The organism is Kribbella sp. NBC_00359 (assembly GCF_036097425.1).
Lineage (GTDB): Bacteria > Actinomycetota > Actinomycetes > Propionibacteriales > Kribbellaceae > Kribbella.
The window spans coordinates 1-57,671 of sequence record NZ_CP107975.1; the positions used below are offsets into that span (position 1 = coordinate 1).

Genomic DNA, 57,671 nt, shown 5'->3' on the forward strand with positions numbered 1-57,671 from the left:
CGATCCAGGTCACGATCGCGAGCCGGAGTTCGTCGCGGGTGGACCAGGATCCCCGGTCGAGAACGTTGTTCTGTAAGAGACCGAAGAAGCTTTCCATGGCCGCGTTGTCGCCCGCGGCGCCAACGCGGCCCATCGAACCGACGATGCCGTGGCGCCCGAGTGCTCGCACGAACTTCCTGGACCGAAACTGCGATCCGCGGTCGGTGTGCAGAACGCAGCCGGCGACCTCACCGCGGCGGGCGACGGCGTTGTTCAGCGCGGCCACAGCCAGGCGGGACTTCATCCGGGAATCGATGGAGTCGCCCACGATCCGGTTGGAATAGACGTCCTTGACCGCGCACAGATACAACTTGCCCTCCCTCGTCTTGTGTTCGGTGATGTCGGCCAGCCACAGCTGGTTCGGCACCTGCGCGGTGAAGTTGCGGCGCACGAGGTCGTCGTGGACCGGCGGACCGGACTTCTTGCCGCCCTTGCGCGTCTCTTGCCGAACGCGCTCCACCAGCCCATGGACGAACAGATCCGCCACGCGGTCCGGTCCGCCATCGGTACGCCGGCATCGCGGGCCTCGTCGGCCAGGAACCGGTACCCGAACTCCGGGTCGTCGCGGTGGGCGTCGAACAACGCATTGGCCCGGTGAGCCTGCTCGAGCTCGGCAGGAGTGACCGGCTGAGCCAGCCACCGGTAGTACGGCTGCCTGGCGAGCTTCAAAACCCGGCACGTCACCACCACGGGGATCCCGTCGGCGGCCAGCTCGCTCACGAGCGGGTAGAGCTGTAATGGGTTGCGGTTGGCCCGTGGCCGGCTGAGAGGCTGACCTCGACCAGTGCGGGTGACTCCGGGTAGATCCGACTCACCGCTGGTGGTGATGTCTTCAAAAGGACGTGTCCCCGCGCCTGGTCAAGGCTCAGCCCCTGCGCGCAGATGTCCTGATCAGAAGCCTGTCCGTTGGCCGGATCGCGGCCCGACGTGACTCATTACAGATGTGTCTCTGAGCGACCCACGGGCCGGGCAAGTTCCGATTCGTGCAGTTCGTAAGGAGAAGCATGCCCCGCGTTGCAGACCTGTTCGTCCATGTCGTCGGCGTCGACACCCACGCCAGGACCAACACCTTCGCGTTGCTAGAGACCAGATCCGGTGTGGTCCTCGCCACCGAGACCTTCCCAACTAGCGCTGCCGGCAATCGACGCGCGACCCAGTGGGTCTTGCGCAACAGCGAAGGCAGCGTACTGGCGGCCGTCGAGGGCACCTCCTCCTACGGCGCCGGCATCAGCCAGGCGCTGCAAGACGAAGGCGTCGACGTGGTCGAGGTCCGCCCGCTGGCGCATGCGAGTCGTGCTCACACAGGCAAGTCCGACCCGATTGATGCCGAAGCAGCCGCACGACACGTGCTCGGCCAGGACTTCACCAGGCTGGCCCGACCACGCGACACCGGAGCGCGTTCAGCGTTACGGATCCTGCTGTCCGCCCGGTCGATCATCGACCAGCAGCGCACCGCGAACCGCAACGCGTTGACCGCCCTTGTCCGAACCAACAACCTCGGTATCGACGCCCGCCACCCGTTGACCGACGCACAGGTCCGGACCATCGCGGCGTGGCGACTTCGGCCGAACCAGACCACCGATGCCGCCACAGTTGCACGCGCAGAAGCACGGCGTCTTGCGCAGGCGGTACTCGAGCAGACCACGCTCCTGGCTGACAACCATCGGCAGCTGCGAGAACTCACCGACAAGATCGCCCCCGGACTCCAAGACGTCCGAGGCGTCGGACCTGTCACCGCCGCCATCATTGTCTGCGCCTACTCCCACCACGGACGCGTCCGGTCCGAAGCGGCTTTCGCCGTCTTGGCCGGAGTCGCACCGTTGCCAGCCTCATCGGGCAACACCACTCGCCACCGCCTATCGCGAGCCGGCGACCGCCAACTCAACCGAGCCTTCGAGGTCATCGTCCGCACCCGAGTCACCTGCGACCCAGCCACACGCGACTACGTCGCGCGTCGCAAAACAGAGGGCATGACCACCCGTGAGATTCGCCGCTGCCTAAAACGCTACGTCTGCCGGGCGATCTATCGCGAAGTCCGCTCCTGCATGGCTTGACACGAGGGCATAGAAGCGTCCTTTTCCCGGCAGGTGTGCCTGCGACAGATACGCCGCCGCGCGGCGCAGCACCTCGTTCTCCTGCTCCAACAGCTTGATCCGCCGCCGGGCCTCGCGCAGCTCGACCGACTCACCACGAGACACACCCGGCTTCGCGTCCTCATCGACCTCGGCCTGCCGCAACCACTCGAACAGCGTCATCGGATGCACCCCGAAATCCTTGGCGACCTGCTCGACCGTCACACCAGGACCTCGGTCACGAGCAACACGCACCACGTCGTCACGGAACTCGCGAGGGTAGGGCTTGGGCACAGCAACATCCTTCCAGGCCCGCCTCACGGCAAGCCAACTCAGATGTCACCTATCCGTGCAGCAGACCCGATCCACAAGTTGAGGAGAGCAGGTGACACATGTATTGGTGACCGGAAGCTCAGGATTCATCGGAAGCTGGCGCGTTCTAGTGCCTCTCCAAGAAACGTTGGGGTTGTAACCGTGTCGGGTTGACCGGTGCGGTGGTGAGTCTGAAGGCTTGCTGGCGGAGGTGGTGATGGCTCGGCAGCCTGAGGTGTTCGTGCGCTCGCTGGAACCTGAAGAGGCGCAGCGTCTGGTGCGGATCACGCGGACCACGAGGGATCGAGTGCGGCTTCGCCGGGCGGGGATCGTGCTGGCGTCGGTTCAGGGGCGGAGTGCTGGGGAGGCGGCGGCGATGTTCGCGATGAAGCCGCAGTACGCGCGGGAGGTGATCCACGCGTTCAACGAAAGGGGTTCGCGGCGTTGGACCCAAAATGGAGCGGGGACCACTTCAAAGAGGTTCGGCCCCCCGGTTCGTGAGACGGTCTGCCGGGTCGCCAAGACCCCGCCGCAGCAACTGGGCCGTCGGTTCACCACGTGGAGCCTGTCCAAGCTGGTCGAGTACCTGGGCGAGCACAAAGCATCGCCATCAGTGTCGAGTCGGTCCGCCAGATCCTGCGGGACGCGGGGATCAGGTGGCAGGCGACCAAGACCTGGAAGGCCAGCAAGGATCCCGACTTCGCCGCGAAGATGGCCCGCGTCTTGGACCTCTACGATCATCCGCCGGGCGATGGGAGGGTGATCTGCGTCGACGAGTTCGGTCCACTGAACCTGCAGCCCCGACCCGGCCGAGGCTGGTTTCCGACCGGACGCCCGGCGCGGTTGCGGGCCACGTTCCACCGCACCGGCGGGGTGCGGCAGATGTTCGCCGCGCTGGACCTGGCCACCGGGCAGATGTTCTACCGATTCCGCGATCGCAAGCGCTGGACCGAGTTCCTCGGGTTCCTCAAGCAACTCCGGGCCAGATTCCCGGCCGGCAAGCTGTACGTCGTGTGCGACAACTTCTCGCCCCAGAAGAGGACCGAGGTCGGCACCTGGTGCCAGACCAACGGGATCGAGCTGGTGTTCACCCCGAGCAACGCGTCCTGGCTGAACTGGATCGAATCCGAGTTCACCGCCCTGCGCTACTTCACCCTCGACGGCAGCGACTACCCCAGCCACACCGCCCAGGAAACCGCGATCGCCGGCTACATCCGCTGGCGCAACAAGCACGCCCAACCCAAACGCCACTTCGCCATCGACTCCAAGATCCGCCGACCCGATTACCTACCCAACGTTGCTTGACGAGGCACTAGGAGACCGCTGAATAATCGGAGTGTCGTCCCGGCGGTTGGTGAGCTGTTCGGGAGGATTGTCTGGTGCAGGGTGTGGAGCGGTCTGATCGGGAGTTGCTGGACGCGCGGGCGCTGGTGGGTCATCTGGTTCCTGATGGCAGCATGTTCGCGTTCTTGGCCGAGCATCGGCGGGATCTGTTCGCCGACAGCGAGTTCGATGACTTGTTTCCGTCGGGCCGGGGGCGGCCCTCGATCCCGGCGTCGGTGATGGCGTCGATTCTGGTGTTGCAGACGTTGCACGATTACTCCGACCGGGAGACCGCGGAGGCTGCGCGGTGTGATCTACGGTGGAAGGTCGCGACCGGGATGGCGTTGGATCACAGGGGTTTCGATGCCTCGACGCTGGTGTATTGGCGCCGCCGGTTGGCGAGGTCGCGGCGGCCGCATCGGATCAACGACGCGGTCCGTGCGGTCGTGGAGGCGACGGGGGTGGTGCGGGGCCGGTCGAGGCGGGCGGTGGATTCCACCATCCTGGACGATGCGGTGGCCACGCAGGACACGATCACTCAGCTGGTCTCGGTGATCCGCCGGGTCGGGCGGCAGGTGCCCGGTGCGGCCGAGCTGATCGCGGCGGTGTGCACAGGCCACGACTACTCCCAGCCGGGCAAGCCGGTGATCGACTGGGACGATCCGGCCGCGCGGGATGGGCTGGTGTCGGCGCTGGTCAACGACGCGAACGCGCTGATCTCGGCCCTGTCGGGGCAGAAACTTGATGAGCGCGCCGAACAGGTGGTGGCGTTGCTGGCGTTGATCGCCGGCCAAGACGTCGAGCCGGCAGACGGCAGCGACGGCACCGACGGCAGGTGGCGGATCGCGCGGCGAGTCGCGCCGGAGCGGGTGATCTCCACGGTGGACCCCGAGGCCCGCCATACCCGCAAGTCGCCCCGCAACACCCGCGACGGGTTCCGCGCGCATGTGGCGGCCGAGCCGCAGACCGCGATCATCACCGACGAGTCGCTCACCGCGGCTGCCGGGGCCGACAACAGCGACGCCGCCGTGGCTGGCAGGTTCCTCGACGCCGAGACCGAGATCCGCGAGTGGTATGGCGATACTGCCTACGGCACCGGGGATCTGCGCGGCGCGATCGAGGACGCCGGGCATGCAGCGGTGATCAAACCCGGCCCGGTGAAAACCGCGATCGACGGCGGGTTCACCATCGACGATTTCACCGTGGACGAGGCAGCCGGGCAGGCCAGTTGCCCGGCCGGGCACACCCGGGCGATCACCAAGACACGCGCCGTGGCCTTCGGCGTGCTGTGTCGCGACTGCCCGCTACGGACCCGCTGCACCACAGCCAAGGACGGCCGCATCCTCCACCTGCACGACCGCGACGCGCTGCTGCGCCAAGCCCGCCGTGACTGGTCCGGCAGACCCGACCTGCGCCGCGACTACCGCACCTTCCGACCCAACGTGGAACGGGTCATCTCCCAGATCGCCAGCCAACGCGGGCGCCGCGTCAAACTCCGCTACCACGGCACCACCAAGAACAACGCCTGGCTCAAACACCGCACCGCCGCCCTCAACTTGCGTAACCTCATCGGCCGAGGACTGACCCGCACCGCCGGCACCTGGACCCTCACCACTGACTGACACGCCACGCAGGCCCCCCACGCCACGACCCCCAGCACTCCCGGCACACAACCCGACCAGCCGGCCACACACCCAGATCCGGGAACCGACACGCCCCGGCCCAGACCCCACCCGTCGACACCGAACCCAAAGCGCCCTAATTCAGCGGGCTCCTAGGAGACCGCTGAATAATCGGAGTGTCGTCCCGGCGGTTGGTGAGCTGTTCGGGAGGATTGTCTGGTGCAGGGTGTGGAGCGGTCTGATCGGGAGTTGCTGGACGCGCGGGCGCTGGTGGGTCATCTGGTTCCTGATGGCAGCATGTTCGCGTTCTTGGCCGAGCATCGGCGGGATCTGTTCGCCGACAGCGAGTTCGATGACTTGTTTCCGTCGGGCCGGGGGCGGCCCTCGATCCCGGCGTCGGTGATGGCGTCGATTCTGGTGTTGCAGACGTTGCACGATTACTCCGACCGGGAGACCGCGGAGGCTGCGCGGTGTGATCTACGGTGGAAGGTCGCGACCGGGATGGCGTTGGATCACAGGGGTTTCGATGCCTCGACGCTGGTGTATTGGCGCCGCCGGTTGGCGAGGTCGCGGCGGCCGCATCGGATCAACGACGCGGTCCGTGCGGTCGTGGAGGCGACGGGGGTGGTGCGGGGCCGGTCGAGGCGGGCGGTGGATTCCACCATCCTGGACGATGCGGTGGCCACGCAGGACACGATCACTCAGCTGGTCTCGGTGATCCGCCGGGTCGGGCGGCAGGTGCCCGGTGCGGCCGAGCTGATCGCGGCGGTGTGCACAGGCCACGACTACTCCCAGCCGGGCAAGCCGGTGATCGACTGGGACGATCCGGCCGCGCGGGATGGGCTGGTGTCGGCGCTGGTCAACGACGCGAACGCGCTGATCTCGGCCCTGTCGGGGCAGAAACTTGATGAGCGCGCCGAACAGGTGGTGGCGTTGCTGGCGTTGATCGCCGGCCAAGACGTCGAGCCGGCAGACGGCAGCGACGGCACCGACGGCAGGTGGCGGATCGCGCGGCGAGTCGCGCCGGAGCGGGTGATCTCCACGGTGGACCCCGAGGCCCGCCATACCCGCAAGTCGCCCCGCAACACCCGCGACGGGTTCCGCGCGCATGTGGCGGCCGAGCCGCAGACCGCGATCATCACCGACGAGTCGCTCACCGCGGCTGCCGGGGCCGACAACAGCGACGCCGCCGTGGCTGGCAGGTTCCTCGACGCCGAGACCGAGATCCGCGAGTGGTATGGCGATACTGCCTACGGCACCGGGGATCTGCGCGGCGCGATCGAGGACGCCGGGCATGCAGCGGTGATCAAACCCGGCCCGGTGAAAACCGCGATCGACGGCGGGTTCACCATCGACGATTTCACCGTGGACGAGGCAGCCGGGCAGGCCAGTTGCCCGGCCGGGCACACCCGGGCGATCACCAAGACACGCGCCGTGGCCTTCGGCGTGCTGTGTCGCGACTGCCCGCTACGGACCCGCTGCACCACAGCCAAGGACGGCCGCATCCTCCACCTGCACGACCGCGACGCGCTGCTGCGCCAAGCCCGCCGTGACTGGTCCGGCAGACCCGACCTGCGCCGCGACTACCGCACCTTCCGACCCAACGTGGAACGGGTCATCTCCCAGATCGCCAGCCAACGCGGGCGCCGCGTCAAACTCCGCTACCACGGCACCACCAAGAACAACGCCTGGCTCAAACACCGCACCGCCGCCCTCAACTTGCGTAACCTCATCGGCCGAGGACTGACCCGCACCGCCGGCACCTGGACCCTCACCACTGACTGACACGCCACGCAGGCCCCCCACGCCACGACCCCCAGCACTCCCGGCACACAACCCGACCAGCCGGCCACACACCCAGATCCGGGAACCGACACGCCCCGGCCCAGACCCCACCCGTCGACACCGAACCCAAAGCGCCCTAATTCAGCGGGCTCCTAGCACTTCTGCAAGCCGGGCACGACATACGCACCACCGTTCGTGACCTCGCACGCGAGTCCGCGCTCCGCGCATCAACGCCGTTACTGCCAGCTATGTGAAGTATTAGCCTGCGTGTTGCATCAGATGAATCAGGCGGGCGGCCACGGAACCACTCGCGCAGAGCGCCGAAGGGTGTTCTGACCTGCGCAAACGGCGGCCGCCGTTTGCCAGCTCGCGCGGCGCCGATGGGCGGCCTGCGGCAGCGAAGACGATACTCGCGACGGCGCGCGCGACACGCTGTCGACCTGCAGAAAGACCCGTAACGATTCATCCGCTGAATCGTTGATTCAGTGGATGAATCGGGATCTTCGGGAGTCTCGATGCAGCTGACGGCTCGGGCCGGATCCACCTAGTGCAGTCGTTGCCGGTGCTCCGGCCCGACGAGCAGGTACTCCATATGATGCTCGACGGCTGGCGCAACCAGCAACTGTCGCGCAACCTGCAGTTCGCCACGATCGAGCAGCGCCCCCGTCACGTGCAGCGGTTCATCGACCACGTCAACGAGGACCCGTGGAACTGGACGCCCGGGATGGTCGAGGAGTTCTCCGCCGATCTCCGGGCGGTCAGGAACGTCGCGCACTCGACGCTGCGTGCCTACCACTCCACGCTGCGGGCGTTCACCAGCTACGTCAGCAACCCGGACTACGGCTTGGACCGCGTCTGCGAGCAGTACTTCGGCACCCACCCGGCGCGGGCCTGCTTCGACTGGAACACCACTGCGCACGTCCAGGCCTACGACAGCCGGCGTTCCAAGCGCCCGTACACGCGCGACGAACTCGACGCGCTGTTCGAGCACGCCGACAAGGAGGTCGAGCGGATCGGCACGTCCGGCCGGAAAGGCTGGCAGGCCGCCTACCGCGACGCGGTCATGATTGAAGATCGCCCACGGGTACGGCCTGCGGTTCAACGAGCTACGCCACCTGGAGACCGTCGACTTCGCCTGCAACCCGCACGCCCGCGATTTCGGCGCCTTCGGCGTGTGCAAGGTCCGCTACGGCAAGTCCAGGCGCTCCTCCCCTACAAGGGCCGCAGCGTGCTCACGGTGTGGCGCTGGACGCCGGGCATCCTCAAGGACTGGCTCGCCAACGGCCGCGGCGACCGCGGTACCCTCGACCTGTTCACCAGCGAACGCGGCTGACTCATCGTCGAGTCGACGCTCCTGCGCCGGATCCGGCGCTACTGCTCCGAGCTCGGGCTCTCCGAAGGGGTCGACATCCACTCCTTGCGCCGCTCGTACGCCACCCACCTTCTCGAGGCCGGCTGGAATCCGAGGTTCGTCCAGGACCAGATGGGGCACGAGTACGCCTCGACCACCGGGATCTACCAGTTCACCTCCGACGAGTTCTGTCGCCCCATTCTTCGAGCGGCCTTGGACCGTACGGTTGGTGAAGCACTGGGACGCAGGAGTGAGGACGGTGCATCATGAGGCGCAAAGTCGACTACACCTGGCGCCTGGCCGAGCTCATGGCCGCCCGGGGCCTGCACAACACCACCGACCTCATTCCCCTGCTGGCCGAGCGAGGCAGCCACCTGTCACGCCCGCAGGTCTACCGGCTCGTCAGCCGGCGACCCGAGCGCGTCTCGCTCCAGGTCATCGCAGCGATCTGCGACATCTTCGACTGCGCCCCCGGCGACCTCCTCACCGTCACCGCCGCCAACTTCCGCGCCCGCAAGACCGGAACCGCCCCACCCAACGTCGTCGAGCTCGACCGCACCGTCCGTCCCCGCCACGCCAACATCCTCGACAAGTAAGCGAGCCTGGAGACTCCCATGGACCCCAAGCCGGTCGGCCTGTCGCCTCGCTCCACCCAGCGCGGCCCGCCGCGGCTGACGTCCGACTCTCACACGTGCGCGCGTTGCGGCAGGTACACCACACGGCTTCAGGCGACATGGCCCGAGGGGCAGATCTGCTTCACCTGCTGGTTCGACGCGATCCACACACGCGGCACCTGCCCAGGCTGCGGTCAGGAACGTCTGCTCCCGGGGCCTCCCAATGCATCCGGCTCCCTTGTGTGCGGACCCTGTGCAGGGATCCCCTACGACTTCCATTGCGGCCGGTGCGGCGACGAAGCCGGCCACCACTGCGGCAAGCTCTGCGCCAGATGCGCGCTCCGCGACGACCTGGACGACCTCGTCGGCGGTGCTCCGAGCGAGCCGGGCTCGCCGCCCTCATCGTTGCGCTCTGCGCCTCCGCTCGACCAGAGTCGATCATCGTCTGGAAGCGTTCCCCCAAAGGTCCAGGCCCTGCTGCGCGGCCTCGGTGACAGGACCATCCCGCTGACCCATGACGGCCTCGATGCCGTGCCCGGAAAGCCAACCGAACACCTTTGTGCGCTGCTGCAGCACCACGGACTCCTCGCACCGCGCGACCCATACCTAGCCCGGTTCGAGCACTGGATCACGGCGAAGCTCGACGGACTCCCGGATGAAGTGCGCCAGCCCATCCAGCACTTCGTCACCTGGCATCACCTGCGCCGCATCAGGGCCAAGGCCGCCGCCAGCACCCCGACCCATGGACCCGTGCACTCGGCCAAGCAGGAGATCACCGAGACCGTCAAGTTCCTTGTCTGGCTCCACGAGACCCACCAGCGCACGGCCGCGACCTGCACGCAGCCCGACATCGACGAGTGGCTCGCGACCGGGCCAACAACCAGGACGGCGATCCGCACCTTCTTCGTCGTCGCCCGGCGGACCCGGCTCAACACCAAGGTCGCCGTCCAACACCGCTCCGCGCGCACGAGCCCGTCGCTGACGCAGGACCAACGGCTGGCGTTGATCCACGCGCTGCTCACCGGCAGCAGCGAGTCCCTCCCCTACCAAGTAGCCGGGACGCTCCTGCTGCTCTACGCCCAGCCACTCGTTAAGGTCGTCACCCTCCAGGTCGACGTCGTCGACGACCAGCCCGGAGAGATGAGCATCCAGCTCGGCCAGCGACCGACATACCCGAACCATTCGCCCAACTCCTGCGCGACCACATCCAGCAGCGGCCCAACCTCCGCACCGCCGCAGGACCCGACAGCCCCTGGCTCTTTCCCAGCACCCTCGCCGGACGACATCTCCACCCCAACAGCGTGATGGACCGGCTCCGTGACCTCGGCGTCAACCTGCTCGGCGCACGCAACCGAGCCATCGGCGAACTCGTCCTCGAAGTCCCAGCCTCACTCGATGCCGACGCACTCGGCTACAGCGCCAAAGTCGCCTTCCTCCACGCCGACAAAGCCGCCGAACCCTGGGCACGCTACACCGGCCGGTCAGTCACGAGTACTCAACCAGCACTCTGACGGTACCGGTGCAGGCGCGGCGGAGCCGTCTCCAGTCGCCTGACCAGACCAGTAGAAGTCCGGTGCCGTTCTAGTGCCGCGCGTCGGAGGTCTTCTGACGGTTGGCTTTGTTGAGGATCTGGTCTGCGGTCTTGGTCCAGGTGAAGGGGTGTGATCGGTCGTTCCAGCCGGTGATGAAGGCCCGGATCTTGGTGTTGAGATCGTTGACGGATCGGAAGGTGCCGCGGTGGATGGCTTGGCGTTCGATGATGGAGAACCAGACCTCGACCAGGTTCATCCAGGACGCGTGGGTGGGTGTGAAGTGGACGCTGACGCGGGGGTTGTCGGCCAGCCAGGCCTTGATCTGGGGGTGTTTGTGGGCGGCGTAGTTGTCCATGACCAGGTGCAGTTCGCGGTCGGGGTGGGCGCGGGCGACCTGCTTGAGGAACGCGAGGAATTCCTGGTGCCGGTGCCTGGGTTTGCAGGCCGCGGTGACCTGGCCGGTGGCGATCTCGAGCGCGGCGAACAGGGTCGTGGTGCCGTGCCGGACGTAGTCGTGGGAGCGGCGTTCGGCCAGCCCGGGCTGCAAGGGCAGGATCGGGGCCGTGCGGTCCAGTGCCTGGATCTGCGACTTCTCGTCCACACACAACACGACCGCGTTGTCAGGCGGCGCCAAGTACAGCCCGACCACGTCGGTGACCTTGGCCACCAGTTCGGGGTCGGTGGAGAACCGGAACGACTCCGACCGCCACGGCTGCACCCCGAACTCGCGCCACGCCCGGGCCACCGTGGCGTCCCCGATGCGCAGATGCCGCCCCAGCAGCCGCGACGACCAGTGCGTGACGCCGTACTTCTTCGGCGGCGGCGTCAACGTCGCCGCGACGATGCCCCGATGATCGACCGAGCGCGGCCGGCCCGCACGCGGCTCGTCGTCCAGCCCAGCCAGCCCCCGCTCGCCATAGCGATCCCGCCAGCCGATCACCGTCGGCCGCGACACCCCGACCAGCTCCGCGATCCTGGAGTTCGACACCCCTTGCGAGGCCAGCAACACGATCCGGGCCCGCTGTGCCCGGCCGGCCCGCACACTCGACGCCCGCGTCAACGCAACCAACCCCTCCTCGTCACCCTCACGCAACACCAACGCAGCAGCAGGACGATTCGCCATGCCTCATCGTCCCAAACACCAACCGTAAATCAACTAACGACGCGCGGCACTAGCGTGTGTAGGCGTCCCAGGAGGACCATATCCGCGAGATTGTTGGGCCGGTCGCGGGAGTCCGCCGCGAGTCTCCTATGGCCGCAGCGTGAGGCCGTCGATCTTGGTCCAATCTGTGAAAGTGTTGTTCGTGCCGGAGATCTGGGTGCTCTGCCAGGTGTCTCCGTGGTCGTCGACGCCGACGACAACCATCAGGCCGTTCACGTTCAAGGCTGCGGACAGGTGGAAGAGAGCCTTGGCAGGGAGTCGGGTCCAGGCACCGAACACGCCGCCCGCACCGGGGCCGCTCTCGACCCGGACCCACGCCTCTCCGTCACCCTCTGTGCCGAACAACAGGAGCCTGCCATCGTTGGCGCGAGCGACAGTGATCTCGTTGAGCAGCTTCTGGCTCGTGTCCGCCAGCGGCGTGGGCGCCGTCCAACTGTCGAGGTCGGGTGCGGTCTGCCGGAAGTACCAGAGCACGCCATGGGTATCGGCGACAAAGACATTGATCCGCCCAAACGCATCCGGTGCCGCGGTCACGTTCTGCGCATCGCTGGGAAAACTGATGGTCTTGACTGGCTCCCAGCCGGTGTCGTTGGCAGGAAATAGCTGGCTGCTGTAGTGGAGACCGCCGTGTGTGTCGGCTCCAATCAGCATCTGCCGCCGGTCGTGGTTCGGGGCCAAGGCAACCGACACCAGCGGCGGGCCGTCCAGTTGGGTCTCCTTCAGCCATCCGGTCCCGCCCGGTTTTGTTGATTGCTGTCGGTGGAAGACGTCGTCTTGCGGGCTCACTGGAGGGACGTAGGCCATCACGCCGACCAGCTCGATCTTGCTGCTTAAGATCGCGTCAGGGTCCGTACCGACGGCGACGGACGCGTAAAATTGGCCCGCGGACTTCGTCCATTCCTGCGGCCAGGTACCGGTGTCGGCGTTCACTTGGGTGCCGGTGAACATGTGTCCACCCACGTCGGTGCTGCCGGTGGTGGAGTTGTCGGCGGTGGTCCCGAAAATCGACAATGCCCCGTTGGCGTTGCGCGTCAGCGCCACCGTGGACCCGGTCCGGGGCGAGGTGGGCCGGGCGAAGAGCAGTTTGTTCGACACCGTTGGATCGGGGAGGCCCTGGATGATGCCACGAGTCGACTGAGCATCCAGCTCGGCGGCGATCTCAGCCGGTGACGCGTTCTTGAACTTCGGCGTCCCCTGCAGCAGCGCGACCGCACCCACGACATGCGACGCAGCCATCGACGTGCCGCTGGCGGGCATGGGGTCAGGATCGATCTTGTCCGGGTCCAAGTGGTGCCCGATGCCACCGATCGAGACGACATTGGCGCCTGGGGCGAAGATGTCCACGCAGCTGCCCCAGTTGGAACCGTCGTCAGGGCTGTTGTTCCATAGCTTGTCGGCGACGTCGGTGGCGCCGACATTGATGGTGGCGGGGTAGGAGCCGACGGGGTTGAAACAGGCGTTGGCATTATGGTTTCCCGCAGCGGTCACCACGGTGATGCCACCAACGGCAATTGCGGCCCTCTCCGCATCGATGATGCCCTGCCCTTCACCATTGGAACACGGTGCCGGGATCCCGTCGGTCGTGCAGATCGACGCGAGGCTCAGGTCGATGACGGCCGGCTTGACCGCGTTCGCGATCACCCAGTTGATGCCGGCGATGATCGGGTCGTCGCTGTCTGAGGTACCTGTGCAGTCGAAGACCTTGACCGGGACGAGGGTGACCTTCTTGGCGACGCCGTACTTGGTGCCCCCGACCAGGCCGGCGTTAAAGGTGCCATGGCCATTGCAGTCGTCGGTGTTGGTGTTGTGGTCGATCGCGTTGTAGCCCAGCTCGAGCCGCCCGTCGATGTCGGCGTGGTTCCGGATGCCGGTGTCGATGATGTAGGCGTGGACCCCGGCGCCGGCTGACCCAAGGTAGTTGTAGGTGAGATTCACGCCCCTGCGCTGGTCGAGACGGTCCACACCCCACGACGGCGTGGGTAGCTGCGAACTCTGCGTCTGGTAGGTCTGTTCTTGCTGGACGTATTCCACATCGGGTTCGGTGGCGAGCTTTTGCGCCCGCTCGGGGCTCATCGTGACCGAGAAGCCTTGAACGGCGCCTTCGATGATCCGGACAAGCTTCCCGGAGTGTCCGCTGGCCAGCGACCGCGAGCGTGCGGCGACGCCGTGTTTGCGGACCGAGGAGTTGTCTTTCAGCTTGACGAAGTACTTTCCAGGGATGACCGACCCGGAATCCTTGCCAAGAACCACCGCCTGCCGGGAAGGAGCCGGCGACGCCGACGCCGGACCCAGCGACGCGAGAACCACCGCGGACACCGCCAGCCCTACGATCGCGGCAAGAGCGTAGGTTCTCGACACCAGGAAGTCAGCCACCACGGATCCCTTCGAAAAGTGAACCTCATTGCGTCCGGCGTCAGCCGAGAAGAACCCACGCGTAGCGGTCCTAGGCACACCGGCGGCCATCGTCTCGGACCGCTGAAATGCACGTCATGAGTAGCAAATGCTCATCTCAGCGCACAGGCCCGCCGTCACCCGCCGGGGCCACACTGTTCCCACGACCCTGGAAGCAGCAATACGCCCACTCTTCATACGCAGAGTCTCGGGTAATCAGAATCCTCCGTGGCGAGCTCGAGAGCTATCATCCACGACTACTCTCCACGTGGGCTTGGCGAGCTAGCCCGGCCCTAAGCGGTGGGTGGGGCTGTCGGCAGGTCTTCTGGCAGATGGCTCGGACGCAACGCAGGGAGCAGCTGTTGTGCGATGCGTGCTGGGCTTGCTTGCGACGCAGCAGCGGCGAGTCCATGGTGATCGACGACCATTCGGTCAGGCTTCGGGTCGGTGCTCTGTTCTTGAGCAGCCCATGCGGGAGGTCCATTCGCGGAGGCGGCGTTGGGCGAGGTCTAGTTCGCGGTGAAAGGCGAGTGGGCTGGACGGGGCGGCGTCTTCGAGGTAGGAGGCCTCCCAAAGGGTACGGAGGGCGGACAGTTCTTCGACGAGGGCGCCGTGGCTCGGCCAGCAGGGTGGGATGAGTTTGTGGTCGAGGTTGTAACGACCGGTCAACCAGTCGACCCACGAGGCTAGGCGGTCGAGCTCATCGGTGGCGGTCGTTGAGTCGACGTCTCGCCAGCAGATGATGAACGGATCGTCGGTGGCGAGGGCGAAGGACTTCAGGAGGTCGTCGCGCGGGCTCATTCGGTCGGCTTTCCTGATCGGGTCGCGCGGGTGATGCTGGCGCGGATATGAGGGGCGTCAGGTCGGGCCGGCCAGGGGGTCATGTTCAGGAGGATTGGGGGGGCCGTGCGTGCGAGGAGGATGCCGGTGCCGAGTGGGAGGGTCCGGATGATGTCCGGCGGAAGGATCGGGATGCGGCGCGTGCTGGTGGAGACGGTGCGTTTGCCGTCGGGGCCGCGACTCCAGTTGCGGATCTCTTCGTCGCGGTCGCCGCAGACGGCGGCCAGGTCTTGGAGGTCTCGGGGCTGCGCTGAGCCGCCAAGGATCAGGCGCAGAGTCGCGGCATCCCAGAGTGCAGCCGCGGCCTGTTCGCCCCACTTTTCTCTGGCCTGCGCGAGGGACTGGATGACGACGAGCGTGGAGATGCCTGATCCACCACCGTCGGCCATCAGCGATGGTAGCGATGGCAAGGCGCATAGGTTCGCGATCTCGTCGAGGATGAGCGCGAGCGGCGGCTCGAGGCGACCACCTGGACAGCCAGCAGCGAGGTGGCGGGCGGTCTCGGTTATGTCTTCGAGCAGGGCTGCGATGAACGCAGAGGTGGCACTCGCTCCGAGGCCCGTACCGAGGAGATAGATGGTACCGCGATCCGCGATGAAGGTCTTGGGATCGAGTCCTTCGCGTGCGGCCGGATCGAATGATCTGCGTACGGCGGGATCGGCCAGTGCCGAGAGAGCGGACCGCACACCCGCCCAGACAGCGTCTCTGGTTCGACCATCCATGCGGACGATCCCGTCGAGGGTGTCGCCCCACCCGTCGGCTGCGTCGGTGGACCGGTTCAAGATAGTGACAGCTTCGATGGCTGACGCTGGCTCGAGACTCCAGCGGTAGAGCTGCGCGACACCAGCCGCGTCGATGGCTGCGGCGTGGAGAAGGCCGCGCAGCGCCATCTCCGTCTGACCGTGCCAGAAAGCGCCATCGGAGACGCCGCCCTTCGTGAATCCTGCGCCGGCAGCCAGACCACTGGCACGGACGATGGCTGTGGTCGGGTTCTCGCAGCCACGGACGGGCGACCACCGGATGCCTTCGAGCTCGCCGAGGCCTTGCGGGTCGAAGACCGCGACTGGCCCGGTGGTTCGACGCAGCTCGACAGTGGCGACGAGGTTGTCCGGCCGGGTGGAGGTCGTGACCACAGCACCCGGCGCATCGATGATCGCACCGATGATCTGGTGGAGACCCTTACCGGAGCGGGGCGGTCCAAGCACAATCTCTGAGTCCTCGACCGAGGACCAACACTGTCGCCCGCGCGATCTTCCCAGGTACCGGCCGACATCTGACGGCTCCGCCCGGCGTACGGCGGGGCGTGCGGACTGCCCACGACGCAGGACCTGGCTCCGCCCGACGGACGTCTCGATGTCCGCAGCACTAGCAAGGCCGGGTCGCTTCGTAAGAGCTCGGGTACGGCGTGCCAAGCCGGCATCACGTCTGGTCCACAGTAAGCGGCCAACGACGACGCCAGCAACCGGGACCATCAATAGCACGGCGAGCACAGACCAGTACACGACCGGATGAAACGTGCCGGGAGCCAGGCCGAAGACGTGGGCGGGATCGCGCGGGTCGAGAACCACCTTCAGAGCGTCAGGCCAGGATGTGTGAATCCACTCATGAGTAGCCAGCAGGTTGCTCAGGCCACCGGCGAGGTACAGAATCCCCGCGCAGGCGAGCAATACTCCCCCGCCGAGCATGACCATGTCCGACAGGTCTCGAGGCGACCGACCACCGGCGTCCATGTCACATCCTTCCGTCGGTGTCGAACAGGTCTACCTCGCATGCATGGCGAACCAGCTGTACAACGAACGATCGGCTGGGCAGCCGCCACAGCGCACGGCCCTTCGGCAGTTTCGCGATGGTGGACATCTCGACGTCGGTGAGTCCGAGCAGGGTCGCTGTGCGGGCGAGCTGATCCGGTTCCTGGCGGAGCATGATTCGGGTCGAGCAATCGGCCAGCAGCCCTTCGGCGAGTGCACGGGCCTCGGAACCGAGTTCGCCTACGGCGGACAGGTCGGATAGTCGATGAACGATCAAGATATTGGACACGCCCCAGGCGCGGGAGAGTTTCCATTGTTCCTGCATACGACGCAGCAGGGCGGGATCCCGCATGACCCGCCATCCCTCGTCGTACACGATGAACCGCTTCCCGCCGGCCGGGTCGGTAACAGCAGCCTCTAGCCACGACGACGCGCAGGCCAGGGTCAGGCGCAGTGCCTGGTCGTTGCCACCAGCGCCGATCCAGGAGGAGTCGAGGGTCACCATCGGCAGCGACGGATCAAACCGTGTCGTGGAGGGTCCGTCGAACATCCCCGCGAGGTCACCATGGACAAGCCGCCTGACCGCGTGCGCCAACTCTCGGCTGTCGGCCTCCGATGTGCCCTGACCGGTCTCAGGTGAGAACAGGAATTCGACGACGTCAGGGATCGTCGGCACCGGGATCCGAGACGCTCTGTCGATGGCAAGGTCGAGAGCAGTGTGCTCGACCGCGGTCAGCGGACGGCCGAGCGTGGACTCGGCGAGGGTCCCCAGCAGAGCCCGGCGTCGCGATCTGACGATCCTGTCCCAGTCGTCGTCCAGCACGTCGCGGGGGCGGCTTCCGGCATCGAGCGGATTCAGCCTCGTAGACAGGCCGGGCCCGAGCTTGATGATCGAGCCGCCCACCGCCTCCGCGACCGGTGTCCACTCCCCTTTCGGGTCGCACGGGACGTAGGCCTTGTGGCCGAGCGCGATGGATCGAGTGATCAGAGCCTTGGCGGTGGAGGACTTCCCACTGCCGATGACTCCGGCCAGGAGCAGGTTGGGGTTGGTGATGACGCGGGATTGGTACAGCACCCAGGGGTCGTAGACGAATGATCCACCGCTGAAGACGTCGTTGCCGATGTAGGTGCCGTCGGCACCCAGTCCCCCTTCGGCCAGAAACGGGTAGGCGATCCGAAGAATTCTGGTGGTGGCGCGATGGTCGTCTACCAGGAGCGGAAGCCGCCGACGCAGGCCGATACTTTCAGCCGGTGGCTGCTCGGCCCGATCCTCAGAGGGTCTGGCGGGTGGAGTACGGCGCTGAGACGATCGGTTCGCTCGACGATTGCCGCGTCTGGTTCGACGGTCTGCGTCGCTGGGTTCGAACCACCCCGTGCTGGCCTTCATCCGAGACCAACCCCGAACGGCAGCGCCGCAGCGAGGAAGCCCTCGACCTGCTGGCCGACGAGACGCCGTACGTCGAGCAACGCCTGGGAGGCAGCGATCTCGATCTCGGTGCATGCCTCGTCGAGGCCTTCCTCTGTGTCGGCTGACACCGCGATCAGGCCGATCCATCGCACGTCGCCGTGCCCGGCGGCCAGGTCCTTCTCGCGTTGAGCGACGTCGGCGTCGAGCTGGCGGTCTTCCTCGGTCTCCAGTTGACCGACACGCTTACGAGTCGCCCGGTCAGTCACTCGCTCGACCTGGTGTCGCCGGGCGTCGCGAAGGGCCTTGCCGATAGGCACCGGCTGCAGCACGAGGGAGAACGTTCGCCGGATCCCCGGCTTCAGCAGCAGCGGACTCAAGAAGGACGGCATCGCCCGTACGCGCGGCCATTCGGTGACGACGTACACGCGATGAAACGACGAATCAGTGCGCAGGTGATCCCAGGCAGCATCCACCCCGAGCGGGGCCGCATCGACTGGCTCGATGTCGGCGGCGAGTGTCCACGTCGCCGCAGGATCGAAGGCGACCCGCAGGCTTGATGCCAGATCGGCGGCGTTGAGCCAGACTCCGGCGACACCGGCTGCAGCGAACGAGGTCTGGAAAGCGCGCGATTCGGAGTCCAGGACTGCCATAGCTCCGGCCAGTCCCCCGCCGTACTTGCGAACCTCCTTGGAAACCGCGTCGAGGTTCAATGCAAAGCTGAACAGCGTCTCGTGCCTGGCCGCCGCGGGGGCTGCATGCTGGAGCAAGTCGCCGTAGATTGCTCCAGCTGTGGTGGTGATGTCCAGACTGCGTTTGCGGGCCCAAGCGCCCAGGCCGTCGCCCGGGTCTGGGATCGTACGCTCGAGGATTTGCGCTCGTGCGATCCGTTTGCTTTGACACAGTCCGGCGACCATCCGCCCGTACGCCGCCACACGCCGATCCTGCTCGTCGGAGTTCTGGAGCAAATGCGCCGGCCCCTCGATCCTCGCGACCGCGATCAGCCGTCGGCGAAGTGGATCGTGAACCGCGCCGATGGACGATCGCGTGTCAAGGATACGCAGTGAACTCGCTTCTCCGGGCAACTGCAGGTAGCCGTGTCTGCGAGGTGTGAGCACGTTGGCTCGGTAGGACTGGTCCTTGCGCAAAGTGCGGATGACATGGGCTGCACGCAAGACAACCCGGCGGTACGTGGGCACGCCCTCCAGCCGACCGAATGCGATCACGCCACAGAGGAGCGCCGCAGCCAGGCCAGCCAGTCGCGGCGCCGCAGGCCAGCCCGCGAGCAACGACAAGGCGGACGAGATGATGCCGGCAACCACGAGCGTCACCTGGATCGGTCGCAGACCGAGCAGCAACGAGTTCCGCTGCGGACGTGGAAATCGTGCGGAGAGAGCGTTTGACATCTCAATCTCCCTGATCCGATGCTTGGCTCGGGTCATCTGCGGAGCCGCCCAACTCGCCGTCGACCGACACCTCGCTCGTGGCGACCGCGATGGCTGTCGGTCCTGAGTCGCCGCCTGTGGTCGGCGGTGCTGCTGATCCGGGTTGGGGCGCCGCATCCGAATAGGTCCGCGGATCCTCCCCGGTCGCCGGATCTGACGCGTGGTCGGACCTTTCGGTCAAGTCGTAGGCGCCGTCGCTGTTCGACTGATCATCACGGTTCTGGTCGCCGCCGACGACCGGTGATGGTTCGTCCGTGTCGGAGCCGCTGAAGTCACCCGCCGCCCACTGTTGCAGGCGATCAAGCTGGTCCTTACCAGCCTCGACTCCAGTTGCGCCCTGTTGGAGAAGATGGGTCGCGACATGGCCCTGGTCTCCGGCCCAGTGAATGAACGAGTAGGTGGCCAACGGGGCGAACGCCGCCATGGCAACCAGCAGGATCCCCGCGATGAACGTGCCGAGGTTCGATGCGTTGCCCTGTCCGGACGCTCCGAGGGCGGAGAAGCCGAGGGTGAAGATCAGTGCCATCGCGATCTTTGAGAACAGGAGGGCGCCGACGATTTCGCCCCACCGCCGAAGCCAATGCCTGGTCGCCGACCAGGTCCAGCTGGCCATCGCAATTGAGGCGAAGACGACGAACGCGACCAGAGCGACCTCGCGAACCAGCATGACGAAGTACAGCGAGAACATCGCGAGTAGGCCGAGTTGGACAGCCAGGAGCAGGATGCCGCCCAGCGTCGGCCCCGTCAGGAAGGCCGTGATGTCGGTCATCCTCCTGAGGCCATCGGCGGTGGCCCCCTTGCCGAGGATGCCTGTCGAGACCTCGTCTACCACCTGCCCGCAGGTTGCGATGACGCCGACTGCCAGTGGCACCCGCCGTTCCCAGCAAGGCGCCGACGACCGCGTGCCCGAGTCGGCCGGGTTCGCGGCGGATCACCGCTGAGATGCACTGCAGGACGAAGATCCCAACGAGGATCGGGAGCGAGAGTCCGATCATCAGGTCCAGGTTGTCCTGCCACCACTTCTCGTCGAACCTGGGCGACGTACTGGTGCTGAACGTTTGGAACACTGTCGCCGACAGGTCGGCCAGACCGTTCGCCGACCATCTGAGGAACGAGTCCCACGCTGAGTTTGCGGCTGCCTCGCCGATGTTGCCGGCGGCGCAGCTGACGGGATTGAGGAGGCAATCACTCCAGGCCATGCTGTAGGCGCTCCTAACCGATCTGGATGCCGCTGAAGAAGCGGATGATCGGGTTGGCCGAAGCGATCAGAATCGCCGCGCCTGCGGAGACGAGACAGCCAAGCTTGCCGCGGCCGGCGTAATGGGAGTTGTTGCCAAAGCTGCCCATCGCCCAGGCGGCCGCGGCGATCACGAACGCGGCCACACAGATGACGAGACCGAAGGTCTGTAGAGCCCCGACGATCTGCCGCAGCGCGGGGAGACCGGGGAGGCCGTTCGAATTCGGACTCACCCCGGGATCTTGGAGGTAGAAGAAGCTGAGCATGCGTTTGCCTCCTGGCGCTGGACGGCGCCAATGTGTTGGTTTCAGGTGGTGGGATAGATCGGTGGCGCCCAGCCGACGTAGGTGGCACCCCAGCGTTCCTCGATCGCGCCGACGTCGACGAGGTACACGCCGCCCTGACCGGGCACGCCATCGCCGATGTCGTTGGACACGATGCGTCCGCTGCCGACGTATACCGCGACGTGCCCGTAAGGCCCATCGGTCGACCAGAACAGCAGCGCACCGACCGGCAGCCGCCGGTCGTCAGGATGGGCGTTCCCTGTGTTGAGCATCTGGGTCCATTGCTCGGCCGCTGAGGAATACCCGGCGTGTGAGCGGCCCCAGACGTTCGCCGCCAGCCGGGCGCACAGTTGGTAGTAGCCGTGCCTGCCAACCAGCGCGAGTGCCCGATCGACGGCCGCCGGGGCGTCCGGAAGCTGGTTCGTGTCACCGGCCCCCCAGCTTCCGCAGGCGCCGACGACTGGCGCCGTACCCACGAGACGGACCGCTGCTTCATAGTTGCTGCGGTAGTTGTCGCCGTCCGCAAAGGCCGATCGCTGGACCGCCTGCGCGGCCTTCCAAGGCTCCATTGACGTCCAGCCAGGCACGTTGACCAGCGCGGCATAGAACAGCCCCGCCGCGCCGGCCGGATCCATGCGTACGTCGAGGGGTCCCCAGCTGTCGCGTTGCTGGAACAGACCACGCGAGTCAGGTCCGGCAGCATCACCGTGGTCGACGTTCCGCAGCGCCGACTCGGTCATGGCCGTCATGACCGCGATGACCTTGCCCGCCTCGCCAACTGCAAAGCGGTCGCCGACGCCGAGGACCACGGCCAAGTTGGACGCCTGCTCGGCAGCAAGGCTTACGTCGTTCAGAATTTGAACGGCCTTGCATGTATCGGCGCCCTTGCCAGCGATCGCTAGCGGAGGCACCAGCCAGACGGCGGTGACCAGCAGCGCGCTGGCTGCCGCGAGCTTGATGATCACTGTGGCAGTTCGTTGGTCGCCGACCAGAATGTGCACCGCGGTCGGCAGATCACCCCGACCGTCACATGCCGAGCCGTCTCGGTCTTCTCGCCGTCGGCTACGGTCTCCTGTGTGCCACGTACGACGAATCCATGCCAGCCCGCTGGAGCCCGGGGGTCGCGGCCAAGGGCCTGCAGCTCGGGTGTCGTTGCGGCTGTCACGTCTCGCGCCGTGGCACGCGCGTCGTGCACTTTCAGGTCCTCCCACTGGCTGGCGTATGGCAACATGCTGCGGGCAATCCGGCCGGCGTCAGGCGATTCCAGTGGGTTCGCAAAGGCCGTCACGGCGTCCTGCCAGTCGGCGTAGCTGTGGACCGTGGAGTCGTAGGTCCAGATCGTCGTACCGAACGCGATGGCGTACCGCGTCGGATCCGTCGTCGTGGGGCGAAGCCAGGCGGAGACTTGCAGTTGCTGTGTTGCCTCGGGCGTGCTCGTATCTGTGACCTGGCTGGTGCCAGGAGGCCTGAGTTGATTACTGGCCACGCCCGGGTTGGCGTGCCAACGGGTGACGATGGCGAGTATCAGGACGACGAGCAGTGCGAGGATGATGATTGGGGCGGCGAGCTTCGAGTTCATGACTCGACGCATGTCAAAGTTCCCTCCGTGTCTTCACCGGCTGGAGCCGGGCAGTGAGTGCGTGCGCGACGTGCGGCGGGATGATCCGGAACGCAGCCTGCAAACGCAGGTAGAACCGGAACTGGGCGAAGTAGTACCGGACCAGCCAGTTCCGACGGCGGGCGCGCATGTCGAGGTTGTTCATAAGAACTCAACGTCTGAGCCCTCGTGACCCCTGAGTAACTTCGAATCAGGCAGTTCGAGCGAGCCCCAGTCCGAGGCGGTCATGCCACGAGGCACCCGGCGGCCTGCCGAACCGCGCAGATCTGCCAGACTTCCGAGGTAACCTCCCGGCAGCCTGGTCAATCCACCGCTCGACGGCCGGATCGGCGAAGACAACTTCTGGCGGCTGCCCACCGGCAAGTCGTGAGAGTGCGGATCGCCGAATCGGTCCGCTGTGGAGAAGCCAAGCCAACCCTTCTGCTTGTTCTCTGGGTACGTCGATGGCACGGATCCGCGCGGTGATGGCGTGCTTGGAGAAGCCAGGTCCATCGGCCGCCACCACCAAGCGCCGCCGCACCTCCCCCACGGCCAGCCCGGCTCGCTCCAACCGGACACCGATGCGATCCAACAGCGGGCCTAGTTCCGCGAGCATGCTCGGCTGCTCGGCCTCGGGCACATAGTCGATCAGGGGATGCCGCTGACGCCGCCTAGCTTCCTGGCGTACGACATCAGCCAGTCGCCAACGCACCATGTTCGCCAGGTACCCCCAGGTCACCTGACCAGCCGGAGGCGTCTCGGCGAGCCGACGACAGCGTTCCCATGCCAGGACTCGCGCCATCTGCGCGGCCTCAATCGTTGCCCAGCGCGTTACGGAGCCGGCTGGGCAGCTCAGCAACGATCCGGCGCTCGATGGCCGTAGCCAGTCGCGTGGACGGCTCCTCTGCCCAGCCCGAGTCCGCAGCTTCGACTAGGAGCGCCTGAAGTTCTTCAGTCATTGGCTTACTCCGTATCCCGATGACTCGGACCATGGCCCGAGGATTGATCATTACTTGCTTGCGGCACCAACCTCGCCGTACGACGAACTGATCTGAACCCGGACCAGGAAGTCCCGGACTCCTGGACTTCCTCACAGCGACGGGCCGGATTGCGACAGACTCGGCTCGTCGAGCTCCGGCATGTGCTGGCGCCGGGGCTTGTAGTCCTCCAGCGGACGCGTCGACACCATCGCGTCGTACAGCCGCTGAGCACCGTCCTCGATCTGCAGAAGGCTCGAGGGTGTGTGCCCGTCAGGGATCTCGACGGCGCGGACTCGCTTGTAGAAATAGGACAGGTCCGGCAATGACGCAATTGCAGTCCGGCGCCACTCCGGGTCAGCGTCTAGGGCGACGACTACGGTGTCGGTGACCGTGTAGCGGTACAGGGTCTTCGCCTGCGCCGGCGACATCTGCGAACCGCACAGGGGGATGCCTGCCCACCGCTCACCGGCCTTTCGACCCAGGTTCTCGACCGCCATCGCATCCAGCGGATCGTTCACCACAACCACGAATGCTCCATCGGTGAGGATGTCCAACTGCTCCTCGATGCCGACGAGTGCATTCGACGGGCGGTGTATCAACGTCGTTGGTGATGCCGCGAAGGGCGGCTTCGCGCCCTGACCAATCGCGACGAATCCAACAGGGTCCAGCCGCTCGTCCCGAGCCAGCACCATCAGTTGATCGCGAAAGACGTCGACCGCGTGCCCCTCTTGGGACCACTCGGCCAGGCCGGCCCTGATCAGGGTGCGGAAGTCGAAGCCCTTCTCCCGCAGGTGATCGGTGAGCCGCGTGTACGAGTCAGGCGCGTAGCCGATCTTCCATGTCGACTCGGTACTCAGTACCTCACGAGCGCCGCGACCCTTTAGCTGCTCGATCGGCCACCCGACATTTGCCCTGAGCAACTCTTTCCTGAAGAACATCGTGGCCGCCAGGTGAGCGACCATCATCCGCTGACGCTCACCGCTGATCAGCACATTGTCGGAATCCGACGACACCGCATTCATCACAACCTCCGTTCAAGCCAGAAACTCAATGGCTACGACGGTCGTCTCAGCACGGCTGCCGAAGAACCCGGAATCCGACATCAAGGACCACCGGACTCGCCGATCCCGTCGTTACAACGAAGGCCCGGCATCAGGCGGATCGGCTCCAGTGAACGAGTCCAGCCGACGATGGGGCAAGGATCGACGTGCCGATCGACCAAGCGTCTCGACAACCTCGCGCGAGACGATCTCCTGATCGAGCTCCAACACCTTCGAGAGCTCCCCCAGCTGTCCGGCCACCCGGTCGTGCGGCAACCGCGCCACTAGCGGAGCGACCCGCCGCAGCGCATTCACCCGACCGCTGATGTGATCCAGAACTCGCGACCAACGAGCCAGCTCGACGCCGATCGCCAGCTCTGCAAGCGGTCTGGGACTGCTGAGAGCCTCGTACAGCCGGTCGGCACCAGAAGGTGTCTCCAGCAACGACGATGGGTCGTGCCCCGAAGGAAACTCAGCCACGAGCACCCGCTCGAAGACCGATGACAAGTCGTCCAGCCATCTCACCGCAGCAAGGCCGCCAGCGCCGTCTGCATCGACGCCCACGATTACGGTGTCGCTAGCTGAGTGCTGGCGGACCATCGACACCTGATTAAACGACAGCGCAGTTCCGCACACTCCGAGACCGGCCCAGCCGCGCGACGTGAGCCGACTCAACTCGTCCACAGCCGCCGCGTCCATCGGACCCTCAACAAATACGGGCGTCGCGCCGCTCTCGAGGAGATCGCGCTGCTCAGCGAGCCCGACAAGGGTGTGCGACTTCTGATAGATCCGCGTTGTCGGAGAGTTGAGGTACTTCGAGCGTCCGCCCCGAGATCGCCCGACGAATCCAACCAACTGCTCACCCGAATCCCAGGCGGGGAACATGATCCGATCACGGAGCCGATCGACCAAGTAGCCCCTCTTCGTTGCAGTCACCAAACCTGCGTCCAACAAAGTCTCATCTTCGAAACCGAGGCGCCGGAGGTGGTCGACCAGCCGCGCCCAGCCATCGGGGGCGTAGCCAACCTTCCAAGGCGAGCTCGACCTCAACACGTGCCCAAGCCCGCGCTGGAGCACGTGCGTAGACGCCCACCCGGCCCCGCATCGCAACAACTGCTCCCGGAAGAACTGCCCTGCCGCGACGTGAGCCTCCATCAGCCGACGATCATCATTGGTCACCGCGCCATCACCCCAGCCTCATCCGGATATCGACCTTGCTTGCAACATCGGTGGTGTTGGCCGGCAGTGGAACCCAGGTCTCCAAGTCACAGAGTCCTAGGTCAGCGATTGTCGCCGCCGGCTGGGCGTTGCTCGCGCCTCTCAAGCTCGAAGGTCGATGCTGGGACATTCAGGGCAGTTCTGGCCCGCGAAGTGACTCATGTAGTTCGTGATCGATCAGCGGATCGTGAACGTCAACAGACCCACGTCCCCGACGATTGCGTACCCCAAGCGCGTCCAGAGAACTGCTCGAACCTTTTGACGAGCCGGCATGGAGCCCAGCTGACCGGGCCACTGGTCGCCCATTCGGTCGATGGCCTCGTCCAACAGTGCAATCGCTCTCCGGATAGACCAACTCAACGGCCCCGACTCTGTCGACAGTTGGTCGTCCTCCGCCTCCAGGTTGTACGTCGGTCGCGCGGACTCTCGATGCATCGCTGGCTCACCTTCGCTGTTGCTGAGGGCAACGTCCTCGAGCCAGCGTCCTTGCGCTGGCCGCCGGAGTGAACCCGGAACTCGATATCCAGGACTCCTGGACGTCGGTGCCGCCAGATGCGGTCGGTCGACTAGCACCAGGGACGTAGTTCTGACCAATTGAGCGGGCTCGAGCCGTCAGCGCCGCATGTCCGTCCGTTATGAGGCCGGGGTCTGTCGAGAGCGCACCAGACGTGGCTCCGGTGCCATAATCGAGCTGAGGTTGCCCGGCATCGGCGAAAGACGTGCGGGAACCGAGCCGAAGGCCGCGACAACGACCTGGTGTATGACCGGGCGCCGCCGCACTCCGCAGCGGGCAGTCGAAGCGGAGTCGAACGCATCCTGCGCAAAGACGAACCGCACGCGGCGATGTGTGAGTATTCCCTACTCACGATGTGGATTCACCCCGTCGGCAACGATGCACGTCGGTGCATCTATCGCCGCCTCAAGAGGCCGGGGATCTCACCCATCGAAAGGACCCACAGTGCCTGGATTCCTGGTCTCAAGAATCTCCGCCTCTGCCGCGACCGTAGCGCTGGGAGTGACCGCGGCGGTACTCGCAACGCTGATCCCGGCCTCAGCCACACCCGCCCCGTCCCCGCATCCGGTTGTTCTCGGGAAAAACTCCGGTGCCGCCGTCCCGGGAAAGTACTTCGTCAAACTCAAAGACACCAGCTCTGTCCGCGAACAGGGAGTCGCCGCACGCTCCCGCTCTCTCGCGAGCGGACACGATGGAAAGCTCGCCCGCGTCCTCGAAGGCGCCGTCCAAGGTTTCTCGGCGAGCTGAGCCTCGAACAAGCACAGAATCTCGCTACCGAGCCCGACGTGGAATACGTACAACACCAGCAGACCTACCAGCCGCAGTCCACGCAGGTACCGACGCCGTCGTGGGGCGTCGACCGCCTCGACCAGCGCAGAGGCCTGAACACCACCTACAACTACATCGGATCAGCCGGCGCCGGCGTTCACGCCTACATCATCGACTCCGGCATCCGGAAGAACCATCCAGACATCAACGGCCGGGCCAACGAAGCCGGATTCAACGCGATCGATGGCAGCACCAATACCGATGACTGCTACGGCCACGGCACTTTCAATGCCGGCGTCCTCGGGGGCACTCAGTATGGCGTCGCGAAGAAGGTTACGCTCGTTGCGGTCAAGGTCTTCGGTTGTACAGGGACCATAACTAGTGACGACCCGATCATCGCCGGCATCAACTGGGTCATCGCGCACGCGGTCAAACCAGCCGTCATCAACCTGAGCATCGGGTCGGTATGTTTGGACATTGCCGGTTCCCCGCGCCCTGCCGCCCGGGCACTGCACAGGGCATTGTCGATGCGGAGAAGGCCGCTATCGCTGCCGGCATCCCCGTGGTGACCAGCGCGGGAGACCGCGACACCGACGCCTGTTTCAACCCCGTCGGGTCCGCCCCCGCCGCCATCACCGTCGGCGCCACCGACGTCACCGACACCCTGTGGACTGAATCTCCTGACCACGGCTCCAACTGGGGCGCCTGCGTGGACATCTTCGCCCCCGGTGCAGGCATCACCTCGATCGGCGGAATCGGACACCTCGCGCATCCGAACGACCCAAACCCGCCGATCGACCCCGACCCCCTGACCAAGAGCGGCACCTCGGCGTCTGCAGCGCACGTCTCCGGGGCGGTCGCGCTGCTGCTGGGAACGCCGAAGTTCGCGACCGCGACACCGGCCCAGATCGCCGCCGAACTCGACGCACAATCAACCCGCGGCATCATCCAGGGCCTGCCCGACGGGCTGTCGCCGAACAAGCTGTTGTTCGTCCGGCCCACCTCCCCCCGCACCGGAACCACCATCGCGCTGGCACCCAACGCCAACGGCGCACTGACGCTATTCGGGACCAACGCCGACGGCTCCACCACCGGCGGCACCGACTTGGGCGGACACATGTTCACCGGCACCCAAACCGACGCCCACAACAACACCTGGCCCACCCAGTGGGAACAATCCCGCGGCCAGCGCTACGCCTCGATGGCCGCCGGCGCCGACGGGAACGGGATCACCAGCAAAATGGTCCTGGCCGACCTGACCGCCCAAGACGAGGTCTTCCACCGCCAGCAAGCAGTCGTGAACGACCCCAGCTGGCTGGCGCAGTCACAACTCGACGGGCCACTCACCACCGCCGCCATCGCCCCGAACGCCGACCACCGGCTGACGCTCATCGGAGCCGACAAACACGGCACCATCTTCTACCGCAGCCAAAGGACCGCCGCAGACGACACCAGCTGGGACCACGAGGGAATTATCGACTTCTCCGGCGATGCCCAAAACGTCACCGCGGCACCCGACTCCCTAGGCCGGATCAACGTCTTCATCGCCGACACCCATGGCGTCCTCTGGTACACCCGGCAAACCGCCCCCCAACACCGACACCTGGACAACACCCACACCACTCGCCGACACCGACCACAAACTCCTCAACGAAATCACCGCCGCCCAAGGCGACGACGCCAAACTCATGCTCTTCGGAACCGAAGGCGACGGAGACGTGTGGGCACGAGTCGAAAACCTCCCCAGCGCCGACGGCGACTTCCGCGCCTGGACCCAACTCCCACCCAAAGCTCTCTTCCATCTGTCCGCGGCCCCCAACAAAGACAGGCTCCTGGTCGTGGCCGGCGTCGACAACCACGGAGACACCTGGCAAAGCACCCAAATCCCCGCCACCAACAACTTCACCGCATGGACCAAAATCGACGGCCTCACACTACGCCCATAAGACTTGGTCCGACGCCGGCCAGCAGCGCCACCCCGCATAGGCGAACACCACCAACTCGAACACCCGGATGGTCCGCCGCTGCCCGGGATCGGCAGGCCTTGATGCCCGCCGCTCCCGCGCCGAGGCGCTGCGCGGGAGACCTGCAGCTTGAGGACGAGCTTGCCGTCTCGTGGGTCTCGGCCTCGAAGCTGCCCTTGGCGCTGGCCATGAACCTCAGTGTGGCGGCCTTAGGTCGAGGGTCTTGTCCTAGCCTTGCGCGTGGAGCGAGTCGGCGATGTCGCTGGTGACGTTGGCGCGAGCCATCGGAGCCGCTGGTGACCGGGGCGAGCCCGTCGGCGAGCAGAGCCGCAGGGGTGTGAAGCGCGCGGTCTTCGCCGATCTCGGCGAGACTGGCAAGGATCGGTGTGTCGGGGTTCCCGGCGACCGCGGCGGCGATGGCATCGTCGTATTCGGCGAGTTGGGTGTTGAGCAACTGCAAGAGCCGGGCTAACGACTGTGCAGAGTGAGACTTGCCAGCGACGGTGCCGGGTGATGCGGTGGGCAGGTTGTCGCGCAGTCGCTCGGCCAGCACCTGACCGCGGACTCGGCCGGTGTAGTGGTGGCGGGCCGGGAACCCGTTCATGCGGGTGGTCTTGATCCGCGACGCGGCAGCCGGAGTCGGGGAGTCGAGCACGAAGTGCAGGGTGATCTGCCGGTCGACCGAGGCAAACAGCGGCGCCGGCGCGGGATGGTAGGTCTCGAGATCGCCCGCAGCCGGGAATCGGCGGCCTGCTGGGTTTGCTGGAGGCGGTCGCGGTCGCGGGTCAGCGGCTTTGATCTCGGCCAACGACGACGGCGGGGTCAGCGCCTGCCAGTGCGGATGTCCGCGGCGCAGGGTGTCGGCCACAACGAACGTATCGAACCGGTCGTCCTTGACCGCGGCAACGCGATAGCGCTCCGAGTCCGGGCAGCGATGCGCGGCGACACCGCGAACGCCATGTGACCGCGGGCCTGCAGATGCTCGACAAGGATCCCTTCGGCGCGCTCCAGCGCGATCGGTAGGGCCGCTGCGTGCTGGGCGAGTGCAGCGTCGAACTCGGCCACGAACGACCACCACGGGCAGGGACGAGTCTGCCGCTGGACCTCTTGGGTCACGCCGCGAAGGTCTTCTCGCAGTGATGGATGGATGGACCAGCGGGAACTTCCCGTATCGCCGATGTTGACGGATGATCGCTGCCAGGACCCGCCGGGGCAGGTTCGCGCCGATCGCTTCCGTGAGCTCGCTGGTGACGCGCCGATGCCCACACCGAGCAGATAGCAGGTCAACCACACCCTCGTGGTCAGATCCTGGTCCGCGCGACGGCACCGTTCTAGCAACCAGTCCGGGAAGCACGACCCGGACCGGAGCTTCGGGATCGCGACATCGATCGTGCCCGCCCGGGAATCGAGTTCGCGCTGCCGGTGCCCGTCGCGCTGATTGGTCCGCCCCAGGCTCGGCTGACCGTGAGGGGCGCCGCAGTGCGCGTCGGCCTCCGCACCCATCGATGCGGCGACGAACGCGGTGTGCATGTCGCGCAGCAAGGTCTTCGAAAGGATCACGCGATCACCGCTACCTATGCGTCTACATCACGCCCGTCATCGCCCTGCCGTCCACCACTCTGCTGGACGCCACTGCACCCACATGGAACTGATCGGTGGATCCGGGCTAAGCGGTAGACCGCCCTGTGCCCCAAGTTTCTGTCCGCCGCCATGTGGAACGAGCTGGAACGCAAACAATGCAGCTGTTCAGCAGGTGAGTCTTGACGCGTACTCAGACAGTTGTCGACGATCAGGAGGATTCTGATGTGTTTGCGTGGCAGCCCGTGATCCAGGCACACGCCGATCTGTGATCGTCGTCGTTCGTCGCCGGACTGTTCGGCGAGCACCGTCGCGGGCGCGAGGGAGGTGATGGTTCGTGTCGCGCTGCATGTAGGACTCGATCAAGTGCAGCTTAGGACCGATCAGCTCGGCGCGTTCAGTGAGTACGTCGAGCACCTAACCGAAGGAATAGTTGAGTGAGTAAGTCAGTAGTCGCGATTGCCGTGATCGAGGTCGACAACGACCCGCGTGCGACCCACCTGGACCGAGGCGGCCACAACGCGGGACTCTCAAGCCTGACCGAATCTGCCGCAGCGGACCTCGTGTGGATATGCCGAGTAGACCGGACAATCGGCCAGCACTTCGAGGTGTCGGGAGTCAGGGCATGACCATCAGCAGGGCTCATGACGTGCTGCTGCTCGGCGCGGCCGGCAGCAGTGGCCGTCTCTTGGCGCGGGAGATGGTCGGTCGCGGGTTGACGATCCAGCTCGCTGGGCGTCGATTAGAGCCCTTGACCCAGCTCACAGAGGAGCTTGCGGGTTTCGAAACTGCGGTGGACACCGTCGTGGTGGATGTCACCGACTCGGCGGAGCTGCGCGCCGCGGCAGCGGAGGCGCGCCTCGTTGTGACCGCGGTCGGCCCGTTCGTCCGCTACGGTGCGGCGGTGCTGGATGCTTGTCTGGCGGTCGGGGCCTGCTATGTGGATATCGCCAACGAGTTCACGGCGGTGCGCGATGTGCTCGGGCGGAGTGCGCAGGCGGAGGCCTGTGCAATCACGGCGGTCACGGCGGCCGGGTTCGGCTCGGGCGGCATCGAGTCGCTCGTCCTGGGTCTCGTCGAGGAGCTCAAGGAGGCGGCCGTTTCGGTGCAGGTAGCAACGGTTCCGGCTAACAGCCATGCCAGCCCCGGGGTTCGGGAGACGATTGCTGCGATGATGCCGATCGGGGCGCTGACCTACGTCGATGGCGAACTGGTGCGCGCCCCCTTCGGCACGGGTGCCACGATGCTCAGCTTCGCTGGGACGCGGCGGACGATGCTGCCAGTGCCGACCGGTGACCTGGAGGTAGCCCGATTGATCAGCGGCGCTGCCAATGTGACCGCCTACTCCGCTGATCCCACGCAGCGGGTCGATGACGATGGGTTCTCCTACGCCTACGCCGAGGTAATCACAGCCTCAGGTCGTCGGCTTGTGGCGGAGGCACGAGTGGACGACGGGGTCGGGGCGGGCGCCGCGTTTGCAGCCGAAGTCGCGCGCCGGGTGCTCGTCGGCGTGCCTGTTGGCGCCTGGACACCTGGTCAGCTGTTTGGGAAGGATCTGTTTCCGACTGTTACGGACGCCACGGTCACACCGCTGTCCGAGGAGCCGGTGTGACGTGACCGATCTCGACTCTGACCGCACGAAAGACCCGATCAAGACAGTATCGATGGTCAGCACCGGCACGGTCGACATCCGGCCGCAGCATGTGCGCTCCTCGGGTACACCAGCGATCTGGTGGCTTATGACCACGCGTCGGTGGACGAGCGCGCGCCCGATCAATGTCTACGTGGTTGAGCATCGAGACGGTCTCGTCCTGTTCGACACGGGGCAGGATCTGGCCTCGGTCATCGATCCGGAATACTTCCCTCGGTCCGGTTTCACCGGCCTGATCTACCGGCGGCTCGCCCGGTTCCACATCGATCCGGATCAGACCTTGACCGCTCGGTTGGCCGCGATCGGCTTTGACATTGCGGACGTGCACACCGTCGTGCTGTCGCACCTGCACCAGGACCACATCGGCGGCCTGGGCGAGCTCGGCCACGCCGATATCGTTCTCGATCAGCGGGAATGGCAGACCCTCAAACAGACACGCCCCGAGAGACGTGGGTTGTTGCCCAGACACATTGACCTGCCCGGTCTGCGGTGGCGGCCGATCACGCCTCAGCCAACCAGCGACCCCGAGCTTGCTCCGTTCACAGCGGCATACGATCTGTTCGGTGACGCCAGCCTGGTCCTGCTGCCCAGCCCTGGCCACACTCCCGGATCGTTGTCCATGTTGGTCCGCCAACCCGAGACGACCCCACTCCTGATGGTCGGTGACGTCACGTACGACGCGTATCTGATGCAGGACGGCCACATACCGGGCCTCGGGGAGCGGGTGCAGCTGCGCCAGACGACCCGTGCCATCAACACGCTACGGGGCCGATACCTGGATCTGGCGATATTGCCAGCGCACGACCCGGCTGCAGGGGCGCGCCTATCCGCATCGACCTGGGGCCGCCTCAAACTTCGGGAGACCGGATGATTATCGGCTCCTTCGAGGCGTTCGGGCCGACGAGATGACACAGTGGAGTCGCGACTGGTCGGGATTGGCAGGCGTGGGTCGTTGTCGGTCAGGCCCCGTCGGCGAGCAAGTTACGAAGGCAGTAGTTGTTGAAGCTGCCGAAGCCCTGGGCGAGCCGATGGTCGCCTCGATGACGCCGTTCATGGCTTCGGCGCCGTCGTTGTTGACTCCGTCGGTGGCGTGTGGCCAGGATCTGCTGGCGCCACTGGCGCAGGGGGCTCCGCCGAACCGGGCGAGTTTGGGGTTGGGGCAGGTTGGAGTCTGCAGATCAACTGCTCGGCCAACTGCGACCGGCGTTGGGTCAGCTGGCGTTGTAGATCGCTCAGAGTGGCTGGTAGACCTGACATCCACGGCATCTGTCCGGAGCGGTCACCGGCTGGGAGATGCTCGTTGTGGCGGGCATTCTGTCGGTCGGTGAGATGCTCGATGCCGGCCATCAGGGTTCCGGCGGGTCCGGTAGAGCGGGTCGTCATCACCGGCGCCGCTGGAGTTTGTTGTCCCACCCGGCGGCAGATCTCGTCGAGTGCGGTCGAGCCGACGTTGAAGATATGGAACGCATCGCCCCCCGCGACGCGACGGCCCGTTCGTCTCGGCTGGCGTTGCCGTCCCCGCAAAGTGGGTCGCGGGGGGCGTGCTCGACGCTGATGATGACCCCCGACCCTCATCGTGAGCCAGTTGGCGTGGACGGTGCCCGAGTGGCCCTCGACAGCGTCGAGCAAGCGTGGGTAAGGCGGCCGTGCTCGTCGACCCCCGAGGGTCTTCACGGCTCTGAGCCGATCGGGCCGATTAACCCAGCGCCTGGTGGCGTAACGCATCGAGTGCCCACGAGGTCGACTGCGTGGTGAGCTTGGACCGCTTGGCCGCGTAGCTGTTGGTCCTCAGTCCAGGTCGCGGCCGGCACGAGTCCTCGGCACACTTCCAGACCCTCGTGCGCCGCCGCACCACCACCGGTCCCCCGCAGCACGAAGCGTCATGCAAGCCCACGGCAGGACGACCGCGACCCGGGCACAGCCTAACCATCGCATGCCCCGGTGGCCTGATCGGGCAACGATGCGCACTGACCAACGTGGCCCCCGGTCTTACGGTCCTCCCGACGACTCGATCAATGCCGTCGCCCGGTCCGGCGCGGAATGGCTGGCACTGTACCGACTCCAAGACTGTGGGCCGGATCGACGCCGCGTCGACGCGTAGACCGCAGCCATCAAATGCGACGACTTGCGCCTCGTCGCCTTCGCTCGGAAGAACGCGACCGACCTCGCCCATCTCGAAGCCAGGAGGTGCTGCCGATCGCCGCGGCGAAGTTGTTCAAGGTGCGGCTGGCGGCCGTGCCGACGAAGGCCGCACCGGTCGCGGTCCAGCGCGCAACCGTTGCAGGGCTAGGAACGGGTCCCGAGGTGAGTAGAGCCTGCTCATGTCTCGGGAGAGCCGTTGTGGGCATTCTTTGCCTGGTCTGCGGTCTGTCAAGATTCCGTTTGTGCAGCGGCCTGTGGTCCGGGTCACTTCTGTTCGAGCGATGAGATGGGTTGAGTGGGGGTCCTTAACGTGCGACGTTCCTGCAGGTTGGGCGTGACGACGCTAGCGATGCTGACAGTGTTCGGTGCGACCGGTTCGGCTGTCAGTGCAAGTGCTCTTGCACCAACAGCGCCGGCGCCGAGGATCCTAGTGTCGCGTGTAGTTAGTTGATTTACGGTTGGTGTGCGTCAGGATGGGGTATGGCGAATCGACCTGCTGCTGCGCTGGTTCTTCGTGAGGGTGATCGGGAGCGGTTGTTGCGGATGGCTCGGTCGTCGTCGGGCCGGGCGGGTCTGGCGCAGCGGGCGCGGATCGTGCTGCTGGCGGCCGACGGTGAGGCGAATACGGCGATCGCGGAGCGGGTGGGGGTTTCGCGGCCGACGGTGATCGGCTGGCGGGAGCGGTACGCCGAGCGGGGGCTGGGCGGGTTGGATGATGCGCCGCGTTCGGGGCGGCCGCGGGTGGTCGACCATCGCAAGATCGTGGCGGAGACGCTGAAGCCGCCACCGAAGCGGCTGGGGGTGACGCACTGGTCGAGCCGGCTGATGGCCGCTCGTCTGGGAGTGAGTAATGGCACGGTGGCCAAGGCCTGGCGCGATTACGGGGTGCAGCCGTGGCGGGTGGAGACGTTCAAGTTCTCTACCGATCCCGAACTGGTCGCCAAGGTCACCGATGTGGTCGGGTTGTATCTGGCGCCGCCGGAGAACGCGATCGTTTTGTGTGTGGACGAGAAGTCGCAGGTCCAGGCGTTGGACCGGACCCAGCCGACGCTGCCGATGCAACCCGGGCTGGCCGAGCGGCGCACCCATGACTACGTCCGGCACGGCACCACCACGCTCTTTGCGGCCCTGGAGATCGCCACCGGCACGGTGACCGCAGCGGTCAAGCCCCGGCACCGCCACCAGGAGTTCCTGGCCTTCCTCAAGCAGGTCGCCAAGGCCTACCCCGACCACGGGGACGGCACCGAACTCCACCTGGTGATGGACAACTACGCCGCCCACAAGCGCCCCGAGATCCGTGCCTGGCTGGCAGCCAACCCGCGTATCCAGGCGCACTTCACCCCGACGTCCGGATCGTGGCTCAACCTGGTCGAGGTCTGGTTCGGCATCATCGAACGCCAGGCCATCCGCCGCGGCACCTTCAACTCCGTACGCGACCTCAACACCAAGATCCGGGCCTTCATCGACGGCTGGAACGACCGCTGCCACCCCTTCGTCTGGACCAAGACCGCCGACCAAATCCTCAGGAAAGCCAACCGTCAGACCACTTCAAACACGGACCACTAGGTGCGGAGACCGGTGTCGCAGTGCCCGGACAGTATGTAGTCGGCCTGAAGTCCGACGCCTGGGTAGCGTCACGGGGGGTTCCGGCAAGCGCCCAGCAATTGGCTCACCAGTATTCTGGAACCATCAAAGAAGTATGGCAGACAGGCCTGCACGGCTTCTCCATCAACCTGAGCGCAAGCCGCGCCCAGCAACTAGTTGCCGATCCACACGTTGCTTGGGTTCAACAGCAACAGCCCTATCACGCTGACAGCACTCAGCCGAAACCTCCGATGGGCTCGAACGTGTGGGGCCTCGACCGGTTGGACCAGCGGCAAAGACCGCTGAACAATCTTTATCATTACAACAACGCGGGCGCGGGTGTACACATCTACGTCATCGACTCCGGAATCAATAAAGACAACACCGACTTCGGCGGACGCGCCGAATACGGCCCGAACTACGTCACCTCCGAGATTCCGATGCACCCGAACTCGGACGATTGCTTTGGGCACGGCACTCAAGTGGCAGGCCTCGCGGCCGGCGCCAAGTACGGCGTAGCCAAAGCCGCAACGGTCGTCGCCGTCCGCATATTCGACTGCAACGGAGTCGCCAGCAATGAAGACCCAATCCTCAATGCGATCATCTGGGTCCTGGACCACGGAATCAGACCGGCCGTCATCAATCTCAGCCTCGGAGCCGCGTGCCGCGATCCAGAAACTGGACAGCAGACTGCATGTCCGGACGGCGAAGCCCAGGCCATTGTCACCGCGGAGAGAGCAGCGATAGAGGAGGGCATACCGGTCGCGACGTCGGCCGGCAATGCGTTTCCGGGACAGCAGCCGATTGATGCCTGTGGTAAGCCGGTAGGTGCCGCGGCTGGGAGCATTAATGTCGGGGCAATCAACGAGAATGCCAGCTACTCACCCAGTTCGAATTTCGGCAGGTGCGTCACCATTTGGGCGCCGGGCACCGATCTCCAAACAGACACGATCGGTTCCCCGACGGCCGTAACGACGGCCAGCGGGACGTCCTTTGCCGCACCGTATGTGACGGGCGCGGTGGCGGCGCTGCTTGGCACGAGCCGGTTCGCCGGCGTCCCGCGGAACCAGCTCACCGCCGCGGTCTCCGCCCAGATCGACGCCAACGCCACCCAAGACCTGATTACGGGTCTACCTGATGGGTCTCCTAACAAGCTGCTCTACATCCCGCCTACCACCGAAGGCTCCTCCGTGGCACTGGCCAAAACTCAACCAGACGGCGGCTTGCGCGCCGTCGGCGTGAACGCCGCCGGCAATCTGGTGACCACTACCCAAACCCAGCCGAACACGCCCGCCTGGAACATCTGGAAACCCTCATCGAACAGTGGATGGTCGACCGCCGCAGCAGACACCAACGATGACGGACGAGTACTGATGATGGCCCTGACCCCCTCAGGCTGGATCTACCAGCGCCGACAGTTGAAAGTCGGAGACCCAGGCTTCACAGGCTGGTCGCAGATCGACGGCATCTTTCAATCAATCGCCGTCACCCGTAACCAGAACGGCGTCATGGAAGCACTGGGGATCGACCTGGAGGGCGTTGTATTCATCACCTCGCAAACCAAGGCCGGAGACTTGAGCTGGAACGCGTGGACACCGCTCGTCGCGCTGCCGGCCTTCACCTCCATCGCTGCAGAAACCGATAGCAATGGCATCATCCAAGCCTTCGCCGTCGACACCCACGGGCAGGTGTGGAAGACCGCACAAACCGCCCCCAACGCCGGCTTCGGCCCATTCGCACCATTCACCGACCCGGTTAACCTGCTGGTCAGCGAGGTTGCGGTGGCCCGCGACGGCGCCGGAAATCTCAATCTGATCGCCACTGACGCCTCCAACCAGGTCTACCAGCGATCCCAGAGCGCGGCCGGAGAGTGGACCGACTGGACCGTGATCGGCACCGCGGAAATCATGCACCTGGCCGCCGAGACCAACGCAAACGGCGCCGTCGCAGTACTCACGGTTGGTGCCGGCGGAGCCATCTCCGAGATGGATCAGGAAAGTCCAGGTTCCAGCCGGTACCGTGACTTTGTACCTCTCGACGGGCTGTTACGCCCTTGAGGCAATGCGCTGAGGCCCAGTCACACTCTCGACTCTTCCTGGGGTCTGCTGCACGAGCAGGTGACAGTTTGGGTCACGCAGCCTGACTGGCTGGCGTGGTCATGATTGCTTCGTACTCGATGGGGGTCAACCGGCCGAGAGTGCGTTGTTGTCCGCGGCGGTGGTAGGTCCGTTCGATCCAGGTCACGATCGCGATCCGGAGCTCGTCGCGGGTGGGCCAGGTCCGCCGATCGAGAACGTTGTTCTGCAGCAGGGCGAAGGAGCTTTCCAGGGCGGCGTTGTCCCCGGCCGCGCCGACCCGGCCCATCGAGCCGACGAGGCCGTGGCGGGCGAGTGCACGCATGAACTTCCTGGACCGAAACTGACCGGATTCAATCGATCGACCCGACCGAGGCGATCAACGGCCGACTCGAACACCTCCGCGGCTCCGCCCTCGGGTTCCGCAACCTCACCAACTACATTGCCAGATCGCTGCTCGCGACCGGCGGATTCAGACCGCAACTACACCCTCGATCGTGAAGAGCCCTGAAAGGACTCTCACCGTGAAGTGGAACCTGCGGCTGACCGCCCGAGGCATCTGGAAGGCCAGCGAACTACAACGCATGCTTGCCGAACACGGCCTGGTGATCAGCGCCGGGAAGATGTCCGGCCTGTGGTCCGGACAGCCGGCCAGCATCAAGCTCGACGACCTCGACATCATTTGCGGCGTGCTCGGCTGCGAGATCGGCGATCTGCTCATCCCCGAACCCGGGAAGGCGAAACGCCAGCCCGGCGATGAGCAGACGCTAGCTGTCAACGCGGCCGGGGCCGGTGGCCCGGCGGCGACGGTGACACCGAAGCGCCGGGACGGACGTTCACTTCCGCGGGCCTGATGCGCCGGGCTTCAGAGGTCCGGTCAGCTGCGCAGTCGAAGTCGGACCCTCTTGAGTTCACGGCTTGACCGCAGAAACGACGACGCAGAAGGGATTGGTGGTCCAGGCCTCCCAGAACTTGGGGCCGAACTTCTCCACTGCCAGGGGAGTCGGTAGCCAGGGTTGGATCCTGACCTCGCGGAGGCCGGCCTCTTCCAAGGCTGCTTGGTAGGTCTCGAGGGTCCAGTATCTGCACTCAATCGGAATGGCTCGGCCGTTCGAGTGGAGCCGGAATGTGTAGGTTTCGCCGTCGTGCATCTGGCGCGGCCAATCGACGGTAATTCCGTAACGTGTGTCGTACGGCCGATGCCGATCGAAGTGAGAATTGGGGAGCTCCCCGACGAACCTGCCGCCTGGTCGCAGGTGGGTGGCGATGCGTTCACACATCGCCATCAGCTGATGTCTGTCTTGCGAATAGTTGAGCAGAAATGCTGCGGTTACGGTATCGAAGGTGCCTATGTTTGGCATTCTGGCAACGTCATGCATCGCATATTCGATGCCTCTGTGCGGGGGTTCCACGGCGCGCGCCTTCGCGACCATTCCCGCTGAGGCGTCGACTCCGACGATCCGTCGCGCCCCGCCATCTCGGATCATTCGGGTATAGAGCCCCGTGCCGCAGGCCAGGTCAAGGACATTGAGGCTGCGAACATCGCCTAGCACTCCGAGGAAGGTGCCGATCTCGGCATACGCGCGGATAGGCAGCTCGCCAAAGTCCTCGTAGGCGTTGGCGATTTCATCGTACTGATCAGCAGATTTCGTCATCGAAGCATGGTCCTTTCCTCATCGACTTGGTCGCGGGCGGAAGTACACCTCCAATGCGTCATCGCCGCTCTCCGCTGCGGGCCATCATTTGTAGGACTGCGTCGCGGAGTGTTGCGCGGGTATTTGCTTGCAGCATGTACCGCATTGTGTCCCAGTAGTCCACGCGGCGGCTGATGTGACTGCCAATGATGGTGAAGCGGAACATTCCCCGGATGGCGATCGGGTGGAGTCTTGAGCCTGGTTCCTTGCAGGTGGCGTGGAATTGGTAAGCGACAGCCACTCGGTTTCCGTCGGCGATGAGATCCTCGACCTTGTAGCTGGCATCGGCGAATGAGGCGAAGAAGCCGGCGAGTTTCTCTCGATAGTTTTCCTGGCCGAAAACATCCTCGCCGAGGGTGGCGGTGTGTTCGCTGACGAAGTCTTCCGTGACAAGGCTTGCCGCTGCGTCGATGTCCGCGGCGTTGAGGGCGGCGAGATAAGCGAGTACCACACGGCGTGACACCTCGGCGATCGCTGGGGCACCGGAATTGAGCACGGGCTCGTGGATCTGCGTTGCCTCACCATTGGCGAGCGTTGTTCGCAAGGCATTCAAGGGGCGCGGCAGCCGTGCCCGACCGCGCAGTGCCGCAGCGCGCCGGCGTGCAGTGGCGACCATCTCTGACTCGTCAAGGCGAGTGCACCGGCCTGCTGCCGGCGACGATGACATCCCGAACAGATCGGCCATCGGTGCCCCAGACGAGCTGGAGATACGGGTCATCGCCGGGTGGTGTCCACGTGGTGTGAGTGGTATCGAAGACGACCATATCGCCCTGCTTGCCGGGTTCGATGGAGCCCAGGTCGTCGCCGCGTCCAATGGCTTCGGCGCCGGCGCGGGTGACAACGTCGAATGCCACTTGAGCGGGCAGCTTTCCGGGTTGCATCGCGGTGTCGTCGACCACACCGTCGAATCGGTCCAGCTCCGCGAGCAGCTCGGCGACGACACAGTGGCGCTTGAGACCACGGGAGGGGATCTGCAGGTCGGGGTCGAGTTCGTGCAGATACCAGCGGATCTGCGAGGCGATCCGGGTGCGCTGGACGACCAGATCATGGCGGTGGTCCGACAACAGCTTCACCTCCCGCGCCGAGCCGTCCAGCGCAGCGACCGGAAGCCCCGGGTGGCGCAGCGCAGCCACCGCGACCGCCTCCGCGTCGATCGGGTCGGACTTGCCCGGCTGTCTGTCCGAGCGGCGGGCGCCGGCCATCAGCCTGGGGGGAACCCGCACGACCCGGCAGCCGGCGGCCAGCAGGTCTGCCTCCAGACGACGGGTCAGATGACGACAGCCCTCGAGTACGAAGGTGACGTCGTCGAACTGCGCCGACCAGCAGACCAGCTCCAGATGGCCCTCGCTGTTGGTGCGGACGGTCTTCACTCCCAGGCGCCGACCGACGTCGTCGACCGCGACGACAGTATGGGTCCGCTTATGGGAATCGGTACCGATCATGACCATGCCGAGGCAGCTCCTCACGTTGACGGGAACGACGGATCCCGGACCGCGGGGGCGGGCACGCCTCAATCGAGCACGATGGCAGGCTCCTATCAAGCCACGCTCCCCGCGCGTCCTGGGAGCCCGGCGGAGCCGCACATCGAGGACAACCCATCGACACATGAGCGAGGCAACGAAGAAAGCCGTCGCCCGGAGGCTGTCGCACGAATCTGGAGCCATTCGATCCGAGCGGTGTCCAGCTGCTGGATCGGAGCCGGGCCGGGCCGGTCAGGTGAGCCGGTAGACCTTGAGCAGGTTGTGGGTGGCGCAGATCAGCTTCCATTCGCTGTCGACGGCGGCCAGGCCACGGCGTGAGAGGTCGCGGATCTTGCGGTTGTGCTTGATCTGGGCGAAGACGGGTTCGATGATCGCGGCTCTCTTCTTGTAGGTCTTGCGGCCTCGTGGGGTGTCGAGCTTGCCGATCATCGTGGTCGTCAATGGGTCGGGGTCTCCGCCACGGCGTCGACGGAGCAGCTGGTTCACCCGCGCTCGGGTCACGCCCAGTTGTTTGGAGGCCTCGAGGGCGTCGATCTCGCCGGCTTCAGCACGTTGAAGGATGTCGGTGCGCTGTGTCTCGGTCTCGGCGATCCGCTTGAGTTCCCTGGCGCGGCCGGGAGCAATGAAGGACTCCACGCCTTTGAAGTTGACGTTGTCGGTGCTCCAGTAGCCCGCGTCCGCGACGACCCTGCGGACCCGTCGCTTCTCGCCTGCGGTGCGGAGGTTCTTCTTCGCGGCCCTGATCATGGGCGCGTAGGCCGGCGCGTCGTTGGCCTGGTTGGTGACCTCGGCTGCGATCACGAACTGCTGCTCGGTCGCGACCGCCTGGGCGTTGTAGCCCTGCAGGTAACCATCCTTGGTCTTGAGCATCCTGCTGTCCGGATCGGTCACGTTGGCCTCCCGCCGTGACCTGTGCGTCGCGGCGGTCGGCGAGGGCCGCCGTCCGCGGATCGGTTTACCGGTCGTCGCCTCGATTTCTGCGCGTCTGGCCAGATGCGCCTCGAACGACTTGTCCGCCGCATCGGCCTCAAGCTCGTCGAGCAGAGCACGTAGCCGGGCTCGGCGACCGCCACGCTCACGCAGCTCGCCGGCGGGCCCGTCCTGGTCCTGGTCAGCGCTTGCGTCCTCGGCTGCATCCGCAGCGGCCGCCTCGGCGAGGATCTCCTCAGCGATCTGCACTGCCGTGCGGTTGGCGTCGCGTGAGGCGTTCGCACACAACTTGGTGCCATCGATCGCGATCAACCCCGGACGCAGCAGCCCGGCACGAGCACACAGCGACAAGACCTGACCGAATACCCCCGCAATCGCGGTCTCATGAGTAGCGCGGAATCGGGCGATCGTCGCGTGATCGGGCTGCTGGTTCGCACCAACGACCCGGAATGCCACATCCTCGACCAGCCGCTTCTCGATCCTGCGGCTGGACCGTTCCCCCACGCAGTAGGCGTAGATGAGCACACCGAGCATCATCTCCGGGTCATAGGCAGCCCCACCCCGGCCATCGGCACGGTACCCGGCCAGGAACCCCGACAGATCAAGCTCAGCCACCACATCCAACACGAACCACGCCAAATGATCCTCAGGCAACCAGTCCGCCACCGACGGCGGCATCAACATCAACTGCTCACGATCCACCCGCGTGAAGTTGTAACCCACACAACGATTCTCCCGAGCCAGGACCCACCAACCGGCCGCGAAACGCACGCGTTGGCTCAGATTCGTGCGACAGCCTCCCCGCTTCAAGATGTCGACGTCCTCCCGCAGTCGGCGGTTCTCCCACCGCAACTGTGCGAGCTCGTCCTTCTCGCTCGTGGTCAACCCACCATCACCGGTGCCGGCGTCACGCTCGGCCTGCCTCAGCCACTCCCGCACCGCGGTCTCGGTCAGATCGAAGTCCTTCGCGACCAGACCAACCGACCGGTCACCAAGCTGACACAACTCCACGATCTCCGCCTTGAACTCACGCGTGAACGAACGACGAGACCGCGGCCTCTTCTTGCCCATGGACTCCATGATGAACATCCTTCCGGAGCACAAGCTCCTGATCTCGGATGTCCGCCAAAACGGGTCAGGCCCAGAGTGCCGTGAACGTCGATCCACCAAGGCCGGATCATGCCCTCGATTGCGCCGCGCCAGGCTCTTGCCTCGAGCGCCCCTCCACAGACTTCCACCGAGACCTGACTATCTCGCGCCGTGACGTCGTGCTTTGCGCCTGCGAGGACCGGATTCGCGAGGATCCGATCATAAATCCACTCAACGTTTGGAGCTTCGCTTGGATCGAGTGACGGCATTTGTTCACACCGTGCTCCACCTGGCCGCAGCGAGCCAGGTTCCCGAGTCGAGCAGGATTCCGGTTGACGGCCACTTGCCTCACGGCAAATGCCGGGCATGAGATGTCGCGCCAGGTGTGCCGACCGTCGTGTCGTACAGCCCACATCGACAAGGAATGTGGCGCAGGCGCTCGCGCCGGCATATATAACAGTTTCGTAGATCGGTTCAGGCGAGAGTGCGAGCACTGGTTGGAGTCGAGCGCGTCAAACAAGGGCACCGACGCGTCGCGGCTGCGCGGTGGCGGCCAGTTGCATGGGCCGGGGGCTGCTTGTGGCAGCAAGTCGGGTACGACCTACTTGCATCTGAGCTGAGCGCATGCCCGAGGATGGGGCGGTCCCACCAGATGCCGACGTCGAACCGTGCACGAAGCGCGTGCTCGCTTGCCCTGTAGGAGGCCCTTCCGTCCAGTTCCGGCAGCCGTAGCTCGCGGCGGGAACCCAGACCGTCCAGCTCGCGCGCTGCACCCAGTCAACGCCGCACACGGTTCCGATGGTGAGCAAGCCGTACTCAGATTCCGAGCGCCCTAGATCGATCTTGCAGTAGCAGCCCCTGAGCAGGAATTACTCAATCTCGGCCTGTACAGGCCGTGGTTTACTGGCCATGGAGAGCCCCCGGGCGGATGGCTCTTCAGCGGGCGGATGCTGGGACAGCCTCCACGTCACGAAGCCTCTGTGTTGTTCGTGTCGACGCCCTCGCTCTCGCCGCGGCCCGGAGAAACGCCGCGGCGAGAGCTGCCCAGTGGTCGACGTCGGCGGGAATGGCCCCGACGACAGAAAGCGTGTTAGCGTCCTGCAAATCCTGTAATGGATCACATTGCGTTCCTGGCGCGACAGCCGTCACGAGAGCAAAGTATTCAAGTTCTGAGTTGCGCGTTCCTTGATGGACCACCTTAGGACTCAGCAGTTGGACGTAGCCGGGGGCCGTGATACTCGTAGTCGTTGCCGCAGGCACCGGCTGCATGTGCACGTCCATCGCGGTCAAGCACCAGCGAACTCGCTCGCCCAGCTCGACCGTGGCGATCTCGCCGAGGACCGCCAGCAGGACCGTACGGCGAGACTTGTCCCCCTCCGCATCCGAGCCACCTCAGCCTCGCGCAAGAAGGAGCGGGCACAAGCCGAAACGGACACCGCTTCGCTGCGGCTGTCTTGTTGGCCATCCGGTGGCGGGCGCGGATCGCATCACGCGCCGACGTGGTAGCCGCCAGCTGAATGAGTGGACGTGAAAGGACACCAGTGCGCGGCCGCTGCTTTGTCGGCCGCGTTTGGCCGCGGGCGGCGGCATGAGTCACGCATGCTCTGGGTTTGGGCACACGATCCCGTGAGAGCGACTGCTCTTCCACCATCTTCGCGGCTATGCGCGGAACCGCGTCACGGGCTGGTCTAATGGGCGCCGGGCTGATTGGTGGACCGGTGCGCCGCTTCGCGGCCGGTGATCTTCGACGCGAGTTGGTGTTATGGCTTGGGCGACCGCCGGGGCGGATCTTCGTGGGCCGGGCAACTGCAAACGACACCAGCAGCTGGTCCGGGTCCTCCGCCTGCGCCGGGCCAACCCTCCGGCTGCGCGCCGCTGGACCTGGGTCAGCGCCCCGCGGATGCGGTTGCTGATCCGGGTGGCCTCGCCGGCCAGGTCGTCGTCTTACCCGACGATGACATGCAGGTCGGCCAGATGTCGTGGGGATGTCGACCGGGCGCAGGGCATGCGGTGTCGAACGCGCTGCCTCGGCGATCGTCGCGGGCGTCGGTCTTCGCCTGCCGAGGTGGAGATCGGAGATGCGGCGCGCCGCCGGTCCCGGCAGGTAGGCCACACCGATGCTCAGATCGCGTGCCACAGTGGCCGCGAGCGTGCCGATCGAGGTCGGCTGGTCGACGACCACCAAGACGGCGTACCTCGTGCGACTCAACCAAACCCCTCCCTCTCCAAGTAGACCTAGCCAGTTCGGTCGCTGAATCAGGGGAAGGACGTCGGCGCCACATTTACGGCGAGACCTACCCGGAGGCAAGGCCCTCTCGCTATCAGCAGTTCTCCCCCGGAACATCCGCACGACAGAGGCAGGAAGTCATACCGAGCCTTGCAACCCACAACCCGCATCGCCGGATCACGAAGTAGGTAAGCGGGGGTAGGCCGGCGGTGGGTGCGCGAATGGGTACGGACTACTCACGACGGCGAGGGTAGTGCCTGTCAGCATGTGATGGCGCCTGGGTGCGGCCTCGACGTCGGCGCCCTCGGTGTCGTCCCTGTTGGATTGGTGTGGGTGCCTTCATTGGCATCCTGACTTTCGGATTCTGGAGAGGATGCTCGTGAATTGCTTGAGGATGCGCGGGAGATCACCACGTGAAGGTGGCGGGCGGTCACGCCGCGGGCGGAAGAGGCTTTGGCCGCTGGACTCGGTAAAGGTGCGGGCTGCCTCGTCGGCCATGGTGCTGGTGGCCGGGGGGGTGGCGCTCGTGTCCACGGCGGGACCGGCGGCGGCGGTGGCAGCTGTGCCGGGCGGGTACATCGTGAACTTCCAATCGGATACCGGTGTCCTGTCCACAGTCGGCCTCGATGGCGTTGCCCATCCCACGACCGTACATATGGCGGCCAATACCAGCCCGGCGATCGCGTTATTGCCTAACGGCTCTACACTGCTGGCCTACCAGAGTGACACTGGATTGCTGATGACGCTCGGGGCCGATGGCACACCACATGCCACTCCGGCCTCCGCGCACATGGCGCCAGGCACCAGCCCCAGCATCACGGTGCAGCCCAACGGTACCGCGCAGGTCGCGTTCCAAACCGATCTCAACAAACTGAACATGTACTCGGTCGGTGGCAGCACCCTCAACGTCGGTGATGGAATGGCGCCGGGTACCAGTCCGGCTGTCGTCGCCACCAGTGACACGAACTTCACCTTCGCTTTCCAGCGCACAGCAGGCGCTCTGTCAACGAAGCAGTTCGTCATCCCTGCGGGTGGTGGCACCACCCAGGATCGCAACGTGCCGATGGCGCCCGGCTCCAGCCCCGTCTTGGTGTCGCCATCGGTGGTCGCCTACCAGGGCAGCGACGGCATGTTGGGTACCTTCAACTTGGTCACTTCCACCGCCACGAACTTGCATTTGGGCATGGCCGCGGGCACCAGCCCGGCCAGCACCACATTGCACGACGGCCAGCCGGAAATCGCCTACAACGACAGCAGCGGGTCTCTGGCCGTTGAGTTCGGCGGTAGCAGCCACAGCCTGAACGTCGCGATGGCCCCGCACACCAGCCCGGCCATCGCTGCGCTTCCGTACCCCTCCCCTGCCACAGCGATGGTGTTCCAGGGTAGCAACGGGGAACTCTGGCAGGCCCAGACCGACTTTAGCCACAACGCAAGTCGCTCCACTGGACTGCACATGGCAGCTGGCAGCAGCCCTATCATCCCAACTGCTGTCTCCACGGACATCGCATCGCCAACCAATACCTCCGTGCAGACCAATGGCACGAGCGCCACCGTGACCTGGACCGATCAGTCCACGAACGAAAACAGCTTCACCGTCAACCGCGGGCTGCTGAACGAATACCCGCGCACGGTGGGACATGTGACCAGCACGACCACGAGCGGGACCGGTACGTCCTATAGTTTCACTGACACCAACCCGCCCCCGGCCGGCACCCGTCGCTGCTACCAGATCACCGCGACTAACGTGGCGCGCGATACTAGCGGCGTCTCCAAGCCGGTTTGCACCGGTGCTCCGGTGCCGCTTCCGACCGGACATGGCATCACGAATTTCACCGACTCAGAGGGTGATGTGGGGCTTGATAGTTCGACTGTGACCGGTGCTGACGGTCTGCAGATTGTCAGCTATTTCAGGGCGAACAGTTCGGCGTTGATGGTGGCGCACTGCCGAGACATCGAGTGTAGTAGCGTGTCGAAGCAGGTGCTTGACCCGGAGCCGACGGGTACTGTCGGTCTTCGAACGTCGATCAAGATCGGTAGTGATGGCCTTCCGCTGATCAGCTACGTGAGTCTGGCGAGACAGGACAATATTGAGACCAGGGATCTACGGGTTGCGCATTGTGACGATGTCGCGTGTTTTTCGGCGCACCATGCGACGGTTGATACGACATCAAATGTGGACGGTGTCACGTCGTTGACTATTGGTGGGGATGGGCTGGGTCTCATCGTCTACACCGATACCGTGCCTGGCAGCCAGAACACCGGTGCGGTGAAGGTGGCGCATTGTGCGAGTTTTGACTGTTCTGGTGTGCATGTCGCGACGGTTGACGCGAATGGCAGTACGGTCGCGCCGCCGTCGATCACGACTGGCGCGGATGGTCTGGGGCTGGTCAGCTACAGCGATGCGACTGGGCATTTGAAGGTGATGGCTTGTGGTGATCCTGATTGCGGCAGCGGAACCAATAGTGTGGTCGACGCCAGCGGGGAGGGGGTGTCGATCACCACAGGCCTGGATGGTCTCGGGCTTTTGGTTTACAGTCGCCAGCCAACTGCCGGTGTTGCGTACCAATTGGTTGTCGCGCACTGCGACAACGCCTCGTGCACCAGTGTCACCCCGACCGTAGTTGATACCGGCATCCAGAACCGGGCCCAGAGCTCGATCGCCATCGGTGTCGACGGGAACGGGATCGTAGCCTACTACGACCCGTCGAGACAGAACCTGAAGGCGGCGCACTGCGCGGATGCGACCTGCAGCAGCGCGGTGGCGACGAACCTCGACGAGTTCGGCGGCGTAGGTTTCCGCCCGTCGCTCGCCACCGGCTCCGACGGACTGCCGTTCATCAGCTACCGCGACGACACCAACAAGGTCCTCAAGACCGTGCACTGTGCTGACGTCGCCTGCGTCGAACCCCTCGAGGCACCCTTCTGAGCAAAGGGACAGATCTCGATAGCATCGACCCAGCAAGCCTCTGCTCCGGCATCCGGAGCAGAGGCTTGCTGGCACCTGCGGAGACGAGCGCATCCCAAGCACCCCACTTGCCGCAGGACTGGGGCTTTGATGTTCGTCGTCTTGATGTGGTCCGGTTCGGTCGGTGCCGGTCGAGCCGCTCAATGCGGTTTGAGGAAAGGATGAGTTGGGCGTGCTCAGGTTCACATGCAGGCTCCGCGGTGTCCACGCCTGACCAGAGCATGCGTCACTCATCCCGCGCCAACGCCAGGTCGGGCGAGTCCTCTGGAGTGGTGTCCGATGTTTCGTCCTTCATCAGTTGTTGGTTGGGCGCTGAGGCGCCGGTGGTTTGGGTGATGCCGAGGTCGGTGGTGATGACGGAGAGTCGGCTTCGGTGGAGTGCGTCGAGGCCCTAGGTATCCGCGTCCGTCGGCCCATGCGTCGTGTTGTTCGGCCTGGGCTTGACCCGTCTCGACGGACAGGGTTGATGTGAGGTGGTCAGGCTATCTGCTCGGCCGTGACCATGATGGTGGATTCGTACTGTGTGGGGCTGAGGTAGCCGAGGGTGGAGTGGCGTCGGCGGGTGTTGTACCAGCCCTCGATGTAGTCGAAGATCGCGCTGCTCGCGGCCTTGCGGGTGGGCCAGGTGCGGCGGTGGATGAGTTCGGTCTTGACGGTGGCGAAGAAGGACTCGGCCACGGCGTTGTCCCAGCACTGGCCCTTGCGTCCGACCGACAGCGTCACGCCCAGATCCCTTGCCAGGTTGGCGTACTGGCTCGATGTGTATTGACAGCCCCGGTCGGAGTGAAAGACCACGCGGGCCGCGGACGGCGCCGGTTCACCGCGTCGGACAGTGCCTCGGCGACCAGATCGGTCCGCAAGTGGTCCGCGACCGCCCAGCCGACGACCCGGCGAGACGCGAGGTCGATCACGGTGGCCAGGTAGAGCCAGCCTTGCCAGGTGTGGATGTAGGTGATGTCGCCGCACCAGCGGGTGTCCAGCGCCGCGGGCCGGTCGGGGTCGATGCCGAAGTCGCGGTCGATCAGGTCCGGGCGGGTGGTGGCGTCCGGGTCGGCGATGGTGGTCTTCTTCCATCGTCGTGGGGTTAGCCCGTAGCGGTCCGCGGCCCGCGGCAGCCGGGCGACCCGTTTGCGGGAGCACCGCTCGCCCTGGGCTCGGAGTTCGTGGTGGACCCGCGGCGAGCCGTAGGTCAGGCGGGACTCGTCGTGGATCTCGACGATCTTGCCGGTCAGGACGGCGTCGCGCTGCTCGCGCACCGAGGGCCGCCGGTGCGGTCGGCGTAGTAGGCGGAACGAGAGACCTGCAGCAACTCACACGCCCGCTTCACGCTGTGGTCGCCCTGCTTCTCCGCCTCGATGAACGGGTAACAGTTCACCGGGTCTCCTTCGCGAAGAAAGCCGTGGCCCGGAGGCTGTCGCACGAATCTGGAGCCATTCGATCCGAGCGGTGTCCAGCTGCTGGATCGGAGCCGGGCCGGGCCGGTCAGGTGAGCCGGTAGACCTTGAGCAGGTTGTGGGTGGCGCAGATCAGCTTCCATTCGCTGTCGACGGCGGCCAGGCCACGGCGTGAGAGGTCGCGGATCTTGCGGTTGTGCTTGATCTGGGCGAAGACGGGTTCGATGATCGCGGCTCTCTTCTTGTAGGTCTTGCGGCCTCGTGGGGTGTCGAGCTTGCCGATCATCGTGGTCGTCAATGGGTCGGGGTCTCCGCCACGGCGTCGACGGAGCAGCTGGTTCACCCGCGCTCGGGTCACGCCCAGTTGTTTGGAGGCCTCGAGGGCGTCGATCTCGCCGGCTTCAGCACGTTGAAGGATGTCGGTGCGCTGTGTCTCGGTCTCGGCGATCCGCTTGAGTTCCCTGGCGCGGCCGGGAGCAATGAAGGACTCCACGCCTTTGAAGTTGACGTTGTCGGTGCTCCAGTAGCCCGCGTCCGCGACGACCCTGCGGACCCGTCGCTTCTCGCCTGCGGTGCGGAGGTTCTTCTTCGCGGCCCTGATCATGGGCGCGTAGGCCGGCGCGTCGTTGGCCTGGTTGGTGACCTCGGCTGCGATCACGAACTGCTGCTCGGTCGCGACCGCCTGGGCGTTGTAGCCCTGCAGGTAACCATCCTTGGTCTTGAGCATCCTGCTGTCCGGATCGGTCACGTTGGCCTCCCGCCGTGACCTGTGCGTCGCGGCGGTCGGCGAGGGCCGCCGTCCGCGGATCGGTTTACCGGTCGTCGCCTCGATTTCTGCGCGTCTGGCCAGATGCGCCTCGAACGACTTGTCCGCCGCATCGGCCTCAAGCTCGTCGAGCAGAGCACGTAGCCGGGCTCGGCGACCGCCACGCTCACGCAGCTCGCCGGCGGGCCCGTCCTGGTCCTGGTCAGCGCTTGCGTCCTCGGCTGCATCCGCAGCGGCCGCCTCGGCGAGGATCTCCTCAGCGATCTGCACTGCCGTGCGGTTGGCGTCGCGTGAGGCGTTCGCACACAACTTGGTGCCATCGATCGCGATCAACCCCGGACGCAGCAGCCCGGCACGAGCACACAGCGACAAGACCTGACCGAATACCCCCGCAATCGCGGTCTCATGAGTAGCGCGGAATCGGGCGATCGTCGCGTGATCGGGCTGCTGGTTCGCACCAACGACCCGGAATGCCACATCCTCGACCAGCCGCTTCTCGATCCTGCGGCTGGACCGTTCCCCCACGCAGTAGGCGTAGATGAGCACACCGAGCATCATCTCCGGGTCATAGGCAGCCCCACCCCGGCCATCGGCACGGTACCCGGCCAGGAACCCCGACAGATCAAGCTCAGCCACCACATCCAACACGAACCACGCCAAATGATCCTCAGGCAACCAGTCCGCCACCGACGGCGGCATCAACATCAACTGCTCACGATCCACCCGCGTGAAGTTGTAACCCACACAACGATTCTCCCGAGCCAGGACCCACCAACCGGCCGCGAAACGCACGCGTTGGCTCAGATTCGTGCGACAGCCTCCCCGCTTGAGGATCTCGACATCCTCGCGCAGCCGCCGAGCCTCCCGCCGTAACTGGTTGAGCTCTTCTCGCTCGCTCGCGGTCAACCCACCGTCGCCGGTGCCGGCGTCACGTTCGGCCTGCCTCAGCCACTCCCGCACCGCGGTCTCGGTCAGATCGAAGTCCTTCGCGACCTGCCCCACCGACCGGTCACCGCGCTGACACAACTCCACGATCTCCGCCTTGAACTCACGCGTGAACGAACGACGAGACCGCGGCCTCTTCTTGCCCATGGACTCCATGATGAACATCCTTCCGGAGCACAAGCTCCTGATCTCGGATGTCCGTCAAAACGGGTCAGGCCTAGGCCAGGACGCCGCCGACGAGGCGGATGATGACGGCGCGTCTCCGAACGCCTCTACCTTGTTGTGATTGTCCATCGAACTCCGCGCCGGGATGAGGGACGCCACTCGTTGACTCGCGCACATTGACGCCCAACACCCTTCGGCGTCCAGCCCTCCCGTCCTACTCGGGCCGGTGTCAGCTCTGCGTCTGTAAGTGAGCAGGTCTTGCTCATGTCAACGCCAGGTCGCCGTTGCCACACTTCAAAACGTCTTGAGGCCCTGATCACCGTTCGAGGGTCTGGCGTCCCCTAACGGGCCTGAATAGGTGTGAGGTGGGTTGGTTGAGAACTTCCAGGCTGCAAGGATTGTCTCGGGTCGTGGCATCGGCGGTACTCGCCCTGTCGTCCCTGGTAGTCGTGGCGGGTGCGCCGGCCGGTGCCAGCACGATGCTGGCTCCGGCGAGGTCCGCACCGAGAATTCTCGGTGCCGATTCCGGCGCCACCGCCGGGCAGTACGTCGTTGGTCTGAAAGATGACGCTTGGGTCACGGCGCGGGGTATTCCGGCGAGCGCGAGGCAACTCGCGCGTGCGTACCAGGGGCACATTAAGAACATTTGGCAAGTTGCACCGCACGGGTTCTCCGTGAGCATGAAGGCGAGCGAAGCGCTGAAACTCGCCAGCAACCCGAACGTCGCGTGGGTCCAACAAGAGCGCCAATATCACGTCAATGGTACGCAGGAAAAGCCCCCAGTAGGAAATGACGTATGGGGACTCGACCGGTTGGACGAGCGTCAAGGGACGAATGATCGCTTCCACTATGCGACCGCGGGTGCAGGCGTGCACATCTACGTCCTCGATACTGGGATTCACGCGAACAACAACCCTGATTTCACCGGGAGGGTGACGCTCGGACCGAATTATGTCACCTCGGAGACGCCGGTGCACTCTACATCGGATGACTGCGACGGGCACGGCACGGCCGTGGCGGGGCTCGCGGCCGGCACAACCTACGGTGTTGCCAAGGCAGCGCAGGTCGTGGCGGTGCGAATATTCGACTGTAAAGGCTTGGCGGCTACTGAAGATCCCATCATCAATGCCATCAACTACGTGATCACGAACGCGATCAAGCCTGCCGTCATCAACCTTAGCCTGGGCAGTTCTTGCGTGGACGACGGCGGCCAGCAGCCTGTCCCTTGTGCGCCTGGTAGCTTTCAGGCGATCGTCGCGGCAGAGCAGAGCGCGATGCAGCACGGCATCCCTATGGTGACGGCCGCCGGAGAGGCGCTTCGGCCTGGCACACACCCCATTGACGCCTGCGGCGATCCCGTGGGAGCTGCTGCCGGAACCATCAACGTTGGAGCACTCAGCAGTTTTGATAGCCGCGCCACATATTCCGACTTCGGTGATTGTGTCAATATTTGGGCTCCAGGAACCAACCTTCGATCCGACAGCTTCGCGTCCCCTACGGGTTTCTCTACGAATATCGGAACGTCGTTCGCCGCGCCTTATGTGGCGGGTGCCGCAGCGTTGTTGCTTGGCACGGGGCAGTTCGCCGGAGTGCCTGAGGCCCAACTCTCGGCGGCGGTCAAGGCGCAAATCCTTGCCAACTCCACGCCGGACCTGATCACCGGCCTGCCCAGCAGTGTCCCCGAACACAACGCCATCCTCTACATCCCACCTACATTTGAAGGAACCTCGGTATCTCTTGCGAAGACCAAGGGCGGTGCCCTGCAAGCCGTCGGGACCAATACGATGCCGCCTGGCAACATGTTCTCAACCAACCAGACGGCGCCGAACGCGCATACCTGGAATGGCTGGAAACAGTCGGCCAACAGCGGCTGGCTCTCGACCGCCGCCGACATCAACGCCGACGATCGGGGACAGATGCTGGCGCTGACAGCTTCCGGCCAGATCTTCCAGCGCCAGCAGATCAGGGCCGGGGACCCGGCCTTCACCGGCTGGAGCCAGATCAACGGGACCCTGCAGTCCGTCGCCATCGCCCGCAACGAGAATGGAGTGATGACTGCAGTCGGAATCAATCCGCAGGGGGTGCCGTTCTTCAGCTCCCAAACCAAGGCTGGAGACCCGACCTGGAATCCCTGGACACGGCTCCCTGCGCTCCCCTCCTTCACCTCTGTCGCCGCCGAAACCGACAACGACGGAATCGTCCAAGCCTTCGCCGTCGACACTCATGGACACATCTGGACGACGGCACAAACCGCCGCGAATGCCTCCACGTGGACCGAGTTCACCCAACTCACCGATCCCAGCAACCTGTTCGTAAGCGAGGTGGCTGCTGCCCGTGACAGCACAGGGAAACTCAATCTGATCGCCACCGACGCCTCAGACGCTATGTACCAGCGTTCCCAGGCAGCAGGCGGCTCAGCCACCTGGACCGTCATCCGCGCCGGCGAGGCGATCATGCACCTTGCCGCCGAGACGAACGCAAACGGCAAGGTCACGCTCCTCACTGTCGACGACAAAGGTTCCATTACCCAGATGGACCAGACCAGCCTCGGCTCCACAATCTACGACAGTTTCACAGTCGGCGGTGCACTGCGGCCCTGACCCGGATGCCGGGAGGCATGAGCAGGAAAGACTTCTCCGGTTGGTCGCACCAGCGCCGCTGATCGGCCCTCGCCCTGCACTTGCGAACGCCCGAGGTCGGGTCTGTGATTGGGAGGCTGACCTGATCACGGGCCCGGTGGCCTTGTCGGCGATCGGCGCCTGGTCTGTCGGCCAAGCCGCTCCATCGAGCTCGACCACCCCACCCGATGGTCGAACCGCCGACGAACTCGTCGCCGGCCTCACCACTTCCATGACCCAGCCGCCTAGGACAGTTCGATCCACGCGAACCTGGGACCAAGGCCCGGGAGATGGCCGGCCACGACCGGATCGCGACACTCTTCCGCGATGGCGTGTTCTTCGCCCACACCGGCGAACCACGGCAGCGACCGGCCAGCGAAACTCCAACGGCCTGCTGCGACAGTACTTTCCCAGAAGACAGCGAGCTACGCGCCTACTCCTTCGAGGACCTCAACCACAACGATCAAGTAATTCTGGCCCTTGCGGTAGCTGACCCCGTCGATCCCAACCTGGGCCACCCCGCCGAACCGGTATCGGACCGCGTCGGCACTCACCCCGCCACGATCGCGCCGACTGTACGTCCACTCGATCCGCATCAGCGCCGTCACCGTCGACTTCGGACACGCCCCCGCCGACCAGATCATCGTGTCATCGAACCTCCGGGCATGCCGGCACTGTTACTCGCCAACTAAGACAATGCATGAGCCCAGAAAACCTCACCCAGATCGGTCAGCGTTGGTCAATCCGGGCTGGTCGGCGGGCATCGGTCAGCAGCAGCGAGGCCAGCCGGGCGGTGCCTCGGCCTCATCGGGCAGCAACTGGTGCAGTGCGCGGGCGAGGCGGATCGCCTCCTCGCAGAGCTCGAATCTGATCTGGACCGCGCCGGTGGTGGCTGCCTAGCCCTCGGTGAACAGCAGATAGAGCACTGCCAGCACGGCGAGCAGTCGCTCCGGCAGTTCGGTTCGGCCCGGGACGCGATAAGGGATGACGGCGTCGCGGATCTTCCGTTTCGCGCGCACGATCGGCTGCGCGATTGCCGGCTCTGTGGGCAGGAAGCCGGGCCGCATCAGCAGTGGTCAGGCCGGCGCAGGGTCAGCACGGCCGAGGCCGGACCGGGCAACGCCGGGTGGCAGCAGGTGGAGAACCGCCGCAGCCGCTGATCCGGAAGGTCGTCACCGTTCAGGTCCGACGTGATTGTGTGCGCCTTGGGGTCTCCGTGCGTAGAAGGGCGAGCTTGCCGGTCAGGGGCTTCTCACGGCGGATCGTGTCGATCGCCGCGTTGCGGGCCACCGCGGTCAGCCAAGCAGCTGGATGATCGGGGATACCTGTGTCCGGCCGGTGCCGGACCGCCATGAGGCAGGCGTCGGCCAAGGCGTGCTCGGCGCCGAAGATCCGGCCGAGGTCGTCGGTTCCGATCAGGTCGGCATCACCGGACGCGCCTCGACCGTGCCGTGACTCGCCCGGACACCGCGCCGCCCAGTCCAGCGCCTCGTCCAGTTGGCGCACTCAAGGGCGAAGCAGCCGCCGAGCTGTTCGCGCGCCTCGGCGGACGGCCCATCGGTGACCAGCCGCTCGCCGTCCCGAACAGCGACTGTGCTGGCGGTCACGGAAGGTTGGAACCGCTGCCCACCGCGCATCACAGCGGGCCAGCGCGGCCGCCGCGGCGTACTCCGCGTACTCCTGGCCGAGCTTGCCCTAATCGACCTCGCCGTCCTTGGACTCGTCCCGGTAGATCAGTGTCGACGGCGCTCTAAAGCTGGTCGGTTTCGGCGGTTGAAAAGTGAGCGGTTGTTGGCAGTCTAGGACTGCGTTTGGTCGGTGGTGGTGCGGATGCTGGGGAGGCTGTCGATGCCGCGTCCGCGGAGTCGGTAGCTGGCGCCTTTGAGGGTGAGGACGTCGGCGTGGTGGACGATGCGGTCGATCATGGCTGCGGCGACGGCTTGGTCGCCGAAGACGCCGCCCCAGCCGGAGAAGGGCAGGTTGCTGGTGAGGATGAGTGAGGCGTGTTCGTAGCGGGAGGAGACGAGTTGGAAGAACAGGTTCGCGGCGTCTTGCTCGAACGGGAGGTAGCCGACCTCGTCGACGATGATCAGCCCGTAGCGGCGCAGCCTGGCGAGCTCGTTCGGGAGCTTGCCGGCGCGGTGGGCGTCGGTGAGCCGGGTGACCCAGTCGGTCGCGGTGGCGAACAGGACTCGGTGTCCGTGTCTGGCGGCCGCGACTCCCAGGGCGGTGGCCAGGTGGGTTTTGCCGGTGCCGGGCGGGCCGAGGAGTACGACGTTGCGGGCCTCGGTGAGGAACCCGCCTGATGCGAGTGCTGCGATCTGTTGGCGTGCTGCTGGTTGGGCGTCGAAGTCGAAGTCCTCGAGGGTCTTGACGGCATCGAACCCGGCCGCGCGGATTCGTAGTCGGGCGCCGGATGAGTTGCGGGCGCTGACTTCGCGTTCGAGAACGGCTGCGAGGTAGTCCTCATGGGTCCAGCCGGCATCACGGGCCTGGTCGGCCAGCCGGGCGGCGGCCTCGGTGATCCGGGGTGCTTTCAGCGCGGCGGCCAGATAGGTGATCTGCTTGACCGCTTCGGTCGGCTTCGCGGTGGGTTTCGTGGCAGCCATCAGCTGATTCCTTCCTCGGCGGTGAGCCCGAATGCGCGGTCGTAGTCGCTGAGATCCCGGGCCAGATCATCACCAGCGACGACGGCGCGGGGTTGCTGGAACTGTTTGCGCAGCCAGGCGGCTGTCTGAACGTGCGTCGGGTCGGTGATGGTGGTTCGTCTGGCCCAGACGCGGGGGTGTTCGGCGACGGTGCGGCCTTCTGCGCGGACCCGGACGCGTTCGAGGTCTGCGGCGACGTCGACCATCCGGCCGATCACGGTCGGGTCGACGGAGTAGTCGTTGGTGTCGAGGCGGACGTAGTAGTCGCGTCCCAGCCGGATCTTGTTGCGCCAGCCCAGATGCAACGGGATCGGCGGCAACGCCAGCATCGCGGCCCGATCTGCGTCGACCAGGTCCGTCGGTGCGGCCTTGATGGTGCGGACCACTCGTGCGTTGGCCCGCGTCAGCCAGTCGGTGAATTGGGCGTTGAAGTCTGCCGGCGACGTGAACGCCCGGCCGGGCATGAACGAGGTCTC

General features: G+C 65.5%; 49 protein-coding genes and 4 pseudogenes (1 of these 53 running past the window's edge). 21 read left to right on the forward strand and 32 right to left on the reverse strand.

All coding sequences use genetic code 11. From position 1 onward, the window contains the following. Window position 1: 1 nt before the first annotated feature. Window positions 2–783 (reverse strand): annotated as a pseudogene (locus OG876_RS00005) (IS3 family transposase); the annotation flags it as partial. 260 nt (window positions 784–1,043) lie between these two features. On the opposite strand from OG876_RS00005, the gene OG876_RS00010 reads away from it, so the two are divergent. Further along, entirely contained in the window at window positions 1,044–2,093 is a 1,050-nt protein-coding gene (locus OG876_RS00010) for an IS110 family transposase (RefSeq protein WP_328520568.1), read from the forward strand. Here the strand turns inward: OG876_RS00010 and OG876_RS00015 are convergent. Continuing rightward, on the reverse strand, window positions 2,037–2,432 hold the full coding sequence (locus OG876_RS00015) for a transposase (protein ID WP_442914072.1): 396 nt from the start codon (window positions 2,430–2,432) through the stop codon (window positions 2,037–2,039). The two genes, OG876_RS00010 and OG876_RS00015, sit on opposite strands and share 57 nt — an antisense overlap. A 549-nt stretch (window positions 2,433–2,981) precedes the next feature. On the opposite strand from OG876_RS00015, the gene OG876_RS00020 reads away from it, so the two are divergent. From OG876_RS00020 to OG876_RS00050, 8 genes are all read left to right on the forward strand, one after another. Further along, entirely contained in the window at window positions 2,982–3,728 is a 747-nt protein-coding gene (locus OG876_RS00020) for an IS630 family transposase (RefSeq protein WP_328522655.1), read from the forward strand. A gap of 74 nt (window positions 3,729–3,802) precedes the next feature. Continuing rightward, window positions 3,803–5,368, forward strand: coding sequence for an IS1182 family transposase (locus tag OG876_RS00025; protein WP_328522656.1), 1,566 nt, complete (start codon window positions 3,803–3,805; stop codon window positions 5,366–5,368). A 219-nt stretch (window positions 5,369–5,587) separates the two neighbouring features. After that, a complete protein-coding gene (locus tag OG876_RS00030; protein ID WP_328522656.1) occupies window positions 5,588–7,153 on the forward strand; it encodes an IS1182 family transposase in 1,566 nt (521 codons plus the stop codon). A gap of 592 nt (window positions 7,154–7,745) precedes the next feature. Continuing rightward, window positions 7,746–8,486, forward strand: coding sequence for a phage integrase N-terminal SAM-like domain-containing protein (locus OG876_RS00035; protein WP_328522657.1), 741 nt, complete (start codon window positions 7,746–7,748; stop codon window positions 8,484–8,486). Between the two features lie 21 nt (window positions 8,487–8,507). Next, entirely contained in the window at window positions 8,508–8,774 is a 267-nt protein-coding gene (locus tag OG876_RS43795; protein ID WP_442914210.1) for a tyrosine-type recombinase/integrase, read from the forward strand. Then, on the forward strand, window positions 8,771–9,100 hold the full coding sequence (locus OG876_RS00040) for a helix-turn-helix domain-containing protein (RefSeq protein ID WP_328522658.1): 330 nt from the start codon (window positions 8,771–8,773) through the stop codon (window positions 9,098–9,100). Before OG876_RS43795 ends, OG876_RS00040 begins: the two co-directional genes overlap by 4 nt. 549 nt (window positions 9,101–9,649) lie before the next feature. Continuing rightward, window positions 9,650–10,423: a hypothetical protein gene (locus tag OG876_RS00045; RefSeq protein ID WP_328522659.1), complete on the forward strand. Its 774-nt coding sequence runs from the start codon at window positions 9,650–9,652 to the stop codon at window positions 10,421–10,423. Further along, entirely contained in the window at window positions 10,420–10,629 is a 210-nt protein-coding gene (locus tag OG876_RS00050) for a hypothetical protein (protein WP_328522660.1), read from the forward strand. Before OG876_RS00045 ends, OG876_RS00050 begins: the two co-directional genes overlap by 4 nt. Before the next feature lie 70 nt (window positions 10,630–10,699). On the opposite strand, the gene OG876_RS00055 is transcribed toward OG876_RS00050, so the two are convergent. From OG876_RS00055 to OG876_RS00120, 14 genes are all read right to left on the reverse strand, one after another. Then, on the reverse strand, window positions 10,700–11,773 hold the full coding sequence (locus OG876_RS00055; protein WP_328522661.1) for an IS630 family transposase: 1,074 nt from the start codon (window positions 11,771–11,773) through the stop codon (window positions 10,700–10,702). 126 nt (window positions 11,774–11,899) lie between these two features. Further along, window positions 11,900–14,185, reverse strand: coding sequence for a S8 family serine peptidase (locus OG876_RS00060; RefSeq protein WP_328522662.1), 2,286 nt, complete (start codon window positions 14,183–14,185; stop codon window positions 11,900–11,902). Between the two features lie 450 nt (window positions 14,186–14,635). Beyond that, complete coding sequence (locus OG876_RS00065) at window positions 14,636–15,004, reverse strand: hypothetical protein (RefSeq protein ID WP_328522663.1); 369 nt, start codon at window positions 15,002–15,004, stop codon at window positions 14,636–14,638. After that, window positions 15,001–16,773, reverse strand: a complete 1,773-nt coding sequence (locus tag OG876_RS00070; RefSeq protein ID WP_328522664.1) for a type IV secretory system conjugative DNA transfer family protein — start codon at window positions 16,771–16,773, stop codon at window positions 15,001–15,003. Before OG876_RS00070 ends, OG876_RS00065 begins: the two co-directional genes overlap by 4 nt. A gap of 1 nt (window position 16,774) precedes the next feature. After that, window positions 16,775–17,866, reverse strand: a complete 1,092-nt coding sequence (locus tag OG876_RS00075; RefSeq protein ID WP_328522665.1) for an ATP-binding protein — start codon at window positions 17,864–17,866, stop codon at window positions 16,775–16,777. A 308-nt stretch (window positions 17,867–18,174) separates the two neighbouring features. Then, window positions 18,175–19,638 carry an SCO6880 family protein gene (locus tag OG876_RS00080; RefSeq protein ID WP_328522666.1) on the reverse strand — a complete coding sequence of 488 codons (1,464 nt, stop codon included), beginning with the start codon at window positions 19,636–19,638 and terminating at the stop codon, window positions 18,175–18,177. Then, on the reverse strand, window positions 19,604–20,410 hold the full coding sequence (locus tag OG876_RS00085; protein ID WP_328522667.1) for a hypothetical protein: 807 nt from the start codon (window positions 20,408–20,410) through the stop codon (window positions 19,604–19,606). The genes OG876_RS00080 and OG876_RS00085 overlap by 35 nt, the downstream gene beginning before the upstream one ends. Before the next feature lie 443 nt (window positions 20,411–20,853). Continuing rightward, a complete protein-coding gene (locus tag OG876_RS00090) occupies window positions 20,854–21,144 on the reverse strand; it encodes a DUF6112 family protein (protein WP_328522668.1) in 291 nt (96 codons plus the stop codon). Window positions 21,145–21,185: 41 nt separating this feature from the next. Then, window positions 21,186–22,127 carry a hypothetical protein gene (locus tag OG876_RS00095; RefSeq protein WP_328522669.1) on the reverse strand — a complete coding sequence of 314 codons (942 nt, stop codon included), beginning with the start codon at window positions 22,125–22,127 and terminating at the stop codon, window positions 21,186–21,188. After that, a complete protein-coding gene (locus OG876_RS00100; protein WP_328522670.1) occupies window positions 22,124–22,753 on the reverse strand; it encodes a hypothetical protein in 630 nt (209 codons plus the stop codon). The genes OG876_RS00095 and OG876_RS00100 overlap by 4 nt, the downstream gene beginning before the upstream one ends. Window position 22,754: 1 nt before the next feature. Beyond that, window positions 22,755–22,925, reverse strand: a complete 171-nt coding sequence (locus tag OG876_RS00105) for a hypothetical protein (RefSeq protein WP_328522671.1) — start codon at window positions 22,923–22,925, stop codon at window positions 22,755–22,757. A gap of 646 nt (window positions 22,926–23,571) precedes the next feature. Beyond that, window positions 23,572–23,718 (reverse strand): hypothetical protein, encoded by a 147-nt coding sequence (locus OG876_RS00110; RefSeq protein WP_328522672.1) that lies wholly within the window; start codon window positions 23,716–23,718, stop codon window positions 23,572–23,574. Window positions 23,719–23,849: 131 nt separating this feature from the next. Beyond that, window positions 23,850–24,761, reverse strand: coding sequence for a hypothetical protein (locus tag OG876_RS00115; protein ID WP_328522673.1), 912 nt, complete (start codon window positions 24,759–24,761; stop codon window positions 23,850–23,852). A gap of 111 nt (window positions 24,762–24,872) precedes the next feature. Continuing rightward, window positions 24,873–25,958 (reverse strand): toprim domain-containing protein, encoded by a 1,086-nt coding sequence (locus OG876_RS00120; RefSeq protein ID WP_328522674.1) that lies wholly within the window; start codon window positions 25,956–25,958, stop codon window positions 24,873–24,875. Between the two features lie 1,338 nt (window positions 25,959–27,296). Here OG876_RS00120 and OG876_RS00125 point away from each other — a divergent pair. From OG876_RS00125 to OG876_RS00135, 3 genes are read left to right on the forward strand one after another with little or no spacing between them, the layout of a single operon-like run. Continuing rightward, the gene (locus OG876_RS00125) at window positions 27,297–27,848 is read left to right on the forward strand and encodes a S8 family serine peptidase (protein WP_328522675.1); all 552 of its coding nucleotides are present in this window, start codon (window positions 27,297–27,299) and stop codon (window positions 27,846–27,848) included. Next, entirely contained in the window at window positions 27,845–29,512 is a 1,668-nt protein-coding gene (locus OG876_RS00130) for a S8 family serine peptidase (protein WP_328522676.1), read from the forward strand. Before OG876_RS00125 ends, OG876_RS00130 begins: the two co-directional genes overlap by 4 nt. After that, the gene (locus tag OG876_RS00135; RefSeq protein WP_328522677.1) at window positions 29,500–29,715 is read left to right on the forward strand and encodes a hypothetical protein; all 216 of its coding nucleotides are present in this window, start codon (window positions 29,500–29,502) and stop codon (window positions 29,713–29,715) included. The genes OG876_RS00130 and OG876_RS00135 overlap by 13 nt, the downstream gene beginning before the upstream one ends. Window positions 29,716–30,506: 791 nt before the next feature. Here the strand turns inward: OG876_RS00135 and OG876_RS00140 are convergent. Further along, window positions 30,507–30,821, reverse strand: a pseudogene (locus tag OG876_RS00140) (transposase); the annotation flags it as partial. Between the two features lie 625 nt (window positions 30,822–31,446). Here OG876_RS00140 and OG876_RS00145 point away from each other — a divergent pair. The 4 genes from OG876_RS00145 to OG876_RS00160 all read left to right on the forward strand — a co-directional run bounded on the left by OG876_RS00145 (window position 31,447) and on the right by OG876_RS00160 (window position 38,255). Next, window positions 31,447–32,433, forward strand: a complete 987-nt coding sequence (locus OG876_RS00145) for a saccharopine dehydrogenase NADP-binding domain-containing protein (RefSeq protein WP_328522678.1) — start codon at window positions 31,447–31,449, stop codon at window positions 32,431–32,433. A 1-nt stretch (window position 32,434) separates the two neighbouring features. Further along, window positions 32,435–33,343 (forward strand): N-acyl homoserine lactonase family protein, encoded by a 909-nt coding sequence (locus OG876_RS00150; RefSeq protein ID WP_328522679.1) that lies wholly within the window; start codon window positions 32,435–32,437, stop codon window positions 33,341–33,343. A gap of 1,751 nt (window positions 33,344–35,094) precedes the next feature. Then, window positions 35,095–36,180, forward strand: a complete 1,086-nt coding sequence (locus OG876_RS00155; protein ID WP_442914071.1) for an IS630 family transposase — start codon at window positions 35,095–35,097, stop codon at window positions 36,178–36,180. A 20-nt stretch (window positions 36,181–36,200) separates the two neighbouring features. Next, window positions 36,201–38,255: a S8 family serine peptidase gene (locus OG876_RS00160; RefSeq protein ID WP_328522680.1), complete on the forward strand. Its 2,055-nt coding sequence runs from the start codon at window positions 36,201–36,203 to the stop codon at window positions 38,253–38,255. A 73-nt stretch (window positions 38,256–38,328) separates the two neighbouring features. Here OG876_RS00160 and OG876_RS00165 read toward each other — a convergent pair. Next, window positions 38,329–38,634 (reverse strand): annotated as a pseudogene (locus tag OG876_RS00165) (IS3 family transposase); the annotation flags it as partial. 5 nt (window positions 38,635–38,639) lie between these two features. Between OG876_RS00165 and OG876_RS00170 the strand changes: the two are divergent. Continuing rightward, window positions 38,640–38,774, forward strand: a pseudogene (locus tag OG876_RS00170) (transposase); the annotation flags it as partial. Window positions 38,775–38,797: 23 nt separating this feature from the next. After that, window positions 38,798–39,127, forward strand: a complete 330-nt coding sequence (locus tag OG876_RS00175; protein ID WP_328522681.1) for a helix-turn-helix domain-containing protein — start codon at window positions 38,798–38,800, stop codon at window positions 39,125–39,127. A 57-nt stretch (window positions 39,128–39,184) separates the two neighbouring features. On the opposite strand, the gene OG876_RS00180 is transcribed toward OG876_RS00175, so the two are convergent. The 4 genes from OG876_RS00180 to OG876_RS00195 form a co-directional block, all read right to left on the reverse strand. Further along, window positions 39,185–39,928, reverse strand: coding sequence for a class I SAM-dependent DNA methyltransferase (locus OG876_RS00180; RefSeq protein ID WP_328522682.1), 744 nt, complete (start codon window positions 39,926–39,928; stop codon window positions 39,185–39,187). A gap of 58 nt (window positions 39,929–39,986) precedes the next feature. After that, window positions 39,987–40,583: an ester cyclase gene (locus tag OG876_RS00185; protein ID WP_328522683.1), complete on the reverse strand. Its 597-nt coding sequence runs from the start codon at window positions 40,581–40,583 to the stop codon at window positions 39,987–39,989. A gap of 10 nt (window positions 40,584–40,593) precedes the next feature. Continuing rightward, a complete protein-coding gene (locus tag OG876_RS00190) occupies window positions 40,594–41,415 on the reverse strand; it encodes an IS110 family transposase (protein WP_328522684.1) in 822 nt (273 codons plus the stop codon). A 264-nt stretch (window positions 41,416–41,679) separates the two neighbouring features. After that, window positions 41,680–43,458, reverse strand: a complete 1,779-nt coding sequence (locus OG876_RS00195; protein WP_328522685.1) for an IS1182 family transposase — start codon at window positions 43,456–43,458, stop codon at window positions 41,680–41,682. A gap of 2,732 nt (window positions 43,459–46,190) precedes the next feature. Between OG876_RS00195 and OG876_RS00205 the strand changes: the two genes are divergently transcribed. Continuing rightward, a complete protein-coding gene (locus tag OG876_RS00205) occupies window positions 46,191–48,620 on the forward strand; it encodes a hypothetical protein (protein WP_328522686.1) in 2,430 nt (809 codons plus the stop codon). Between the two features lie 516 nt (window positions 48,621–49,136). Here the strand turns inward: OG876_RS00205 and OG876_RS00210 are convergent. The 4 genes from OG876_RS00210 to OG876_RS00225 all read right to left on the reverse strand — a co-directional run bounded on the left by OG876_RS00210 (window position 49,137) and on the right by OG876_RS00225 (window position 51,920). After that, a complete protein-coding gene (locus OG876_RS00210; protein WP_328522687.1) occupies window positions 49,137–49,382 on the reverse strand; it encodes an IS3 family transposase in 246 nt (81 codons plus the stop codon). After that, the gene (locus OG876_RS00215) at window positions 49,379–49,915 is read right to left on the reverse strand and encodes a DDE-type integrase/transposase/recombinase (RefSeq protein ID WP_328522688.1); all 537 of its coding nucleotides are present in this window, start codon (window positions 49,913–49,915) and stop codon (window positions 49,379–49,381) included. Before OG876_RS00215 ends, OG876_RS00210 begins: the two co-directional genes overlap by 4 nt. Further along, the gene (locus tag OG876_RS00220) at window positions 49,888–50,034 is read right to left on the reverse strand and encodes a hypothetical protein (protein ID WP_328522689.1); all 147 of its coding nucleotides are present in this window, start codon (window positions 50,032–50,034) and stop codon (window positions 49,888–49,890) included. Before OG876_RS00220 ends, OG876_RS00215 begins: the two co-directional genes overlap by 28 nt. Before the next feature lie 107 nt (window positions 50,035–50,141). Continuing rightward, window positions 50,142–51,920, reverse strand: coding sequence for an IS1182 family transposase (locus OG876_RS00225; RefSeq protein ID WP_328522690.1), 1,779 nt, complete (start codon window positions 51,918–51,920; stop codon window positions 50,142–50,144). Between the two features lie 419 nt (window positions 51,921–52,339). Here OG876_RS00225 and OG876_RS00230 point away from each other — a divergent pair, with 419 nt between their 5' ends. Next, window positions 52,340–54,529, forward strand: coding sequence for a S8 family serine peptidase (locus OG876_RS00230; protein ID WP_328522691.1), 2,190 nt, complete (start codon window positions 52,340–52,342; stop codon window positions 54,527–54,529). Between the two features lie 443 nt (window positions 54,530–54,972). Here the strand turns inward: OG876_RS00230 and OG876_RS00235 are convergent, their stop codons facing one another. From OG876_RS00235 to OG876_RS43800, 3 genes are all read right to left on the reverse strand, one after another. Further along, on the reverse strand, window positions 54,973–55,191 hold the full coding sequence (locus OG876_RS00235) for a hypothetical protein (protein ID WP_328522692.1): 219 nt from the start codon (window positions 55,189–55,191) through the stop codon (window positions 54,973–54,975). A gap of 252 nt (window positions 55,192–55,443) precedes the next feature. After that, window positions 55,444–55,566, reverse strand: coding sequence for a hypothetical protein (locus OG876_RS00240; protein ID WP_328522693.1), 123 nt, complete (start codon window positions 55,564–55,566; stop codon window positions 55,444–55,446). A gap of 160 nt (window positions 55,567–55,726) precedes the next feature. Further along, window positions 55,727–55,900: a hypothetical protein gene (locus OG876_RS43800; protein ID WP_442914073.1), complete on the reverse strand. Its 174-nt coding sequence runs from the start codon at window positions 55,898–55,900 to the stop codon at window positions 55,727–55,729. Between OG876_RS43800 and OG876_RS00245 the strand changes: the two genes are divergently transcribed. Further along, entirely contained in the window at window positions 55,859–56,002 is a 144-nt protein-coding gene (locus OG876_RS00245; RefSeq protein ID WP_328527042.1) for a hypothetical protein, read from the forward strand. The genes OG876_RS43800 and OG876_RS00245 overlap by 42 nt on opposite strands. On the opposite strand, the gene OG876_RS00250 is transcribed toward OG876_RS00245, so the two are convergent. The 3 genes from OG876_RS00250 to istA form a co-directional block, all read right to left on the reverse strand. After that, window positions 55,963–56,184 carry a YciI family protein gene (locus OG876_RS00250; protein ID WP_328522694.1) on the reverse strand — a complete coding sequence of 74 codons (222 nt, stop codon included), beginning with the start codon at window positions 56,182–56,184 and terminating at the stop codon, window positions 55,963–55,965. The genes OG876_RS00245 and OG876_RS00250 overlap by 40 nt on opposite strands. A 162-nt stretch (window positions 56,185–56,346) precedes the next feature. Beyond that, a complete protein-coding gene (gene istB / locus OG876_RS00255) occupies window positions 56,347–57,156 on the reverse strand; it encodes an IS21-like element helper ATPase IstB (protein ID WP_328522695.1) in 810 nt (269 codons plus the stop codon). After that, window positions 57,156–57,671, reverse strand: the 3' end of a protein-coding gene (istA, locus tag OG876_RS00260) for an IS21 family transposase (RefSeq protein WP_328522696.1). The gene runs 699 nt beyond the window's last position; the window shows 516 of its 1,215 coding nt (coding positions 700–1,215); the start codon falls outside the window, past its right edge — the gene reads right to left on this strand; it ends in the stop codon at window positions 57,156–57,158. Before istA ends, istB begins: the two co-directional genes overlap by 1 nt.

Excerpts from the sequence above, each read along its gene's own strand:
- OG876_RS00010 (WP_328520568.1), top strand. The coding sequence starts at position 1,044 with ATGCCCCGCGTTGCAGACCTGTTCGTCCATGTCGTCGGCGTCGACACC.
- OG876_RS00035 (WP_328522657.1), top strand. The coding sequence starts at position 7,746 with ATGATGCTCGACGGCTGGCGCAACCAGCAACTGTCGCGCAACCTGCAG.
- OG876_RS00040 (WP_328522658.1), top strand. The coding sequence starts at position 8,771 with ATGAGGCGCAAAGTCGACTACACCTGGCGCCTGGCCGAGCTCATGGCC.
- OG876_RS00055 (WP_328522661.1), bottom strand. The coding sequence starts at position 11,773 with ATGGCGAATCGTCCTGCTGCTGCGTTGGTGTTGCGTGAGGGTGACGAG.
- OG876_RS00065 (WP_328522663.1), bottom strand. The coding sequence starts at position 15,004 with ATGAGCCCGCGCGACGACCTCCTGAAGTCCTTCGCCCTCGCCACCGAC.
- OG876_RS00070 (WP_328522664.1), bottom strand. The coding sequence starts at position 16,773 with ATGGACGCCGGTGGTCGGTCGCCTCGAGACCTGTCGGACATGGTCATG.
- OG876_RS00080 (WP_328522666.1), bottom strand. The coding sequence starts at position 19,638 with ATGACCCGAGCCAAGCATCGGATCAGGGAGATTGAGATGTCAAACGCT.
- OG876_RS00085 (WP_328522667.1), bottom strand. The coding sequence starts at position 20,410 with ATGACCGACATCACGGCCTTCCTGACGGGGCCGACGCTGGGCGGCATC.
- OG876_RS00090 (WP_328522668.1), bottom strand. The coding sequence starts at position 21,144 with ATGCTCAGCTTCTTCTACCTCCAAGATCCCGGGGTGAGTCCGAATTCG.
- OG876_RS00100 (WP_328522670.1), bottom strand. The coding sequence starts at position 22,753 with ATGCGTCGAGTCATGAACTCGAAGCTCGCCGCCCCAATCATCATCCTC.
- OG876_RS00105 (WP_328522671.1), bottom strand. The coding sequence starts at position 22,925 with ATGAACAACCTCGACATGCGCGCCCGCCGTCGGAACTGGCTGGTCCGG.
- OG876_RS00110 (WP_328522672.1), bottom strand. The coding sequence starts at position 23,718 with ATGACTGAAGAACTTCAGGCGCTCCTAGTCGAAGCTGCGGACTCGGGC.
- OG876_RS00115 (WP_328522673.1), bottom strand. The coding sequence starts at position 24,761 with ATGAATGCGGTGTCGTCGGATTCCGACAATGTGCTGATCAGCGGTGAG.
- OG876_RS00135 (WP_328522677.1), top strand. The coding sequence starts at position 29,500 with ATGTCGCTGGTGACGTTGGCGCGAGCCATCGGAGCCGCTGGTGACCGG.
- OG876_RS00145 (WP_328522678.1), top strand. The coding sequence starts at position 31,447 with ATGACCATCAGCAGGGCTCATGACGTGCTGCTGCTCGGCGCGGCCGGC.
- OG876_RS00155 (WP_442914071.1), top strand. The coding sequence starts at position 35,095 with ATGGCGAATCGACCTGCTGCTGCGCTGGTTCTTCGTGAGGGTGATCGG.
- OG876_RS00180 (WP_328522682.1), bottom strand. The coding sequence starts at position 39,928 with ATGACGAAATCTGCTGATCAGTACGATGAAATCGCCAACGCCTACGAG.
- OG876_RS00185 (WP_328522683.1), bottom strand. The coding sequence starts at position 40,583 with ATGGTCGCCACTGCACGCCGGCGCGCTGCGGCACTGCGCGGTCGGGCA.
- OG876_RS00190 (WP_328522684.1), bottom strand. The coding sequence starts at position 41,415 with ATGGTCATGATCGGTACCGATTCCCATAAGCGGACCCATACTGTCGTC.
- OG876_RS00195 (WP_328522685.1), bottom strand. The coding sequence starts at position 43,458 with ATGGAGTCCATGGGCAAGAAGAGGCCGCGGTCTCGTCGTTCGTTCACG.
- OG876_RS00205 (WP_328522686.1), top strand. The coding sequence starts at position 46,191 with ATGGTGCTGGTGGCCGGGGGGGTGGCGCTCGTGTCCACGGCGGGACCG.
- OG876_RS00225 (WP_328522690.1), bottom strand. The coding sequence starts at position 51,920 with ATGGAGTCCATGGGCAAGAAGAGGCCGCGGTCTCGTCGTTCGTTCACG.
- OG876_RS00235 (WP_328522692.1), bottom strand. The coding sequence starts at position 55,191 with ATGATCTGGTCGGCGGGGGCGTGTCCGAAGTCGACGGTGACGGCGCTG.
- OG876_RS00245 (WP_328527042.1), top strand. The coding sequence starts at position 55,859 with ATGATCGGGGATACCTGTGTCCGGCCGGTGCCGGACCGCCATGAGGCA.
- OG876_RS43800 (WP_442914073.1), bottom strand. The coding sequence starts at position 55,900 with ATGGCGGTCCGGCACCGGCCGGACACAGGTATCCCCGATCATCCAGCT.
- OG876_RS00250 (WP_328522694.1), bottom strand. The coding sequence starts at position 56,184 with ATGCGCGGTGGGCAGCGGTTCCAACCTTCCGTGACCGCCAGCACAGTC.
- istB (WP_328522695.1), bottom strand. The coding sequence starts at position 57,156 with ATGGCTGCCACGAAACCCACCGCGAAGCCGACCGAAGCGGTCAAGCAG.